Genomic DNA, 57,041 nt, shown 5'->3' on the forward strand with positions numbered 1-57,041 from the left:
GTCGTGCATGGAGGTCGTGACCGTCAGGTCCGTCACCCCCTCATGCATGATTTCACGATCATGCAGAAAGGCGGGAATGATGCCCGTTACCTTTCCCCCCGCCTTCAGCGCCGCGTCGGCCACCGCCCCCATCAGGCCGACATGCCCGCCGCCATAGACAAGGCGCAGCCCCGCCTGCCCCAGCCGCGTTCCCAGTTCCGTCGCGGCGGCATGGAATTCGGGCCGGACGCCAAAACGCGATCCACAGAATACGGCGACCGAGGAAATGGACATGGCAGGAAAGTCTCCAGCAGATTGGTAATGACGCGTCATCTTACGCGACCCGTCGCATCAGCGATGGGCCTGGCGTTGCAGCACGAGGGTCGTCGCGACCCCGGCCAGCGTAAACAGTGCGGATACCATAAACAACGCGCCATAACCCATTGTCTGGATGACAAGGCCAAGCAGCGGGCCGGACAGCCCCACCGCGATATCCAGGAATACCGAGAACGCCCCCAGCGCGGCGCCCCGGTTTTCCGGCCCGACGCGCGCCACCGCCAGCACGCCAAGGGCCGGAAAGACAAGGGAGAATCCCGCCCCCGTCAGGGCCGCGCCGATATCGGCCATGAACACCCCCGAACAGCGCCACAGCACCAGCAGGCCGATCGTCTCCACCACAAGGGAGACCAGCGCGACGACCAGCCCCCCGCGACGGTCGATCTGGCGCGCGAACACAAGGCGGATCAGCACGAACACGATGCCGAACGCCGCCAGCGCGATCGCAGCGCCGTTCCAGTTCTGGTGCGCGAAAAACAGCGCAAGGCACGAGGAAATGGTCCCGAACCCGACCGACCCGCACGCCAGCACCAGCCCATGCGGCAATACGCGCCAGAACACGGTGCGAAATGGCGTGGGCGGCCCCTTGTGCGCGACGGGGGCCACCGGCTCGTACTGCACCGCCAGCAGGAATCCCACGAAGGGAAGCACCGCCGACAGCGCCCCCACCAGCACCAGCCCTCCATAAGGCATCGGCAGCCCGGAAAGCACCTGCCCCACCGGCGCGCCAAGCGCGATCCCGCCGTACGAGGTCACGCCGTTCCATGAAATCACCTGCGCCGTCCGGGTCGCGCCGACGCGCCCGATATTCCACATGATCGCGCCCGTCGCGGTCCAGCTTTCGCCAACCCCCAGCAGGATGCGGCTGCCGATCAGCATCAGCGCCGAAAGTGCTGCGTAATGGAGCAGCAGGCCCGATGTCATCAGCATGATCCCCGAAAGGGTGCAGACCACCAGCCCGATGACCACGGCGGGTTTCGCCCCGCGACGGTCCGCCGCCTGTCCCGCCGACGCACGGGAGACAAAGGTGGCAAGGTACTGCAGCGACACAGCAAAACCCGCGATGACCGTATTGTATCCCAGCACCTGGTGGACAAAGACGGGAATGACCGCCATTGGCAGCCCGATATCGATGTAACACAGCAGATTGAACAGGACGACGGCCAGAATCCGCCGTGTTGGGGACGTCATGGACGTCTGCGCCATGGTCATGATGCGCTCGAAACTCCGGAGGGAACAGAAATGCGTGTATCCAGCCCGCACGGATAACGAGACGGACGGCAATGATAACGGGATACCAGTAAAAGGGGTTCATGCATTAATACAAGGGTATGACCCGTGCGCATGGCGCGTGCCGCGACACCGGGCATCTCCCGCCTGATATCGGACACGCGACCAGGACAGGGCTATACTGTCCTTCGATTTTCCAACCAGCGGAGCATGGACACCCGCCATGACAGACAGTTCTTCCGGCCCCACCCCCGACGCAGGCGGTTTCGTGACGGTCTCCAGCCGTCTTGCCTATGAAAACCCGTGGACGCGCGTGCGTGAGGACATCATCATCCGCCCCAACGGCCGCAAGGGGCTGTACGGCGTGGTCGAACGCGGGGACTTCGTGGTCATCATGCCGGTATGGGAAGAGGCGCAGGGACGTTCCGTCACGCTGATCCGCCAGTACCGCTATCCCATCGGGCAGCGGATGTGGGAACTGCCGATGGGCATGTGGGAAAACCGCCCCGACGCGCCGGCCGAGGACGTGGCGCGCGGCGAACTGCGCGAGGAAACCGGCCTTCGCGCCGCAACCATGCGCGACGCCGGGCTGATGTACCAGGGCGCGGGCTACACCACGCAGAAGGGACGCGCCTACCTGGCCACCGGCCTGACGCAGGGCCCCACCGAACGCGAGGATACCGAAGAGGACATCACCTGCCACAAGGTGCCGCTGGAGGAGATGGAGGCCATGATCCGCGACGGGCGCATCACCTGCATGGTCACCATCGCGGCCTTTGGCCTGATCCGCGCGCGGAGATGGATCTGATACGCCCGGCCCGCAACTATCCCGGATCGCACAGCGGCGTAAGGTAGCGCTGCAGGTTCACCCGCAGGGGCATCAGATAGACATTGCCCCCCTGCGCCCGGACCGCGCGCATCATCTGGCGGGCGAAACCGATGTTCGCCTCCAGCGTGGGTTCGAAATCATGGGGAAAAATGACATGGTTGGTCGTTTCCCAGTACGAGCGCGAACGCGGCCCGACCACCGGCGAAATGCCCCAGAACACATTTTCCCCATGCAGCCAGTTCATGCACAGTTCCAGCATGCGCATGTCGAAAATCGGCTGGGTGAAGAAACCCGCCGCCCCGGCTTCCTTCTTGCGGGCGACGGCCTCCATTTCCGCATATGGCGCGCGCCGGTACGGGTCAAAGGCGGCATAGACCGACAGGTGCGGCGCCTCCGCCCGGTAACGGCGGATGATGCTTTCGGTCGTGTTGGGATAGGTCAGGTGCCGCAGGTCGGACGGCGGGTCGCCCTGCACCACCAGCACGGCCCCCAGCCCCGGCTGGTCCGCGCCGGGAAGCGGCGCGCCCGGCGCGATGTCGATCGCGCGGATATGGGGAATGACCGTGGGGAAATGTGGCCGCACCAGTTCGGCGGCGTCCCAGCTGCGCAGCGGAAAGCGCAGCAGGTCGGGGATATTGATCATGTCGGCGGGAGGGAAACAGGCCTTGACCTCCGCCACGTCGCGCAGCAGCGTTTCACGGTCGCGCGGGATCAGTTCGACAGAGATGTCCATCACGGCGTCCCCACACCTTCAACAAGCTCACGCGCCGCCTGCATCGTGTTGCGCAGCAGGCAGGCGATCGTCATCGGCCCCACGCCGCCCGGCACGGGGGTAATCTGGCCCGCGACATGCCGCGCCTCGTCAAACACCACGTCACCAACCAGCCGCGTCTTGCCATTGTCCAGGCGGATGCGCGAAATCCCGACATCGATCACCGTGGCGCCGGGCTTGATCCAGTCGGCGCCCACCAGCCCGCGGCACCCCGTCGCCACGACAAGGATGTCGGCCTGCCGCGCCAGCGCCTGCGGGTCGCGGGTGTCGATATGCGCGACGGTCACGGTGCAGCCTTCCCTGAGCAGGAGCTGCGCCATCGGACGCCCCACAAGGTTGGAGGCCCCGATCACCACGGCATTGAGCCCGCGCAGTTCCCCGACATAGGCCTTAAGCAGCAGCAGGCAGCCCAGCGGCGTGCACGGCACGATGCCCGGCAGGCCCAGCGCAAGGCGGCCCGCATTGACCACGCCCAGCCCGTCCACGTCCTTGTGCGGGTCGATCGCGTTGGTCACCGCCACCGGGTCCAGATCACCGGGCAGCGGAAGCTGGACAAGGATGCCATGGATTTCGGGATCGGCATTCAGCCGCGCGATCAGCGCCAGCAGTTCCTCCTGCGACGTGGTCTCGGGCAGCATGTGCATGAAGGAACGCATGCCCGCGCGATGGGTCTGCAGCGCCTTGTTGCGGACATAGACCTCGCTGGCGGGATCATTGCCGACCAGCACGACCGCAAGGCCGGGCGTGACCTGATGGCGGGCATAGAACGCGCGCACGTCCTCGGCGATATCCTGCGTCAGGCGGTTGGCGAACCCCTTGCCATCGATCAGGAGGGCCTCGCCCCGCACATGCGGCTGAGTGCCGGACACATGAGGATCGGATGATACTGGACCGGTCATAACCCCTCCGCAAATCTCACAGGACGCACAGGAAATACGCAAGAAGCATCCCCGCGACAATCATCTTGTGCGGAATGCGGCGACCTGCGCGGCGGAAACGGGCATGAAAAAACCGGGGGACATGCCCCCGGTCCGTTCAGCGAGAAATGCCGCCGCCCTTTCTGGCTGACATCATTTCCTGCCTGAAACCATCAGATTTTCCAGTGACGCCTTTTGCAAAGAACCTTCGCCGGAACGTCGCCTTTTTAGAAAAAGGTGACGCCCGGAAGCTTTGGTTATTGTCTATCGGCCAGCCCCTTACTGGTCGTCGTCATCGTCATTGCTGCTGTCGCCATCATCGGTGCCGGGCGTTACCGCGACAAAGATGCTCTGTCCATTGCGCACGACGCGCAGCAGGACGGAATGGTTGGTTTCCAGCGCCTGGCGGATGGCCGACACGGTGGCGCGGGGATTTTCCACCGGCTTGTTGCCCACCGCCTGGATCACGTCGCCCGCATGAATGCCCGCCTGCTCGGCCGAGGAACCGGGCTGCACGTCGCTGACGACGACGCCATGGACATTTTCATCGAGCCCCAGCTGCTGGCGCGCGTCAGGCGTCAGCGGCGCGAGGGAGACGCCAAGGCGCGGCCCCTTGTCTTCGCTGCGGTCGTCGCCGACCGTCCCGTCCGCGGTCCCGCCCTTGCCAAGGCTTGCGATCGTCACGGAAGAGGTCTGGGCCTTGTTGCTGCGCAGATAGCCGACCGTGACCTTCGTCCCCGGCACGATGGAGGCCACCTTGACCGCCAGCGTATGGGGGGTGTCGATCTTCTGCCCGTTCAGGTCGGTGATGACGTCACCCGCCTTGATCCCGGCCTTTTCCGCCGGGCTGCCGGTGCTGACGCTGGCGACCAGCGCGCCGGCGGCCGGGGCGCCGTTCACGGATTTCAGACCCAGCGCGGTGGCCATCGAGGGCGTGATCGGCTGCGCCGTCACCCCGAGATAGCCGCGCGTCACGTGGCCGGTCTTCTCCAGCTGTTCGACGACGTTCTTGACCGTGTCGGAGGGGATGGCGAACCCGATGCCGATCGACCCGCCCGACGGCGACAGGATGGCGGTGTTCACGCCCACGACCTTGCCGTCCTGCGTGAACAGGGGGCCGCCGGAATTGCCACGGTTGATCGGGGCATCGACCTGGATGAAGGAATCATACGGGCCATCGCCAATGTCACGCCCCCGGGCGGAGACGATGCCAGCCGTAACAGTGCCGCCAAGCCCATAGGGATTGCCCACGGCGACAACCCATTCGCCCGGCTCCACCTTGTCGGAGTCGCCAAGTTCGATGAAGCGCAGCTTGCCGGAGGGCGTGACCTTCAGCAGCGCGATGTCTGTCTTGGAATCGCGCCCCACGATCTTCGCCGGCAGGCTGGTGCCGTCATCCAGCGTCACCGTGACCTTTGTCGCGCCCTTCACGACGTGGTTGTTGGTCACGACATACCCGTCGGGGGAGATGACGAAGCCCGAGCCGCGCGCTTCCACGTCATGGTGCTGCTGCGGCATCATCTGGAACGGGAAGGGAAACGGAAAGCCGCCGGGCATGCCGCCGCCCATTTCCTCACCCGTGTCGGCATTGTGGATCCTGGCCGTGATCGAGACGACGGCAGGCTTCACCTGCTTGACCAGATTGACGAAGTTCGGAAGCTGCTGAACCTGCGTGTCGGGCCGGATGACGCCGCTGTCGTCCGCCATGGCGCCCGGTGCGCCGGCCACCATTCCGCCCAGCAGGCTGCTGGCAAGCAATGTGGCGAGGAGTGCCCCGCGCACCGGGCGAGGAAAAACGGTTTTCGGCTGTAATGCGTCTGACATGGCATCCCTGAAGATCTTGGTCTGATATCACTTGCGTCGGGCTGGGCCGTCCCGACCGGGTTACAGTCCCATTGCCCGCACTGTGACGCAAGGGAACCAACCTCTCTTATACCACCGCATGAAAGATACGTTAGATTACATGCCCACGCGGCCCCGCCCTGCGTGCCGGGCGGGCGGCCTTATCCGTCGCGGCGGTCGCGGAAGAACCCGCGCAGCATGGCCGCCGCCTCCCGCTCGCGCAGGCCGCCGATCGTCTCGGGACGGTGAAGGCAGTCGCGGCGGGCAAACAGGCGGGGGCCGTGTTCCACCCCGCCGCCCTTGGGGTCATAGGCGCCGAACAGGATGCGCCCCACGCGGAAATGCACCGCCGCCGCCGCACACATCGGGCATGGCTCCAGCGTTACATAAAGGGTGCAGTCCGACAGCCGCGCGCCGTCACGCGCCTGCGTGGCGGCACGCATCACCAGCATTTCGGCATGGGCGGAGGGATCGCGCAGCTCTTCGGTCCGGTTGCCCGCGCGCGCGATGATCGTGCCGTCCGGCCCCAGCAGGACGGCGCCCACCGGAACCTCGCCCCGCGCGGCGGCGGCCCTGGCCTGCGCAAAGGCCACGGACATCGGGTCCGGTGCGGACTCGGGCGCAACGCCATGAACGGGGGGGAAAATCATTCCGATACGATATCCCCCCGCCGCAACCATTCAAGCCATGCGTGCGTTTGCAGTGTCCGGCGACAGATATGTTACCGTGCATAAACACAACACCCAGGCAAAAACCTGTCAGGAAACCGCCATTTTCATGGACATTTGATGTCCGGCGCTGTCATCTTGGCCTTGTTTTGTGTTATATTTCGAAACACTCTGTAACCGGGAACAGGACATATGGCTTCGCGCCGCGGTTTCGCGGCCTGTTTCAGACGACGGGAGAAGGGACATGCATACGCTTACGCTGGTTCTGACCACTGCCGCGATTGTCGCGGGAATGGCGATTGCCGATGCCCCGCGTAGTGTCCGCCGGTCGGTGGTGTATTCCCTCACATGCGATCTGTCCCCCGCCCCGCTGCAGGTCGCGCAGCAGTAAAAACACGCGCGAAGCGACGCTGACCGGACGTGGGCGCATTTCCTTTCCTGCCGGATTATTCTAGGGAAACGGAATGGATGCATCTCCTCCCCTGATCGGCGTGACACTGGATCGCGAACCGCCCTGTCCGCCACAACAGGGCGGGTATTCCAGTTTCCCGTGGTATGCGATGCGCTGCAATTACATGGATGCCGTAACGATGGCCGGCGGCCTGCCGGTCGGGCTGGCGCATGACGCGGCGCAGGCGTCGGCGGTCATGGCGCGACTCGACGGCCTGATCGTGACGGGCGGGGCATTCGACATTTCCCCCGACCTTTATGACGGCGGCGCCCCCCATCCCACCGTCACCACCAAGGCCACGCGCACCGACGCCGAACTGGCGCTGGTACGCGCGGCACTGGATCTGGGCCGGCCCATACTGGGGATCTGCGGCGGGGAGCAGCTGCTGGCCGTGGCGCTGGGCGGCACGCTGATACAGCATATCCCCGATGCCATCGCCTCCCCCCTGCCCCATGAACAGCCCAACCCGCGTGACGAGGCCGGGCATGAAATCACCATCGTCCCCGGCACGCGGCTGGCCCATATCACGCGCGCCAGCCGCATGGCGGTCAATTCCGCCCATCACCAGGCCGTCGCCACCCCCGGTCGCGCCATCGTCAGCGCCGTCGCCGCCGATGGCGTGATCGAGGCCGTGGAACTGCCGGGCCACCCGTTTTGCATCGGGGTGCAATGGCATCCCGAATTCGGCATTTCGACAGGCGACCGCCTCCTGTTCCGTGCCCTGACCGACGCTTCGAGACATAGAGAATGACAAAAGACGCCTCCCCCGCCCCCGCCGCGCAGCACGGCGACCGCATCGCCAAATGGCTTGGACGTTCCGGCGTGGCCAGCCGGCGCGACGCCGAACGGATGATCGAGGAAGGACGGGTGCGCCTCAATGGCGAACTGGTGCGCCATCCCGCCACCTTCGTCAGCGATGGCGACATCGTGCAGGTGGACGATCAGGTCGTCGCCGCGCCGGACCGCACCCGCCTGTGGCGGTATCACAAGCCCGACGGGCTGGTGACCACCCACCGCGACCCCGACGGCCGTCCCACCGTCTTCGCCTCCCTGCCCGAAGGGATGCCGCGTGTCATCAGTGTCGGGCGGCTTGACCTCAACAGCGAGGGGCTGCTGCTGCTGACCAATGACGGCGAACTGGCGCGGCGGCTGGAACTGCCCAGCAACGGCTGGATAAGGCGGTACCGCGTGCGCGTCTTTGGCGTCGTGAACGAAGACCGGCTGGCCGACCTTGCGCAGGGCAGCGTGTTCGAGGGCGTGCATTACGGCCCCATTGAGGCCGCGCTGGATTCCAGCCGGGGCGACAATGCGTGGCTGACCGTTTCCCTGCGCGAGGGCAAGAACCGCGAGATCCGCAAGGTCATGCGCGGGCTGAACCTGCATGTCAGCCGCCTGATCCGCACGTCATACGGCCCGTTCCAGCTCGGCACGCTGGAGCGCGAGGAGCTTGAGGAAGTAACCGGCAAGGTCCTGCGCGAACAGGTGCCCGGCCTTGCCAACCCGCGCCGCGCCGCCCGGTCGTAACGGTCCGGGCCATGAGGATCGTCGCGGGACGCTTTCGCGGGCGCACGCTGCGCGCGCCATCGGGGCGGGTAACACGCCCCACCGCCGACCGGGTGCGACAGGCGCTGTTCGACATGCTGATGCATGCCCCGTGGGCCGGGCGCGACCGGATCGAGGGGGCGCAGGTGATCGACGGATTCGCGGGCACCGGCGGCCTGGGGCTGGAGGCCCTGTCGCGCGGGGCTGCGGCGGCCCTGTTCATCGAAAGCGACCGCAACGCGCTGGCGGCGCTGCGTGACAACATCGCCGCGTGCGGGGCGCAGCCCATGGCGCAGGTCCGCGCGTGGAACATGTCGCGCCTGCCCCCGCGCGGCGCGGCAAGGCCCGCCGATCTCGTCTTCCTCGACCCGCCCTATGGCCGCGACCTGCCGGCGATGGCCCTGTCCTCGCTCGGGCGGGGGGGATGGATCGCGCCGGATGCGCTGGTGATCGTCGAAACCGCCGCGGACGAAGCCCCCCCCGTTGCCCCCGACCGCCTGCTGGCCCAGCGCGCGCATGGCGCGGCGCGGCTGTCGATCTGGCGGCATGAAGACGGGGCGGGACAATAATTTCGTCCCGAAAAGAGACCAGCGCCCTTCTTTCGTCCCCCATCGCCGCGTTATAGTCGCTCCGCGGGAGAAGCGAGGCGTGGTGCCTGCCCCCTCCTGGCCGGAGTTTTCATGACGGCCCGACCATGGCGGCCCGCCTGCCGCGATGTCACGGCCATGCAACCAGGATACGGATTTTTGGCGATCCCCAGCCGTTTCATCCCCGAGTCCCTGACCACTGGCCCCACCCGGACGCGGCTGCTGCGGCGCCTTGCCGAAGCCGGCGGCGTGGCGCTGTGGATGCTGGCGCTGGGGCTGGTGGCGGCGTTATGGAGCTATGACCCCCGCGATTCCTCGGCCAATACCTCCAGCACGCAGGCGCCCACGAACCTGCTGGGGACGGTCGGGGCCTATGTCTCGGACTTCCTGCTGCAGAACATGGGGGTCACCAGCGCGCTGGTCATCCTTGCCCTGATCGCGTGGGGATGGCGCATCATCCGCCATAATGGCGTGGGGTCGGGCCTGATCCGCGTGACGGCCCTGCTGGCGGCGATGCCGGTGCTGTCCGCCCTGCTGTCGGCCCTGCCGATCATGATGCCGTCCTTTCCCAACCCGCACTGGCCCGCCGATTCCGGGCCGGGCGGGGCGGTCGGGCTGTCGCTGGCGCACATGGCGCTGCAGGCGGGGTCCAGCATGATCGGGCCATGGGGCGGTATCGTGATGTGGCTGCTGGGCCTGATCCTGGCGATCCTTCTGGTCCCGCTGGCCATGGCGCTGTCGCTGTCCGAATGGCGGGCGATCGGGCGCGTGCTGCGGATCGCCGGACGCCAGCCCGCGCGCCTTGCCCGCGCCACGCATGCCCTGACCCATCAGGCAAGGGCGCGCATCCAGCAGACCCGCGCCAGCGCCGACAGCGCGCCCGCCGCCCCCCATGGCGACCCGGCACGCGATGCCGGCTTCGCTGGCGAAAGGGGCATCCGCACGCTTGCCGACACGCTGCCCGCCGATGACGCGATGCCGTACCTTCGCGATCCGGCCCCACGCGCGGCGCATGCGCCCCCGCCCGCGGACCCACCGGCAGCGGACCCGCTGACCACTTCTCCCCTGACCACCGCGCCCCTGACCGCGCCCGATCCGGCCTATCGCGTTTCCACGGCGGAACAGCCCGCGTCCACCGCGCTCAATATCACGCCGAAAGCCGCGACCCCGCCGCCGCCCGTCCCGCCGCCCGCGACCGCGCGTTCGATCAGCGTGCGCGAAACAGCGCCGGCACCGCTGCCCCCCGCGCGCGAGGTCACGGCAAAATCCGATCCCGCGCCCAGCCTGCCGCCCTCCATGCCCGAACGGGTCTCCATCGGCACGAACTGGGTGCATCCGCCGGGAATGGACGAAGACATCTCCACGCCGCTGATGAACCCCACCGACGGGCACTCCCTCGCGCCGTGGCATGAGGAGGAAAGCCCGGCCCGCCCGACGGTCTTCGCCCCGCCGCCCGCGCAGGAGAACAACGAACCCGCGCGTCCCACCCTGCTGACGCGCCTGTTCAGCGGCGGCGGCCGGGGCGCGTCCGCCGCCCCCGCGCGCGAGGACGCGACGGTGGCGCCACAGTCGGCCACGCCCCGGCCGGCTCCACCCCCGCCGCCACGCGAACATTATGACGCGCCGCAGACGCATGCGTGGCAGCTGCCGCCGCTGTCGCTGCTGCATCCCCCGCCCTCGCACGCCGCGACAGGCCCGACCGAGGAACTGCTGAAGGCGAACGCGGCGCACCTTGTCACCATCCTGTCGGAATACGGGGTGCAGGGCGAAATCGACACGTACCATGCCGGGCCGGTCGTCACCCTGTTCGAGCTCAAGCCCGCGCCGGGCATCCGTTCGGCCCGTGTCATCGGGCTGGCCGATGACGTGGCGCGTTCGCTTTCGGTGCTGAGCGTGCGCATCGCCACGGTGCCGGGACGCAATGTCATCGGGATCGAGGTCCCCAACACCCGACGCGAGACGGTCTATTTTTCCGAACTGCTGCGTGATGACGCATGGGTGCACGGGCGCGGGCGGCTGAACCTCGCGCTGGGCAAGGACATCGCGGGGGAGCCGGTCTATAGCGACCTTGGCTCCATGCCGCACCTGATGATCGCGGGCACCACCGGGTCGGGCAAGTCGGTGGGCGTGAATGCCATGATCCTGTCGCTGCTGTACCGGCTGTCGCCGGACCAGTGCCGCCTGATCCTGATCGACCCCAAAATCCTTGAACTCTCGATCTATGAGGGCATTCCCCACCTGATGACGCCGGTGGTCACCGAACCGGCCAAGGCGGTGGCGGCGCTGAAATGGACCGTGCGCGAAATGGACCGGCGTTACCGCGCCATGGCGCACCTGCAGGTCCGCAACATCGGCAGCTACAACGAACGCGTGGCCGAAGCGCGGGCGCGCGGCGAAATCGTGACCCGGCGCGTGCAGACCGGATACGACCCCGAAACGGGCAAGCCGACCTTTGAGGAGCAGCAGCTCGCCCTTGACGCGCTGCCCTATATCGTCGTGGTCGTGGACGAGATGGCGGACCTGATGATCGTGGCGGGCAAGGAGATCGAGGCCCTGCTGCAGCGCCTGGCGCAGAAGGCGCGCGCGGCGGGCATCCACCTGATCATCGCAACGCAGCGCCCGTCGGTCGATGTCATTACCGGCACCATCAAGGCGAACTTTCCCACGCGCATCTCGTTCCAGGTCATCAGCAAGTTCGACAGCCGCACCATCCTGGGCGAACAGGGCGCGGAACAGCTGCTCGGGCGGGGCGACATGCTGTTCATGCAGGCGGGCGGGCGCATCACGCGCGTTCATGGCCCCTTTGTCGATGATAGTGAGGTGGAGGCCGTGGTGTCCTTCCTGCGCGCACAGGGCGAGCCGATCTATGACGACGACGTCATCTCCGCGCAGGACGAGGATGGCGGGGGCGGCCGCGCGTTTGGCGGCGGCGGGGGCGAGGAAGACAGCCTGTTCGGGCAGGCGGTGGAGCTTGTCGCGCGTGAGGGCAAGGCCTCGACCTCCTTCATCCAGCGCCACCTGTCGATCGGCTACAACCGCGCGGCCAAGATCATCGAGCAGATGGAAAAGGAAGGCCTTGTCAGCGAGGCCAACCATGTCGGCCGCCGCGAGGTCCTGATGCGCAAGACGGCCGAGGACGAATGACGCGCAGGCCCCGCCCTTTCGCTGCATCATCGCCTTCAGGCCCGCGCGCCGGTCATGCCCCCCTGCCCTTTCCCGTCCTGTTCCGTGACCGGCATTTCATCGTGATCGACAAGCCCGCCGGCCTGCCCGCGCATCCGGGCCGCGATGGCGGCCCCAGCGTGGAGGACGCATTCGCACTGATGTCGCGCCACCGCAACGGGCCGTGGCTGGCCCACCGGCTGGATCGCGACACATCGGGCTGCCTGCTGGTCGCGCTGCGCAAGCAGGCGCTGGTCGCGGCGCAGTCGTGTTTCGCAAACGGCGAGGCCACCAAGGTTTACTGGGCCATCACGCATGGCCATCCCCCCGGCACACATGGCGTGATCGACGCCCCCCTGCTGCGCCGGGAGGGACGCGGGGGATGGCGCATCGAAACCGACCCGCGGGGACAGGCCGCGCGGACCGCGTGGCGTTGCCTTGCGCGCGGCCACATGCCCGACGGTTCCCCTGCAAGCTGGCTGGAACTGCGGCTGGGGACAGGGCGCACCCATCAGGCACGGGTGCATTGCGCGACGCTGGGTTGCCCCGTCATGGGGGATGGTCAATATGGTCCGGCCGATGGAAAATCCCTCCACCTCATGAGTCGTGAACTGCACCTGCCGCTTGCCCCCTCCATCCACGCCGTCGCGGCCCCGCCGCCGCACATGCGCCACAGCGCGGCGCAGGCGGGATGGGATCTGGACCAGCAGCCTTCCCCACCGCATGACGTACTGCCCCGGACGGGGCCTGCCCCGACGCGCGTCGGGCCTGCGTGCGGCATAACCGCCGGGACGCGATGACGCGCCCCCCTTTACGGAGAACCCCGTGTTTGCCCACCAGCTTACCGAAGGTCTGATCCGCGTCCTTGAACGTCCCGACCTGCGTGTCATCGCGGGGGCGCGGCGCGTCCGACTGGCGCCGGACCTGCTTGATCCCTTCCGTGTCACGGACGGGGGCGACGTCCTGCTGGGGGCGCCATGCCTGCAGGACGGGGAACTGCTGGCCGCCTTTTACCTGCGGCACGCGCTGGAACTGGCGCACCTGCTGGATATCGCACCACGACAGCCGGTCATGGCGGCCCTGTGCGCGGCCCGGACGGCGGCCCTGTTCCTGAGGCTGGATACCACGCGCGACACGTCAGCCATCACCCCGCAATGGGTGACGACCATGGCAGCGCCACAGGTCGCAACGCCCGCAGCCCTACGGGCCACGTGGCAGGCGCTGTCCCCGTTCCAGCCCGCCCCGCCCCATGCGCCGGACATCACGGCCGTGCACGCGCGCATGGAACGCCTGTGGCACTGGACCGGCCCGACCGAAACACTGATGGCGCTGGGGGGCGACGCGCGGCTGAGCATCAATCCCGCGACCGGCCTGAACCATTACGGGTGTTCCCACCGGCCCCGCCCGTGGGCCGTGACCTTTGCCTCCTCCACCGCGTCGTCCCTGTCCGAACGGGGCTTTGCCGGGGCGGAGGCCGCGCGCCTGCGCCTGATCGCCGCCGCCCTGTCGGACGCCGACAATGACATGGCCGCGACGCTGAGCGATGAAATCCGCCAGCGGATCAGCCGGTATTTCGGGCTGCGCGGGGACGAAGGGGTCATCCTTGCCCCGTCCGGCACGGACTGCGAACTCTATACCCTCGCGCTGGCGGCGCTGGCGCCGGGGCGCCGCCCGGTCAGCAACATCCTGATCGCGCCGGAGGAAACCGGCAGTGGCGTGCCGCTTGCGGCGCGGGGCTGTCATTTCGCCAATGACACCGCGCTGGGCCATACCGTGCCCAAGGGGCAGCTGATCGAAGGTTTTCCCGACACCACGCAGGTCATCAACCTGCCGATGCGCGATGCCGATGGGCAGCAGATCCCCCCCGAACAGGTGGACGCGGACTGCCTGCGGGTGGCGCGCGCGGAACTGGCGCGCGGGCGGCATGTGCTGCTGCATCGCCTTGACCTGTCGAAAACGGGGCTGCTGGCCCCCCGGATGGACACGCTGGATGCGCTGGGCGCCACCGCGCCCGCCGGGCAGGTCGATGTCGTGGTCGATGCCTGCCAGACGCGGCTCGACCCCGCGCGGGTGCGCGACTATCTCGACCGGGGGTGGATGGTGATGATCACCGGCTCCAAATTCTTTACCGGCCCGCCGTTCTGCGGGGCGGTGCTGGTGCCCGCGCCGGTGATGGCCCGCCTGTCGGCCGACGGGCTGCCACCCGGCCTTGCGCAATATACCCACCGCCAGGCGTGGCCGGACAATACGGCGACGGATGTCCTGCCGTCCGGCCACAACATCGGGCTGGTGCTGCGCTGGCACGCCGCCCTTGCGGAAATGACGGCGCTGGGAGAGGTCGACCGCGCCACCGTGACGCAGCGGCTGCGGGAATTCCTGTCGGCGGCGCGCGACGCCATTACCGGCAACCCCGATCTGTCCCTGCTGCCCCCCGTGGCGCTCAGTCGGCCTGCGCTGCCTGACGCATGGGACGATCAGGCGACGATCCTTTCCTTTTTCGTCCGCGCGCCGGGGGATGACGCGACCTTCCGCCCGCTGCCCCTGCCGCAGGCGCGACAGCTTTATGCGTGGCTCAACGCCGACCTTTCGGAAATCCTGCCCGCCGCCGACCCGGGGGAACGTTCCCTGGCGGCCCTGCTGTGCCATGTGGGACAGCCCGTGCCGCTTGCGCATCCGGCGCTGGATGACGCGCTTGCCGGGGCGTTGCGCATTTCCGCCGGCGCGCGCCTTGTCTCGGGCGAGCCATCGCATGACGGGCTGGACAGCCGCTGCCGGATGGAGCGTGAAATCCGCGATGTCCGCCGCGTCGTCGCCAAGATCAGCCTGATCCTGCGCCACTGGTCCGTCATCGCCGCCCATGACCCGCAGCCGACCTACATGCCGCGCCGGGGCATGGCGGACTGACGTGCCTTCCTTTCTTTCCACCGAATACGGACATCCCTGCCGACATGCCGCAAAATCACGGTAATTTCCTCGACATGCCCCAGTTGCAGAAAGGGGTCACGCGTTTCTGGCTGATCCGCCATGCCGTTGTTGAACAGAACGCCCGCAGGCACCTCTATGGCGCGATGGACGTGCCGCTATGTCCCGACAGCCTCGTGGCGCAACGGCCCATGTACGAGGCACTGGCCCGGCGCCTGCCGCATCCGGCCCTGTGGTTCACATCCCCCCTTGGCCGCGCGCAGCAGACGGCGCAGGCCATCCAGCAGGCCGGTTACGGCACGCAGGCCAGCCGCATCGAACCTGCCTTTACCGAACAGTCCATGGGCGAATGGCACGGCACCACGCATGACCAGCTGCCCCAGAAACTGGCGGTGCCGGCCCATCCCTTCTGGTCCGTGGGGGCGACGGAACAGCCGCCGGGCGGCGAAAGCATGGTGCAGGTCTGCGCCCGCGTGGGCGCGGCACTGGACCGCATGTCGCGCGAACACGCCGGAAAGGACATGGTGATCGTCAGCCACGGCGGCGCGATCCGTGGCGCGCTGGCGCATGCGCTGCATGTCCATGCCCATACGGCGCTGCATTTTTCCATCCAGAACCTGTCGCTCAGCGTGATCGAGCACCTGCGCGAAGGCTGGCGGATCGTCAATGTGAACGAACTGCCACTGGTCTGATTCATTGCATGAGCGCATGCTCCGGCATTCCATGATGCCGGTCGCCTTTGTCCTGTCCGCAGAAAGTCGCACGCCATGACCCATCCCACCTCACGTTCCATTCCCCGCGGGGCAGCACTTCTGAACGATCCCGCCGCCAACAAGGGAACCGCCTTCAGCGCGGAGGAACGACGGGTGCTGGATCTCGAAGGGCTGCTGCCGCCGCAGATCGAGACGCTGGAACGCCAGGCGGAACGCGTGTTCAGGCATCTGGATGCCAAGCCGAACGACCTTGAACGCTATATCTACCTCTCGGGCCTTGGCGACCGGAACGAGACCCTGTTCTACAAGGTCGTCATGTCCGACCCCGCGCGGTTCGTGCCCATCATCTACGCCCCCACCCTTGGCGCGGTCTGCAAGGCGTTCAGCCACCTGTACCGCCGCCCGCGCGGCATGTATATCAGCCTGGAGCACAAGGGACGCATCGCCAGCGTGCTGCGCAACTGGCCCGAGCGCAATGTCCGCTTCATCTGCGTCACGACGGGGGGCCGCATCCTTGGCCTTGGCGATATCGGGGCCAACGGCATGGGCATCCCGATCGGCAAGCTCCAGCTCTATACCGCGTGCGGGGCGGTGCCACCGCATACCACCCTGCCGATCCAGCTGGATATCGGGACAACGAACGCAGCACTCAGGGCGGATCCGCTCTATCTCGGGCTGCGGCGCGAACCGCCGGAACAGGCGGAGCTTGATGCCTTTGTCGAGGAATTCGTCGCGGCGGTACAGGAAGTCTTTCCCGCATGCTGCATCCATTTCGAGGACTGGAAGGGCACTGACGCGATCCGTTACCTCGGCCATTATCGCGAACGGGTGCTGTGCTACAACGACGATATCCAGGGGACGGCGGCGGTCACGCTGGCGGGGCTGACCACGGCGCTGCAGATCATTGACGGGCGGCTGTCGGAACAGAACATCCTGTTCTTTGGCGCTGGTTCGTCCGGGCTGGGGATCGCGGACCTGCTGGTACACGCCATGCAGCGCGAGGGCCTGTCGGAAGCGGCCGCGCGCGCGCGCATCACGATGATGGACAGGGAAGGCCTGCTGGTCACATCGCGTACCGACCTGTCGGAACAGCAGACGCCCTATGCCATTGACGGGGCGGCATCGACAGACCTGCCTGACGTGATCGAACGGGTGCGCCCTTCCATCCTGATCGGTGTCTCGACCGTGGGCGGGGCCTTCACGCAGGAGGTTGTCGAACGCATGAGCGACATCAACAGCCGTCCCATCATTTTCGCCCTGTCGATTCCCAATCCCGAATGTTCCGCCGAACAGGCCTATACCTGGTCACAGGGGCAGGCCCTGTACGCGGCGGGCATCCAGTACCCCGTGGTACAGATCGGGGATCGGTCGTTTCACCCGGGACAGGCCAACAATTTCTATATCTTCCCCGGCCTCGGGCTTGCCACCTATGCCACGTGCCCGCGCCACATCACCGATGACATCATCATCGAGGCGGCGCACGCACTGGCGGATCAGGTCGATACGGCCACCCGGGCGCGCGGACGGCTGTTCCCGCCACAGGACCAGATTGTCGAGGTCGAGATCACGTCCGCCTGCCGTCTGGCGGAATATATCTTTGACCACGACATGGCCCATGTCGAACGGCCCGACGACATCCGCAAATGGATCGAGGGGATCATCTATACCCCCGTCTACAAACCCATCATACTGGACTGATTTCAGGGGTTGCCTGAAAATGACAGGACGTTTCTGGGTGCCGCCTTTTTTTAAAAAGGCGGCGTTCTGTGAAGCTTTTTGCAAAAAGCTTCACCAAAAACTTTTATGATTTTATGATCTTTATCGACACGCGCCCTTATCCGCTGCGGGGCTGGAACAGGATCAGGGCGGCGCCTGCCAGACAGATGAGCGCCCCGAGGATTTCCCAGCGCGTCGGGGTATATCCCTCCACCACGCGCATCCATGTCAGGGAGGCAAGGATGTAAATCCCGCCATAGGCGGCATAGGCCTGTCCCGCCGTGTCGGTATCAATGCGCGTCAGCAGATAGGCAAAGGCCACCAGCGATGCCATGCCGGGAAGCAGGCAGGCCACCGAACGCCCCAGACGCAGCCACGCCCAGAAGGCGAAACAGCCGCCGATTTCACAAAAGGCCGCAACCATATAGATGCCGAACGGCAGGAGATACTGCTTCACGGTTGATGCGTCCCTTCACGGTTGCCGCGCATATACAGACGCATTATCACCTGTCATCAAATGGAACAAACCCGGCAGGCGCATGACCAGAGACCATCCGAAAAGACAGTACCGACAATACCCAGAAGTCATAAAAGTTTTTTGGTGAAGCTTTTTGCAAAAAGCTTCGAAGAACGCCGCCTTTTTAGATGAAAGGCGGCACCCAAAAACTTCTGTTTTTTAGCCATTATGCCCGCCGGCCGGGGGATGGGCCTTCAGGTAATCCGCAATGGCCTTCGCCGCCCGGACAGATCCCCCGAGCAGGGGCTCCCCGAAGGTTTCACGAAACAGTTTTTCCTGCAGGGGGCGGTAAATGGCATGCCGTTCAGGGGCCCGTAATATGGCTGGCATCAGGTCCTCTGGTTCCTCGACCACGTCGCCCAGGGTCCAGTGCAGGAAATAGGGGTCATCGCGCCATTTGAGCTTCCTGGGGTTCAGGAAAACACATGGCCGGGGTTCGGCAAGGAATTCATAGACCTGGCTGCTGACATCGCCAACATAAATGGCCGCCTGCGAGGTATAGGTCATGTCCAGCATGGCGGGCGATCCGGTATCCACCAGAATGTTACCACGCGCCTGCTGCTTCAGACGCCGCGCCCTTAAGCCGAATCCCTTGTGGAAAACCTTGATATGCGGCGCGATCACCAGATTATAGTCGTGCCGGTCTGAAAACCCCCGGATGATTTCGCCCATGCATGCCTTATAGGACGTCAGCTGCCGCTGGTAATGCGGGTTGTACAGCACGAACGGCCGGCCATTCGTGAACAGGACCGGGCTTTCCTTTTTCACGGCCTCGAAAACATCGAATTTCGGATATCCGACGACAGCATAATGTCCCGGCCGGATGAGGTTTTTCTGTTTGAAATAGTTTTCGATCTTCACCCCGGGAAACAGCGCCAGATCAAAATCCCTGACATGGTGGTCATCATTGACGTACCTGTCGCCCGCCCCATGCATCAGCAGTATCAGTGCCGGGTGGCGAAGCCCCATGTCCTTGAGAATGCCTGCGGTATATTCGGTGGCGACCACGGCATCGTACTGATTGAGTTCATCCACATTTTCACGCAGCACAAGGATGCGTTCCTGATCCAGCCGGCGGAAGGTCTTGAGCGTTTTTGCCTTCCACGACTTGTGGAACTGCCTAAGCTGCAATGCAGGGGCATGCATCGCGGCCCGGATACGCTCCAGATGCTGTACGGTTTCAGGAAAGCTGTAGTATTCCGTTACATCGAAATTGAATTCTGATGAAAGGGCGTCGGCGACAGATGCAGTGTGATAGCATTGATAGGGTTCAGCTATGTAAATGACGGCAATCTTCATTGTTCTACATTTATCGCATTCAAACCCGAGGGCAACTTCATACCCTGCGCATCATATATCCAGCGTCCTTCACCGCCCGCACAACGTCAACCCTTGTCCCAAAGCAAAAGGACATTGCCCGGTTGCGAATAACGGGGGCATTCCTCCCTGCCTTTCCCATGCACAAGGGAATAAGGGAACGGACCGGGCAGCATCCGCCATATCCATGTGCATGATGATGGGGAAACCGATCTGATTGTCTGGAGAAGAAATCCCGTGGTGGGCGCACAAGGGCTCGAACCTTGGACCCGCTGATTAAGAGTCAGCTGCTCTACCAACTGAGCTATGCGCCCACGGGGTTTCCCTTTCGGGTGAGGGGCTTTTACCAAGACAGCACAATGACGACAAGGGGTTTTTTCAATATTTTTGCCCTCTTCGGGTTTCCTGCGCCCTGATTATCGCAAATCAGGATATGATTGCGTCTGTTCTCTATCCGTTCCTTATCGTGTGTCGATTACCACGGTATCACGCGATTCATGCCCCGGCAGCATGGCGAAAATCCGGCGAACGCATGTCGGGTCTGGGGCCTGTCTCCCCTGCCCGTGTCCATGGCGTTTCCATATAGGACTGCCTGAAAATGACAAAAGTTTTTGGGTGCCGCCTTTCATCTAAAAAGGCGGCGTTCTTCGAAGCTTTTTGCAAAAAGCTTCACCAAAAACTTCTTTTACGATGCACAAGGCATTTTGCGGATGCCCCTGGGCACCCCCTGCCCTGCTATGCCTGCAGCAATTTCAGCAGGCCATCGAACTGGTCAAGGGAGCGGTAATCAATCCGCAGGGAACCTCCCTTCCCATCGAACGTGATCTGGACCTTCAGCCCCAGCCGGTTGGTCAGGTCGCGTTCCAGCGAACCGATTTCGGGGTCTTTGGAAGTTTTTTCCTTTTCCTTGCCAGCTTCCCCCCGCCTTGCATCGGTCTTTTTTGACAGGGCCTCGGTCTGGCGGACATTCAGTCCCTGCTTGAGCACCACCTTCAGGGCCGCCACGGGATCGGGGTGCGCCAGCAACGCACGCGCATGCCCTGCCGACAGTTCCTTGGTCCGCACGGCCTCCCGCACGGGCGATGGCAGTTGCAGCAGACGCACCATATTCGCGACATGGGGACGGGATTTCCCGATCGCGCCTGCCAGTTCCTCCTGCGTCAGGCGGTAATCATCAAGCAGCCGCTGGAGCCCTTCTGCCTCTTCAATGGCGTTCAGGTCGGCGCGTTGCAGGTTTTCCACCAGTGCTGCGGCCATCGCATCGCCATCATCCAGCGCACGGATATGGACCGGAACCTCATGCAGGGAGGCAAGCTGCGCCGCGCGCCAGCGTCGCTCCCCCGCGATGATCTGAAAGACATTGGGGCGATCGGGATGCGGGCGCACCAGAATCGGTTGCAGGATGCCGCGCGTGCGAATGGAATCCGCCAGTTCCGTCAGGGCCTCCGGCTCCATGTGCTGACGCGGCTGGAACGGGCCGGGTTCCAGCACGTCAACCGGCAGGACCGATCCGCCATCCATGCTCTTTGGCGGCTCCAGCCCCGGCGCGGGATTGAGCATGTTGACCTGATCGCCCAGCAACGCGGCAAGCCCGCGCCCCAGACGGGGACGGGCGGCATCCTTTTTCGGTTTCATCCCTGCTTCTTCCCTTTCCTGCCCGCCTTCAGCGCCAGCCGCGAAATCACCTCTTCCGACAGGGCCTTGTATGCCTGACTGCCGGATGAACGGGCATCGTACACCATGACGGCCTGCCCGTGGCTCTGCGCCTCGGAAATGCGGATGTTGCGCGGGATGACCGTCTCCAGCACCCGATCGCCAAAGAAACCGCGCGCATCGGCGGCCACCAGTTCCGACAGGTTGTTGCGCCGGTCATACATCGTCAGGACAATCCCCTCCAGCTTCAGACCCGGATTGAGGGACTTGCACAGGCTGTTAACCGTGCGCACCAGCTGGCTGATGCCTTCAAGCGCAAAGAACTCGCACTGCAGCGGCACGATCACCGCCTGCGCCGCCACCAGCGCATTAAGCGTCAGCAGCCCCAGGCTGGGGGGACAGTCAATCAGGATGACGTCATAGTCTCCCCCGATGCGGGCAATGGCATCGCGCAGCCGGAACTCCCGCCGTTCCGACATCACCAGTTCCAGTTCCGCGCCCGCCAGTTCCGTATCGGCGGCAATCACCGACAGGCCCGGAACCGACGATTCCTGAATCAGGTCGGCCGCCGGGACATCTTCGCCAATCAGCGCATAGGTCCCGCGACGACGGTTTTCATAGCCGATTCCCAGACCGGTGGAGGCATTGCCCTGCGGGTCGATATCGATCAGGAGAACGCGAAACCCATCGGCCGCAAGACCGGCGGCAAGATTGATGGCAGTTGTGGTTTTTCCGACCCCGCCCTTCTGGTTCGCAAGGGCGATGATACGGGGGGCATGCACGGCCTTATCGGCCGGATGCAGGGTTGTGGTCTGTGACACGCCTTATATCGCTCAATTCAAGAATGACACCATCCGCATCAGTGCGGCTTGGAATTCGGGTCACCGCCATGCGCCAGTCGGCATTGGCGGCCTTCAGCTCCTCGTCTGCGTTCTTTCCCTTCAGAAACAGGCAGATCCCTTCGCTATTCAGAAAACGTACGCCCCATTGCAGCAGCTGTGGCAATGGGGCCAATGCCCGCGCCGTCACGACATCGACCGGCGCGACATCTGCGGCCTCGATCCGGGTGGCAATGACGTGGGTCCGTACCCCGGCCACCCGCGATGCCTCCCGCAGGAAGGCGGCCTTGCGCTGGTCCGATTCAATCAGCGTAACCTGCGCATCCGTCGCCATCGCGATGACCAGGCCGGGGAATCCCCCGCCCGATCCCATGTCCACCAGACGCGCGCCGGACGGGATCCGTGATGCAAGCTGCAGGCTGTCGGCAATATGCCGTGACCACAGATGCACCAGATCACGGGGGGAAACCAGATTGATGCGCGCGTTCCATCGCGTCAGGAGATCGGCATAGGACACCAGCCGATCGCGTGTTTCACGTGAAACACCCGTAAGGATGTCACCATCCATCGCGTCGTTATATCCCATGGCCTCAGGCCACCTGCCGCACGTGCGACAGAACCGCCACAAGCGCCGACGGCGTGATGCCGGGAATACGCTGCGCCGCGCCAAAGGTCACCGGCCGTGCCTGCGACAGGCGTTCCTGCATCTCGGTGCTCAGGCCGCCGATTGCATGATAATCCAGATCATGCGGCAGGGTGATCCGTCCATCCCCCGCCAGTTGCCGGATTTCACGCTCCTGCCGCGACAGGTACCCGCTATAGCGGGCTTCGGTTGCCACATGCTGGCGCACGCGCGGCGACAGGTCCGCAATCCAGGGTGCTACTTTCTCCACCATCTCCATGGAGGCCCCGGTCGCCATCACATCCAGCAGGGAACGCGCGCGGCCATCGGCGGAGACCGCGATTCCTTCACGCCGCAGGGCCTCCGGCGGGTAGCTTTCATTGCGGGCACGCTCCATCGCCGCGTCGATCGCCGCGCGTTCGGCATCAAAACGCTGCCGTCGCGACGGGCCCACGCAGCCCCATTCGATCCCCAGCGGCGTCAGGCGCAGGTCGGCATTATCGGCCCGCAATGTCAGGCGATATTCCGCGCGGGAGGTGAACATGCGATAGGGTTCGGACACCCCCTGCGTCGTAAGGTCATCGATCATGACCCCGATATAGGCCGTGCCACGATCCAGCGTAACCTCCGCCTGTCCCCCTGCCCGCCGCGCCGCGTTGATCCCGGCAAGTATGCCCTGCGCCCCGGCTTCCTCATATCCCGTGGTGCCATTGATCTGCCCCGCAAGGAACAGCCCGGACAGGGATTTGAGTTCCAGCGCCGGGGTCAGTTCGCGGGGATCGACATAATCATATTCGACCGCGTAGCCGGGCCGGACGATCCGGCACTGCTCCAGCCCCGGGATGGAGTGGAGCATCTGGGCCTGCACATCGGCGGGAAGGCTGGTGGAAATCCCGTTGGGATAGACCAGATCGCCGCCCGGATTCCCCGGCAGGGCTTCGGGCTCCAGAAAAATCTGGTGGCTTTCGCGCTGCGCGAAGCGGACGACCTTATCCTCGATGGAGGGGCAGTAGCGCGGTCCGCGTCCCGAAATCGCGCCCCCATAAATGGCCGACAGGTGCAGATGTTCGCGAATGATTTCGTGCGTGCGCGCCGTGGTGGCGGTGATGCGGCATGAAACCTGCGGATTTGTAATCGCGTCGGTCATGCGGCTGAACGGTTCCGGCACGACATCGCCCCGGTCCTCGGCCAGGGCGTCCCAGTCGATGCTGTCGCGGGCGATGCGCGCGGGTGTTCCGGTCTTCAGCCGTCCCATCCGCAGGCCCAACGCCTGCAGCCGTTCCCCCAACCGACGGGCCGGGGCCTCTCCCACCCGTCCGGCGGGCTGACTGTCATGCCCGACATGGATGACGCCACGCAGGAACGTGCCCGCCGTCAGCACCACGGCACCGGCATGGAACACGCGCCCGTCCTCGCACACGACGCCCCTTGCCACATGACTGTCATCAAGCAGCAGGTCGCCCGCCGCGCCCTCGACAATCTCCAGCCCCGGCGTTTCGGCAAGCAGGTCCATGATCGCCTGCTGGTACAGCGAACGGTCCGCCTGCGCGCGCGGCCCATGTACTGCGGGTCCCTTTGAACGGTTCAACAGCTTGAAATGGATGCCTGCTCGGTCCGCCGCCTTTCCCATCAGGCCGTCCAGCGCGTCGATTTCGCGCACCAGATGCCCCTTCCCGATTCCGCCAATCGCGGGATTGCACGACATCACGCCCACCGTCGCCCGCCGGTGGGTCAGCAGCATGGTCCGCGCCCCGCAGCGCGCGGCGGCGGCGGCGGCTTCACACCCGGCATGGCCGCCGCCGATCACGATCACATCGTAAGTGGCGTTCACCTTTTATCCGCTCCCGCTTTGTCTCTACTTGCCGATGCAGAACTGCCCGAACACCGTGTCCAGCAGCGCCTCGACATCCACCGCGCCGGTCAGGCGCCCCAGCGCGCGCATCGCCAGCCGCATTTCCTCGCCCCGCACCTCCGGCCAGGCATCATCGCCGGCACGCTCCAGATGATGGGCCGTCTCCTCGATCGCGGCACGGTGTCGCGCCCGCGTCAGGGGGGGCACTGCGCGTCCCTGCGTCAGTTCCCGCGCGCGCCGCGCCAGTGCCCCGCGCAGGGCCTCCATGCCCTGCCCGTCGCGCACGCTGATCCCCATGATGCCTGCGGGTGCCGCGACCTCGTCCACCTTGTTGCAGACCAGCATGCAGTCGGGCTCGACCTTATCCGGTACCGTCGCGCCTGAAAATAGATGTATCACGCAATCAGCCTGTTTCACGTGAAACAATGCACGTCGCACGCCCTCGGCCTCGATCTCGTCCTCGGTTTCCCGCAGGCCCGCCGTATCCACCAGCGTCACCGGAACCTCCCCCAGCACGACGCGCGCCTCGACCGCATCGCGGGTGGTCCCGGCGCGGGAGGAAACAATGGCGGCCTCACGCTGCGTCAGCGCATTCATCAGGCTGGACTTGCCAACATTGGGTTCCCCCACGATCACGAACACCAGCCCGCGACGCAGCCGTTCCCCCTGGCCGCCATCATCCAGATACGCGCGCATCTCGTCACGCAGATGGCCCAGCGTGAACACAAGCTCCTGCTCCACTTCCGGCGGCAGGTCTTCGTCGGGGAAATCGATCAGGGCTTCCTGATGCGCCAGCGCGGTGCGCAGCCGCGAGGCCCAGTCCTCGTACAGGCGGCTCTGCGCGCCCTCGGCCTGCGCCAGCGCCTGCCTGCGCTGTGCCTCGGTCTCCGCATCAATCAGGTCGGCGATGCCTTCGGCCTGCACAAGATCAAGCCGCCCGTTGGAAAATGCGCGGCGCGTGAACTCCCCCGGTTCGGCGGGACGCGCGCCCAGCGCGACAAGTGCATCGGCCACCCCGTCAATGACGGCAGGTCCCGCATGCAAGTGCAGTTCCGCGCTGTCTTCGCCCGTATAACTGTCCGGCCCCGGAAACCACAGGACCAGCGCCCGGTCCAGCAGGACATCCTGCCCCCCCGCCGTCCCACGCCGCCACACACCGCGCAGCGACGCGCGACGTGGCTGCGGCAACCGCCCGCACAGGCTGCGCAGGATGTCGCCACACCCCGCGCCACTGATGCGCATGACCGCGATGGCGGCGCGGCCCGTCCCGGTGGCAAGAGCAAAAATGACAGGGGGCGCGCCGTCGCCGCGCCGGATGAAGGAGGTTTCCATTGCCGCTGCCATTGTGGTTGCTACCATTTCCTCTGTGACCGGGACGGGTTATCGTTCACCTCCCTGCCATGATCAAGGTGACTCATGCCCCAGCTTTCCCTCCATTCGCCCACCGGCCCCCTGACCGTCTCGGCCGAAGATGACATGATCGTGGCACTCGACTGGGGCTGGGGCCGGGATCAGGACGAAACCCCGCTGCTGCGACAGGCATGCGACTGGCTCGATTCCTATTTCGATGGCGATGCCACCGCCTGCACGCTGCCGCTGGCCCCTTATGGCACACCGCAGCAGGTCGCGGCATGGACATTCATCCGCACCATCCCGATGGGACACAGCGTATCGTGCGCCGAGGTCGCACGACAGGCCAATGTCACGCCGGCGGATGTCGTGGCCGCATGCAGCGAAAACCCCATTCCCATCCTGATCCCATGCCACCGCGTGGATATGGACGGTTGCGCGGATTACGATCCCCACACCTATCCGGGGGATGGCGGGGCGATGGACCGCCTGTTCCTGCGTGAACTGGAAACCCGCGCGCCAGACACGATCTGAGGGCGGTCAGCATCTTTTATCGCAAGGAGTCCGCGTCCATGAACACCGTCATCCGCATCCATGAATATGGCGGCCCCGAAGTCCTCACCGCCGAAGACCTGCCCGTTCCCGCCCCGGCAAAGGGCGAAGTCCTGATCCGGCAGGAAGCGATGGGCGTCAATTTCATCGACACCTATTACCGCAGCGGCCTTTACAAATTCCCTTCCCTGCCCGCGATCCCGGGCATGGAGGGCGCGGGCATCGTGGAGGCCGTCGGTCCCGATGTCACGGACCTGTCGGTGGGCGCGCGCGTGGCCTATCCCCTCGCGCTTGGTGGATATGCGCATTACCGCGTCATCGCGGCGGACCGGGTGGTGCCGCTTCCGGACGCGATCGCGTCCAGGACGGCGGCCGCCATCATGCTGCGTGGGCTGTCGGTGCACATGCTGCTGCGGCAGGTGCATGAGGTCCGCAAGGGCGAGGACATCCTTGTCTATGCCGCCGCCGGCGGGGTCGGGCTGCTGATGTGCCAGTGGGCGCGCCATCTCGGCGCGCGCGTCATCGGCGTCGTCTCGACCGAGGAAAAGGCCGAACTGGCCCGCGCCAACGGGGCGGCCGACGTGCTGGTCGGCACACACGACATCCCGGCGCGTGTCCGCGCGCTGACCGATGGCGCGATGGTTCCCGTCGTGTATGACAGCATCGGACGCGCGACGTTCGAAGACAGCCTGAACTGCCTGGCCCCGCGTGGGTTGATGGTCAGTTACGGCAATGCGTCCGGCGCGGTGACGGGCGTGTCCGTCGGGACACTGGCCAGCCATGGCAGCCTGTATCTGACGCGCCCGTCGCTGGGCACCTATATCGCCGGGCGCGAATCCCTGACGGCCGGGGCGGCGGAGCTGTTCTCGCTGCTGGAAAAAGGCGTGCTTGTCCCGCGCATCGGACAGGAATTCGCCCTAAAGGACGCGGCACAGGCGCATGTCGCGCTGGAATTACGTGCAACGACGGGCAGCACGATCCTGCTGCCGTAGGTCGCAGGTAAGGTCGGTCCATTCCAGTGACCGCCTGAAAATAATAAAAGTTTTTGGGTGCCGCCTTTTATCTAAAAAGGCGGCGTTCCCTAAAGCTTTTTGCAAAAAGCTCCACCAAAAACTTCTTTATGATACGCGGGTCGTTCCCGGGAGACCCTCTCAGAAACGACGGGTGATTTCGGCGTACATCTCTTTCACCCGCTCCCCATATGCGGTGAGGGAGAATTTGTCCGCCTGGACCGGTCCTTCGGATCTCAGGCGCTGGTACAGGGCGTCATCCTGATCCAGCAGGCTGATACCATCGGTAATCGACGCGGCGTCATAGGCATCCCTGACCATGACCGCGCTGTCCCCCACCACTTCAGGCAGGCCCCCCTCATGCGATGTCAGGACGGGCGTGCCAAGGAACATGGCCTCCAGCGCCGGCAGGCCGAACCCTTCGGTCAGGGAGGGAAACAGCAACGCGCGCGCGTGGCGCACCAGGGTAATCAGGCTGATCTGCGGCAGGTAGTCAAACAGCACGATCCGCCCCTCATCCACGCCGTGCTGCAGGAAGCGGAGCTCGTTTTCATTCTTCCATGCCATCGCGCCCACGATGACCAGCTTCCGATCCGTCTGGCTGCTCAGGAAGCCTTCGATGATCCGGCCGATATTCTTCTTGGGCTCAAGCGAGCCATAGAACAGGAAATAACTTTCAGGTTTCAGGCCGAATACCCCCTCAAGCTCCTCGCGCGTTTCCTCGTCGCTTCGTTTCATGAAGACGGGATCGGGCAGGAAGGACTGGTACGGGTTGTAGATGCGATCCGCCATTTCGGGGAAGAACGCGGCGATATCCCTGCGCGATGCCTCCGACACCGTGCAGATCGGCGCATTGAGGCCGCATATCTTTTTCATCAGCCTGAAATGATAGGACTTGTCATCCAGCGTGGTCTGGGGAAAGCGCAGGGGCACCAGGTCATGGATCGTGTACAGGTTGATCGCCCCTTCCACCTGTATCGGCAGGGGATAGGTCCAGTGCATGATGCGCGGCGCATCCGGCAGGCGGAGCGAAAGGAAATTCCCGGTCGTGCGGAAATACCGCGACGCGCGCGCGAAAATATCCTGCTCGTTGAGGATTCGGTCAAAGGCGGGCAGGCGGCTGAGGAAGCTGCGCTGGTCCACCCGGCCGGTCAGGCTGATTTCAAAGGGATGGTTTTTTCCAAAGGACGCGATCTGGTTCCGGATCCAGCGGGGGATCTTTCCCTTGCGACGTGGCGCCTGGCCATCGCTGCCCAATATGTTGAAGAACATGACCTCCCGCAGCTCGGGCGAGACCTTGTGCGAGATATTCATCCCATACAGGACATCCACCGGATGCCCGAGGTCTTTGACAACATGGCTGAGCGTACGGGCATAGGTGGCGATTCCCGTACCTTTCGGGATGGCGAGATTGAATCCATCAATACCGACACGATACATCGCGGGATCAGACAAACCGTTCAATTTTTTCACCATTCCCCTTCGGATGGACACCTTCCGGAAACACGCCCGCATCCAGCCATTTCCCCGTATGGCAAGCAGGGCATGAACGGACACGGCATTCCTGACATGATGTCAGTAGCATGTTTGCGGGCGTCTTCCACAGCCTGCATGCCATCAGGACGCAGGCCCCCATGATCCCTGCCGGGTCCGGAAACCTGAAGATGGCCTTTGGGACATCCCGCAAATCATGAAGAAGTTTCTGGTGAAGCTTTTTTCAAAAAGCTTCGAAAGACGTCGCCTTTTTAAAAAAGGCGACACCCAAAAAACTTTTATTTTTATCAATGGATTGTTTCCAGACGGGCTTGTATCCCGCCAGGGATAACTGCGCCCGGGAAACCAGTTCGCCAAACGGATCGGCCTATGTCGCGACCCAGCCATCCTGCTGCAGGGCCACGCCCGCCAGATAGAGGCTGCCGCAGATCACGACCCGCGCGGGCGGCTGGTGGGGCATGTCATGCGCCAGACGTTCCAGCGCCTGTTCAATGGTTGGCCCGGCGATCACACGGCCCTGTCCCGCCGCGATGATATCGGCCACTGGCAGGGCAAGATGCTGCTCCGGCTCGGCCACGGCCTGCGCGCCTGCGACATGGGGCAGCAGCGGGGCGAGGAAGCCCGACGCATCCTTGGTCTGCTTCATGCCGACAATCAGGTGGACCGGACGATCCCCCCACCCTTCGATCACCTGCGCCAGCGCATCGCCCGCGCCGGGATTGTGACCGCCATCCAGCCACAGCTCCCACCCTGCGGGCAGTTTCCGCGCCAGTGCCCCCTCCAGCCGCTGCAGCCGCGCGGGCCAGTGCGCATTGGCGATTCCCGCCCACGCCCGCGGCGGCAGCGACAGGCCACTGGCCCGCAATGTCGCGACCGCAAGTCCCGCGTTATCCACCTGATGCGGCCCCAGCAGGCCGGGACGCGGCAGGTCTAGCGTCCCTTCCCCATCGCGATAGGTCAGTCGCATGCCATCAGGCGATGGCGTGATCGACCATTCATGGTCACGCCGCCACAGCGGGGCATCGCATTCGTGGGCCACACGGGCGATGACGGCCATGACATCGGCCGGATGGCGTCCGGTGGCAACCGGCACGCGGGCCTTGATGATGCCGGCCTTTTCCATCGCGATCTTTTCCAGCGTATCGCCAAGGAACGCCTCATGATCCATGGAAATGGAGGCAATGGCACAGGCGGCGGGCCGCGTCAGCACGTTGGTGGCGTCGTAACGCCCGCCCAGCCCGACCTCGACAATCATCAGTTCGGCCGGATGGCGCGCGCCCAGAACGAATCCTGCGGCCGTCAGCACCTCGAACACCGTGATCGGCGCGCCATCATTGACGCGCTCGATGTCCTCCATCACTTCGGCCAGTTCGGATTCTGAGACAATCTGCCCCGCGATGCGGAAGCGTTCGGTCACATGCACCAGATGCGGCGACGTCATGACATGGACGCGCCATCCCGCCGCCTCCGCAATGCCGCGGATCAGGGCGCAGGTGCTGCCCTTGCCATTGGTGCCCGCCACGTGGATGACGGGCGGCAGGTGGCGTTCGGGATGGCCCAGACGGGCCAGAAACTGTTCCAGCCGCCCCAGCGACAGGTCGATCAGTGCCGGATAGAGCTGGTTGAGCCGTTCGAGAATCGCGCCGGTGCGCCCGGCGAATTCAGGACCAAGACCGGACGCGGGCGGAGTCTTCATGACGGACCGTACGAATTACGCCGCGGACGGCGTGATGTGGGCGTGGTTGAGCTGCCCGATCAGGGTGCCAAGGATGGTAGGCAGTTCGGAACGCGTGACGACCATGTCCAGCATCCCGTGTTCCAGCAGGTATTCCGCGCGCTGGAACCCTTCGGGCAGCTTTTCGCGCACAGTATCCTGGATCACGCGCTGTCCCGCGAAACCGATCAGGGCATTGGGTTCGGCCATCTGGATATCGCCCAGCATCGCGAACGACGCCGAAACGCCACCCGTGGTCGGGTTCGTCATCACCACGATATAGGGCAGCCTTGCCTCCCGCAGCATCTCGACGGCGATCGTCGTGCGCGGCATCTGCATCAGGCTGAGCATCCCTTCCTGCATGCGCGCGCCGCCAGATGCGGTAAAGACAATCAGCGGCGCCTGCTGGAGGATCGCCAGACGGGCGGCGGCCAGAAAGGCCTCGCCCAGTGCCGCGCCCATCGTGCCGGCAATGAACTCGAACGCCATGACGGCGACGACCGCGTCATGGCCACCGATGCGGCCATGCGCCACGGCCATGGATTCATCAAGCTGCGATTTGGCGCGTTCGTCCTTCAGCCGGTCGGTGTAACGCTTGCGGTCGCGAAAGGACAGCGGGTCTACCGGCGCCTTGGGCAGTTCGATGCGGGTATATTCCCCATTATCGAACGTCCATTCCAGGCGCTGCTGCACCGTGGCGCGCATGTGGTGGCCGCAATGCGGACAGACATTCATCGCGCGCCGCAGATCCTTGACCAGAATCATCTGCTCGCAGGATTCGCAGTTGGTCCACAGGTTGTCCGGCACTTCCCGCTTGAGCAGGCCACGGATCTTGGGCCGGACATATTCGGTCAGCCAGCTCATGTTACCTCTCCCTGACGTACGTCTATCCGCCTGCTCCATACAGGCAGATCGCATGTTATGCCAGATTCACATTCATCGACGGGCGGAACGGACCGCATCGGCCAGCCCACGCAACTGCGCAAGAACGTCGCGCAGGGTGTTTTCCGTGGCGTGTCCATCCTTATCCAGCGTCCCGGCAAGCGTATTGAGCAGGGCCGAGGCCACGACGGCCCCGTCGGCTGCGCGCACCGCGCCCGCAGCCTGTTCGGGGCTGCGGATGCCAAAGCCGATGGCGACCGGCAGGTCGGTCGCCGCCCGCAGGCGCGGCATCGCGGCGGCCAGTTCATCGGTGCTGGCGGTACGTGTGCCCGTAACGCCGGTGATGCTGACATAATACAGGAAGCCCGATGCCCCATCGAGCACGACCGGCAGGCGGTCATCCGGCGTGGTCGGCGCGACAAGGCGGATGATGTCCAGCCCGTTCGCCGCCGCAGGCCCGCGCAGCAGGTCGCCTTCCTCAGGCGGGACATCGACGATGATCAGCCCGTCCACGCCCGCGCGGGCGGCATCGACGCAGAAACGTTCGTGGCCATAGGCCTCGATGGGGTTGAGGTACCCCATCAGGATGATCGGTGTTTCGTCATCGTCACGCCGGAAGGCCGCGATCATCTCCAGCACGCGGGGGATCGTCGCCCCGCCACGCAGGCCACGCAGCGCCGCCTTCTGGATGGTCGGGCCATCGGCGCTGGGGTCGCTGAAGGGCATCCCCACCTCGATCAGGTCCGCGCCCGCCCCCGGCATGCCCTTAAGCAGCGCGAGCGAGGTTTCGTAATCCGGGTCGCATGCCTCCACATAAGGGATCAGGGCGCCGCGCCCCTCCTGCTTCAGGGCGGCGAATCGGCTGGCAATACGGCTCACAACGACACTCCCAGATGCGCGGCGACGGTGAAGATGTCCTTGTCCCCCCGGCCCGATACATTCATTACGATGATCTGATCCGGCGCCATGGTCGGCGCCAGCTTCGCGACATAGGCCAGGGCATGCGCGCATTCCAGGGCGGGGATGATGCCCTCGGTCCGGGTGCAGAGCTGGAACGCGGCCAAGGCCTCGTCATCGGTCGCGCCGACATACTCCGCCCGCCCGATATCGTTCAGCCATGAATGTTCCGGCCCGATCCCCGGATAGTCGAGCCCCGCGCTGATGGAATGGGCCTCCGAAATCTGTCCGTCCCCGTCCTGCAGCAGGTAGGTGCGGTTGCCATGCAGCACGCCGGGGCGGCCGCGCTGGATGGAGGCTGCGGTTTCCCCACTGTCGAGGCCACGGCCGGCCGCCTCCACCCCGATCAGGCGCACGGACGGATCGTCAAGGAAGGGGTGGAATATCCCCATCGCGTTCGACCCGCCGCCAATGGCCGCGACAATCGCGTCGGGCAGGCGGCCTTCGGCCTCGAGGATCTGCTGCTTCGTCTCCACGCCGATGACCGACTGGAAATCGCGCACCATTTCGGGATAGGGATGCGGCCCCGCCACCGTGCCCACAAGGAAATAGGTGTCGCGCACGTTGGTCACCCAGTCGCGCATCGCCTCGTTCATCGCGTCCTTCAGCGTCCCCGCGCCGGCGGTAACGGGAATGACCTCCGCCCCCAGCAGGCGCATGCGGAACACGTTGGGCTTCTGCCGCTCGACATCCGTGGCACCCATGTAGATCGCGCATTTCATGCCAAACAGCGCACAGACGGTGGCGGTCGCGACGCCATGCTGCCCCGCGCCGGTTTCAGCCACGACCCGGGTGCGCCCCATGCGACGCGCCAGCAGGATCTGCCCCATGACGTTGTTGAGCTTGTGCGAACCCGTATGGTTCAGTTCCTCGCGCTTCATGTAGACGCGCGCGCCGCCCAGTTCCTCCGTCAGGCGACGGGCGAACCACAGCGGGCTGGGACGGCCGACATAGTCCTTGAGGTAATAGTCGAGTTCACGCTGGAACTGCGGATCGGCCCTGGCGGCCCTGTAGGCCTCGGTCAGTTCGAGGATAAGCGGCATCAGGGTTTCGGCGACGAAACGGCCGCCAAAGATGCCAAACCGCCCATGGGCGTCCGGGCCGGCGCGCAGGCTGTTCGCGCGGGACGGCGGGGCCGGGGATTGATCTGCGCTCAACTTCGCTCTCCAGGGGGAATAAATTCGTGCAGGGCTCGATGACGGTATATCGCACGCGCCCGCGCGATGATACGCCTACGGCGTTCTGGACCCGATGCCGGAAAAAAACCAGAGCTTTCGGTCATGGCCCTCCCTGTCATGATTTGACATGAAGCACGTTGTCCCGATGATAGGCCGGGACCCGACATGATGAATGAGGACCGCTGAATGTTTCTTGCGCACAGGCCCGGCTCGCCCGCCCGGACGATCACGAGCGAGGCTGATGCACAAGAGGTCAAGGACGCCCCTTGGCTCGACCTGCTTGACCCGACCGAGGACGAGCAGGCGCTGGCGGCGCGGGTCACGGGCCAGCGCATTCCCACGCGCGCGGAACTGGACGAAATCGAAAGCTCCTCACGCCTGTTCATGGAAGATGACGCCGTTTACCTGTCCACCCCGCTGGTGCGCCAGATCGGCGACGATTTCTTCGTCTCCCCGGTGGGGTTCATCCTGATGCGCGACCGGCTGCTGACCATCCGCTTCACCGGCTTTACCGCCTTTGACGTGGTGGCGCGCCAGGTCGCGGGGCAGTCCGCGCGCCTGTCGGGCGATGAATGCAGCACCCTGCTGCTCGAGGCGATTGTCGATCGACTGGCCGATATCCTCGAACATCTGGGCCAGTCCCTCGATGGCATGTCAAAGGATGTCTTTCAGTCCGAACATGGCGGGATGCGGCGGATGGACGGCCTGCTGCGCAGCATGCTCAGCCGCGTGGGACGTTCCGGCGACCTGACGTCATCGGTGCGCGACAGCCTGCTGGGTCTGGAACGCATCACCATCTTTGTCACGGAAAACAAGAAGCGCGACCTGTCGGACAAGCTGCAGGGGCGGCTGGCGACGGTGGAACGCGACATCAAGTCGCTGAATGACTTCGTATCGCAGACTTCCAACAAGGTGCAGTTCCTGCTGGATGCCACGCTGGGGTTCATCAGTATCGAACAGAATAATGGGATGAAGCTGCTGACGGTCGTAAGCTTCATCGGCGTAGCCCCCACGCTGGTAGCCGGCATCTATGGCATGAATTTCCATGATATTCCGGAACTGAACTGGAAATATGGATACTGGTACTCGCTGGCCCTGATGGCCGCCACCGTGATCTTTCCGCTGCTGTGGTTCTGGCGCAAGGGATGGCTGGGAAAGTAATTACAATCCGTATTGACTTTTTATCTGCTTTGCGATAAACGACGTCGCATGAGCTACGTGGCCTTCTCCGGCCATCGGGCCTTATCCTTGTAAGAATGTAATATCCAGGTCGCATTTCTGACTTCGTGAGCAGATGCCAGGATGTGACACCCCCTTCCGCTGTCACATCGGATATTATCCATTCCCCTCCCCTGAACTGCCAGTCCAAGGCAACGCTTGCATGCATCTCGCCGAACTCAAGGCCAAAACACCTGCGGACCTTCTGGCTTATGCCGAAAGTCTGAACATTGAAAATGCATCGTCCCTGCGCAAGCAGGAACTGATGTTCACCATCCTCAAGACCCTGGCAGAGAATGACCAGGCGATTTACGGGGATGGGACACTGGAAATCCTGCCCGATGGCTTTGGCTTCCTGCGCTCGCCGGAAGCGAATTACCTGCCCGGGCCCGACGACATCTACATCTCCCCCAGCCAGGTGCGGCGCTTCGGCCTGCGCACCGGCGACACGGTGGAGGGACAGATCCGCGCCCCGCGCGACGGGGAACGTTATTTCGCGCTGCTCAAGGTCGATACGATCAACTTCGAACCGCCCGAGGCGGTGCGCCAGCGGATCAATTTCGACAACCTGACGCCGCTTTATCCCGAACGCCGCCTGCAGATGGAAGTCGAAAGCTCCGCCGTCGGGCCGGCCGATGGCGCGGCAAAAGGCAAGGGCAAGGGACAGACCCGCGATTTCACCCCCCGGGTGATCGACCTCGTCTCCCCCATCGGGATGGGACAGCGCGCCCTGATCGTCGCCCCGCCGCGTACCGGCAAGACGGTAATGCTGCAGAGCATCGCGTCCTCCATTTCCGCAAACCATCCCGAAGTGTTCCTGATCGTGCTGCTGATCGACGAACGCCCGGAAGAAGTGACCGACATGGCCCGCTCCGTCCGGGGGGAAGTCGTGTCCTCCACCTTTGACGAACCGGCGACCCGCCACGTGCAGGTGACCGAGATGGTGCTGGAAAAGGCCAAGCGCCTGGTCGAGCACAAGCGCGATGTCGTCATCCTGCTGGATTCGATCACCCGTCTGGCCCGTGCCTACAACACGGTCGTGCCTTCGTCGGGCAAGGTGCTGACCGGCGGCGTGGACGCCAACGCGCTGCAGCGGCCCAAGCGTTTCTTTGGCGCCGCACGCAATATCGAGGAAGGCGGGTCGCTGACGATCATCGCAACCGCCCTGATCGATACCGGCAGCCGCATGGACGAGGTGATCTTTGAAGAGTTCAAGGGCACCGGCAACTCCGAACTGATCCTTGACCGCAAGCTGGCGGACAAGCGCACCTTCCCCGCCATCGACATCACCAAGAGCGGCACCCGCAAGGAAGAACTGCTGGTCGATCGCGCGGACCTGTCGAAGATGTGGGTCCTGCGTCGCATCCTTGCGCCGATGGGCACGATGGATGCAATGGACTTCCTGCTCGACAAGCTGAAATACAGCAAGACGAACAAGGACTTCTTCGACGCGATGAATACCTGAGTTTCCGTCAGGTCCGATCGACATTCACGTCACCCGGATCCATGGCTGGGGCAGGTAGCCAAAGTCGGGAAGACGGGTGGCGTGTCGATCATCCGGGCAGGGCGAAGTAACCCTGTTCGAGCCACGCCTCAACTGGAGCGAAAGCCTCGGGCGCTTCGTGCCGTCGAGACTGACATGAAGCCTGACTGCGTTACAGTTGACCTGTCAGGCGTCGATGCCCGCCCGGTCCTGAGCACGGTTCATGGGCAAGGTTGCAGAATTACTTACTGAGGCATCCGGGCGACATGATACATGGCGCCACGTCTTTGGATCCACGCCGGCCGGTCGCAGGCCGCCGCCGCGAATAATCCCGTGCCGACATCGTCCCGGTCACGACTTCCCATTGCGGACCGGACGCCACGAGCTTTGGGCCAGCAGTTCCTTCAGCGTCTAGATGTCCATCATGCTCCCTGCCAGAGAGCCGCTTCAGCTTCACATTTTCTTCTTCCAAAGCGTTGCGCCGCCGCGCTTCCGGCACGACCTTACGGCAGGGATCAGTTCCTGTTGTCCGACATTACAGTGTTTTGGGCGTCCTCTTCCCCCTGATCGAATTCCTGCGCCTCGTTATCCAGATCGTCGAGTTCGATCATGGCGCTTTCCGCGCTCTGCGCCGGCGGCAGGGAGGGGATCGAGTCGCTTTCCGGACCGGCTGGCCTGATATCAAGGGTACGGACGACGTTGAAGGCCATCCCGACCGCCCCCAGCCCGAACAGGACACTTCCCATCACCTGTCCCACCTGCACGCCCATGGGGCCGAAACGGGTACCGATCCAGACAAAGGGAATGGTGCCCAGCGTCGCCCGTCCCCAGTTGAACAGCGTCGAGTACAGCGGATAACCAAGGTTGTTGAACGCCGAGTTCGCAACGAACAGCATGCCGATAAAGACGTAACCGCCGATGGTCCAGTTGCAGAACAGGCGGATCAGGTCGGCGGTTGTGCCGGTGGCCGAAAAAACCCGGATCACGATGTCCTGTCCCAGGAACAGGATCGCCCATGTCAGGGCCACGCATCCCATCACCAGCTTCAGCGCGGCGACAAGTGTCTCCTGCACGCGCGCAACCTGACCCGCCCCCAGATTCTGCGACATGATCGGCCCGATTGAACCCGTCAGCGCAAATACGAAGGCGAAGGCGACGGGCACGATGCGGTCAATGGTGGCCTGTCCCGCGACCGCCGCCAGTCCAAAGGACGCCATGGCATGGGTGACGAAAATGCCACCCACGGGCGTGGCAAGGTTCGTCAGGATGGCGGGAACGGCGATGTGCCCGACGCAATAGGTATCGGCGCGTATGAACCGTGCCACGGGCCGCGCCAGCAGGTCGTGCTGACGCGCGCAATAGATGCCAAGCGCCGCCACCAGCGCGCGGGATGCGAGCGTGCTGAGGGCCGCCCCCTCCAGTTCCAGATTCATCCACAGGATCAGGATGGGATCCAGCACGGCGGAAATCAGCGCGCCCGCCAGCGTGACATTCATGGATTGCTGGGCCGCCCCCACCGCGCGCAGCAGGCTGGAACATCCCATGCCCGTCGCGATCAGGGGCAGCAGGGGGGAGGCAATGTACAGGTAAAGCGCCGCCTGATGCTCCGCCTCGCCATGGGCGCCAAGCGCATGCAGGATGGGATGGGCCAGCAGGGCCGTGCCAAACCCGATCAGACTGGTCAGCGCCAGCATGACGACGGAAAAGGAAGAGGCGATGCGTTGCGCGACATCGTGGTGTCCGGCCCCGATCTGCCGACCCGTCGTCGCCCCGAGCCCAATCGACATGCCGATGGAGACGGCAATCTGGATGAACCCGACTGCCGCGGTAAAGCCGATCGCAGCCGTCAGGGCGGGATTGTGCAGGGTTGAGATGTAGAACAGGTTCAGCAGGTCAACCATGAACACGGCCATAAGGCCGATGGCGCCGGTGCCCGCCATGACGACCACATGACGCATGATGCTGCCCTGACAGAAGGCGGCATGCCGTCTGGACGCGGGCCGTCGCATGCGCGTCATCCGGCGCTGGTCCGGATATTGCGGCCATAGCGTACGTTCATGCGATATCGGCCAGGGCCAGTAAGGCGGTTCATGTATCCACCATACAGGACATCCCCGGGATCAGGAACATATTGCATGCGGCCCGTGGGGTGAATAATCCCCGGTCGGGCGATGGCGCACTGATTTGTGTCATTTGTGTCTGTATTCTGATGTCCATTGTGCAATGCAAAATAAACACAGTAATTGTGCGGTGCAAAAAAAGTAAAAACGATATCTATTTTATTTTTTATGTTGACCTCTTGGAAAATGAGTGCCAATAATGGCTCATGAAGTCAGCATGGCTTCGCAAAATACTGAAATGTCCGGACTGAATACAGTCTGGTATAAAATTCCACATGACATGCTCATGTGTGGCCACCTTGGCGGGGCACATTGCAATTGCAGTGTGTCCCGTTTTTTTTGACCTGGGCCAGCCGTGCATTCAGGCCGGGGCATGTCCCTGTCTTTTACGTAGCGATCACGGTCCGGGGCGGCGTAATCTGTGCATATGGGGTCAAAATCCCCGCATGAACGCTAAGAAGGATACGGATCATGTCCAGACTGACGACGGCCGAACGTGATGCACTGCCGGATTCGGCATTTGCCCTGCCGGGACGGCGCTATCCCATTCCTGATGAGACACATGCCCGTGATGCCCTCGCCCGGGCGAGTGAGATGCTGCATCGGGGAGACCTGACGCAGGAGGAATATGACACGATCGTTCGCCGTGCCCGCGCCGTGCTGGGCGAGGACTGAGACACGATCATCCCGGCTTTGCCCGGTTTGCAAAGAACCATTTAAAATAACAAAAGTTTTTGGGTGCCGCCTTTTTTCAAAAAGGCGGCGTTCTTCGAAGCTTTTTGCAAAAAGCTTCACCAAAAACTTTCTTGTTGATTCCCAGCGAATTTGAAACCCGTCACGGCGCCAGAAGGCGCCTGCCAATAAAAAACGGGCGGGGACATGCCCCGCCCGTCATAAGGCCGTATCGGCGGGGGAACGTGTCCCTCAGCCTGCCTTGTCGAGTTCGGCTTCCAGCGCGGGCAGTACCTCGAACAGGTCGCCCACCAGACCGTAATCCGCAATCTGGAAAATCGGGGCCTCGGGGTCCTTGTTGACCGCCACGATGACCTTGCTGTCCTTCATGCCCGCCAGATGCTGGATCGCGCCTGAAATACCCATGGCGATATACAGTTCCGGCGCCACGATCTTGCCGGTCTGTCCCACCTGATAATCATTGGGCACGAACCCGGCATCCACCGCCGCGCGCGACGCGCCGATGGCGGCACCCAGACGATCGGCCAGAGGCTCCAGCAACTTGAAATTCTCTTCGTTCTGCATGCCACGGCCGCCGGACACCACAACACGCGCGGATTCCAGTTCCGGACGCTCCGACTGCGACAGTTCGGTGCCGACAAACTGCGAACGGGTATCGTCCGCCGGGGTGGAAACATTCTCGACCGGGGCCGAGCCCCCCTCGGCCGCGACCGGGTCAAAGGCGGAGGCACGGACCGTCAGGACCTTTTTCGGGTCGGAGGACTTTACCGTGGCAAGCGCGCTGCCGGCATAGATCGGGCGCACGAAGGTGTCGGCGTCGATGACTTCCACGACATCGGGGATCGGCTGCACATCCAGCAGCGCGGCGGCACGCGGCAGCGTGTTCTTGGCATTCGCGCTCGACGCGGCAAGGATGTGGGTATAGCCATCCGCCAGCGAGGCCAGCAGTGCCGCCACGGGCTCGGCCAGTTCATCCGCGCTGACGCCATCCGCGGCACTCAGGACCTTCTTCACGCCAGGCAGCTTTGCCGCAGCCTCGGCGGCTTTGGCAGCATCGCGGCCCACGACCAGCACATCGACATCACCCAGCTTTGACGCCGCCGCGATGGCGGAACGCGACGCCTGCCTGATGGCGCCAGCTTCGTGGTCGAGGAGTACGAGTACGGTCATGATCAGATCACCTTTGCTTCGTTACGCAGCTTCGCGACCAGTTCCGCTGCGGAATCCACCTTGATGCCCGCCTTGCGTCCCGCGGGTTCGGCCACCGACACGATGCTCAGGCGGGGGGTCATGTCCACGTCCACCTCGGCGGGCGTGATTTTTTCCATCGGCTTCTTGCGTGCCTTCATGATGTTCGGCAGCGAGGCATAGCGCGGCTCGTTCAGGCGCAGGTCCGCCGTGACGATGGCCGGCAGCGTGAGCGCGACGGTCTGCAGGCCGCCATCGATTTCGCGCGTGACCATGGCCTTGCCATCGGTGATCTCGACCTTGCTGGCGAACGTACCCTGCGGCCAGCCCAGCAGCCCGGCCAGCATCTGGCCCGTGGCGTTCATGTCGTCATCGATGGCCTGCTTGCCCAGGATCACCAGATCGGGCTTTTCCTTTTCCACCAGCGCCTTGAGCACCTTCGCCACCGCCAGGGGCTCGGTCACCGCGTCGGTTTCCACCAGGATGGAACGGTCCGCCCCCATGGCCATGGCGGTACGCAGCGTGTCCTGCGCCTTGGGCTCTCCAATGGAAATGGCCACGATTTCCGTGACAACGCCCTTTTCCTTCAGGCGGACGGCCTCTTCCACCGCGATTTCGTCGAACGGGTTCATCGACATCTTGACGCCGGCGGTTTCAACGCCGGTGCCGTCGGCCTTCACACGTGGCTTGATATTATAGTCGATCACGCGCTTTACGGGGACAAGAACCTTCATCACGTCTCTTCCTGTCTGTGGCTGGATGGGGGATGGGAAAGGAGGGACGCCATGCGGCAGGCACTGACGTCCACGGGCATGTGCCTACATGCCGCCGGGGTAGTTCGGACCGCCGGACCCTTCGGGCGTCACCCAGTCAATGTTCTGGGTCGGGTCCTTGATGTCGCATGTCTTGCAGTGGACGCAGTTCTGCGCGTTGATCTGCAGCGTGGGGTTTGTTTCCTCATCCACGACCTCATACACCGCAGCGGGGCAGTAGCGGCTTTCGGGGGAGCGGAACACGTCCCAGTTGACGGTCTTCCACATGGACATGCTGCGCACCTTCAGGTGCACGGGCTGGTCTTCCTCATGATTGGTGTTCGACAGGAAGACGGAGGACAGCTTGTCGAACGTGACCTTGCCGTCCGGCTTGGGATAATCGATTTTCGGCGAGATGGAGGCAGGCTCCAGCGTCTCGTTATCGGCATGGCGGGTATGGAGCGTCCACGGCGCCCGCCCGCGCAGCAGCATCGCGTCAATGCCCGAATACAGCGCGCCGCCCTTCATGCCGAAGCGCGCGAAGGCCGGGCGGATGTTGCGCACGCCGCGCAGTTCGTCCCACAGCCACGATTCCCGGATGCGCCGCGTATAGGAACCCGGTTCCACCCGGTTGGTCAGGAAGGCCTCCGCCACGGCCTCGGCCGCCAGCATGCCCGACTTCATCGCGGTATGCGTGCCCTTGATCTTGGGCACGTTGAGGAAGCCCGCCGTATCGCCCACCAGCATGCCGCCGGGGAAGGTCAGGCGGGGAATGGACTGCAGCCCGCCTTCGGACAGGGCGCGCCCGCCATAGGACAGGCGACGCCCGCCCTCGAAATACGGACGGAAGGAGGGATGCAGCTTCACGCGCTGCATTTCGTCAAACGGGGAAAGCCAGGTGTTGGGGTAATCCAGCCCCACGACGAAGCCGTAGGAGACAAGGTTTTCCCCGAAATGGTACATCCACGCCCCGCCATAGGTGCGATCGTCCAGCGGCCAGCCAAAGCTGTGCTGCACCAGGCCGGGACGGTGCAGTTCGGCGGGGATTTCCCACAGTTCCTTGATCCCCAGCCCATAGGTCTGGGGATCGACGCCCTTGCGCAGGTTGTACATCTGCATGACCTGCTTGGTCAGCGACCCGCGGCAGCCTTCGGCGAAGATGGTGTATTTCGCGCGCAGTTCCATCCCCGGTGCGTAATTGTCACCCGGCTTGCCATCGCGGCCGATGCCCATGTCGCCCGTCGCGACACCCACCACGCGCCCGTTTTCGGTCAGGACCTCCGCCCCGGCGAAACCGGGATAGATTTCCACGCCCATGGCCTCGGCCTGCGTCGCGAGCCAGCGGCATACCTCGCCAAGGCTTGCGATGTAATTGCCGTGGTTGCGCATGTGCGGCATCACGCGGTCCAGCATCGGCACGCGATAGCCACGCGTCCGCGTCAGGTAGAGCATGTGCTCCTCGCTGACGGGGGTGTTCAGCGGCGCGCCGCTGTCGCGCCAGTGCGGCAGGAGTTCATCGAGCGCGCGCGGCTCGATCACCGCGCCGGACAGGATATGCGCCCCGATCTCGCTGCCCTTTTCAATCAGGCAGACGCTGGTGTCGGGGGCAAGCTGACGCAATCGGATGGCCGTCGCCAGTCCGGATGGGCCGCCGCCGATGATTACGACGTCGAATTCCATAATCTCGCGCGGGTTTTCGCTCATACCTAATCTGTCCTCTTGCGTCATGACCGGGATGACATGGATAGGTGGGATACCACATGTAGCAACGCTTCCTAGAACCGTTTGAAACGGGAATAAAGCTTTTGTGCATGTGTATCGTGCATGATGCATATATCCACGGGCGGACGTGGATATGGTTTCCCGTTCCGGCGGCTATTGCGGGGGAAAGGCCAGTTCGCCCCGCGACTGCCATTCGGGACCGACATAATTGACGATCAGCGTCCGGCGCAGGCCGGTGATGGGGCGGCGGACGAAGCCGTGCCATGACCGGTCCGACGGAATGAACAGCAGCCCGGAATTGAACGCGCCCGATGCCCGGGCTACCGGCTGGCCCTGCGGGGTCAGAAGGTCGGTACCCCATCCATGCGCGTCGGGGTCGATGGACAGGGAGATCAGCAGCGTCAGGCGCTTGGCCCCGATATCGGTATGGGGGCTGAGCCAGAATCCGTCCGTGTCGAGGCACAGTTCAAGGCGCAGGAACGTATGGGCCAGATCGATGTGGCACGTCCGTTCGAAATGCCGTCGCGCGGCGGGTGCGTCGAACAGGCGGGCAAGCAGGTCCAGGTCCGCATCACGGTCGCGGACGGCCGGCGTTACGAAAATGCGCCTGCCATTGCGTACGTCCCGCCGGCCGTCATTTTCGCCTGCATGGAACGTCGCGCCCGGATCCCATGCCAGCAGTGCTGCCGTTACCGACGGTGGCAGGACGTTTTCCATGTGCCAGTGGGGAAACGGCGCAACGGCGTGGCGCGCCGCCGTCAGGGCGCCGATTACGGAGGTATCGGCATCCTGATGCGTCACGGGACCGGTAGAGGCGCCATGCGGGGGCATGCTCAGACCCCGCTGGCGTGGCGCTGGGGCCTGTCCGTGTCGAGGTGGCGGTCGAAAACGGCCGCGACATGGCGCAGGAAGGGCCGGCCTTTTTCGGGGATATGGAGTCGCTGCCCCGATATGGCGACGAACCCGTCGGCCTCGAGGTGGGCAAGGGCGCGTATTTCGTCGCGGAAATGATCCCGGGGCAGGTCGTGATGGTGAATGACATCGCCAAGGTCGATCGCCATGTCGCACATCAGCCGTTCGATGATGGCGGCACGCAGCCGGTCATCGGGCGTGCGGCGGACGCCGCGCACCACCGGCAGGCAATCGCGTGTCGCCCCGATCAGCCGCGCATAGGCGGCGGAGGAGATCGCGTTCTGGGTCAGTCCCTGGGGGAACGATGAAATCGCGGAGGCTCCCACCCCGATGAGGACCTCTGCCGGGTCGGTGGTGTACCCTTGGAAATTGCGATGCAGCGTGCCGCTTTGCGCCGCGGTGGCCATGCGGTCGTCGGGGCGGCTGTAATGATCCAGCCCGATGGGCATGTATCCCGCATCGCACAGGGCTTCGTGGATGGCCGCCCTCTGCGCGAAACGGGCTGCGGGATCGGGTAGCTGCCCTGTGGGCATCAGGTTCTGGCGTTTCTGTTTCCACGGCACGTGGGCATAACCGAAAACCGCCAGACGGTCGGGCGCCAGCGCGGCGATTGCGGTGGCCGTGTCGCGCACGCCAGCCACCGTCTGGCGCGGCAGGCCATAGATCAGGTCGATGTTGATCGAACCGATCCCCTCGTTACGCAGCATGTCGATACAGGTGCGCGTCTGCTCCAGGCTCTGGATGCGGCCGCAGGCTTCCTGCACGGCGGGATCGATGTCCTGCACGCCCAGGCTGGCGCGGTTGAAGCCCAGTTCGCGAAGCACGGCAGGATAATGCGCGGGAAGGTGGCGCGGGTCGATTTCGATGCTGGTTTCCGCGTCGGGCAACACGGCAAAGCTGCTGCGGATGGTCTGCATGACCTGCCGCAGCGTGCCCACCGGCAGCGTGGTGGGTGTTCCGCCCCCCCATTGCAGGTGGGAGACACGATGGCCGGTGCCGATCAGTTCGACAACCCGGCGCAGTTCCTCGATCAGCAGGGCGGCATAGGCGGCCCGGGCGTCGGCGCTGCGCAGGACGGCGGTATTGCACCCGCAGAAGCGGCACAGCGTATCGCAGAAGGGAACATGGAGGTAAAGGGAGACCGGATCGCCCGGTCGCACGGCGCGCAGCCATTGCCGCGCGTCATCCGGCCCCACGGCGTCAGTGAACTGCGCCGCCGTGGGATAGCTGGTGTAACGTGGCAGGTTCCGGGCGTACCGCGCCAGCAGCGCGGCGGGATCTGCCACGTTCATGTCATCAGAACCGGTAAGCGATACCGGCGGAGACGACCGTCGGGTCCAGCGAGTCGTGGGCCTTGACCTTCAGGGTTTCGGTGTCGTTTTCAGCCCAGGCGTGCATGCGCACGAACATCTGCTTCACGTCGAAGTTGAAGAACCAGTTGCCCACCAGCTGGTAATCGACACCGGCATTGATCGACGGACCACCGGTAAAGCCGGAGTTCAGCTTGTTCAGGCCCAGCGCGCCACTGGCGTTCATGTTGTGGAACCACATGAACGTGCCGCCCACGCCCACATACGGGTTCAGGCGCTTGTGCGGACGGAAATGCCACGCGACCGTCACCGTCGGCGGCAGCACCCAGGCGCTGCCGACATCGGTCTTGCCACCCAGCGCGCCGCCTTCGCCCGCGACTTCATGACGGGTGCTGGTGGCGATCAGGTCGAGGGAGATGTTGTCGGTCACGAAGTATTCGAACGTCAGTTCGGGCATGACCTGGTTGGTCGTCTTGACGCGCGCGCCCGGCAGGGCCTTGCCATCCAGCCAGACCTTGCTGTCGCGGTCTTCGGGCAGGACGCCGACGGCCGACAGGCGGATCATGAAATCGCCCTTGCCCAGACCGATCTTGGTGCTGGCGCATGTCTCAAAAATGCCACAGTGACCATGCGGGCGCGAGGGTGCGACGGGGGCGGCCAGCGGGGCGTTGACATAGGTGGACGGCGCAGTCGTCTGAGCATGGCCCGCGACGGGTGCGACAACTGCGGCACCCAGCGCCGCCACGACGGCAGTATTACGCATTTTCTTCATCTGGTGCGGACCTTTTCGTTCTGACGACTGAACGTCGCAAACAACTGATTTTGATGACTGGCAACAATCATGGGGCGCTTACATCGCACCTTGATATGGATCAATCAGGAAGGGGGAGAGAAACCGTTAATTTCCGTTAAAAGCAGGGTTCTTTCGACTATGTGTTCGTCAGGACACACTTTTTGGGGGTGGGTTGTCATTTTTGTGACGGGCTGCATTGTGCGTATTGCATGGCATCCCAGTTCGCGTGCCAGCTCCGCCATGACCGGATGAAAGGCGTTCATGACGTGCTGTGCATCGCCCGGTGTCATCACGATGTAATGGTCGCTGGTCAGCACCTGCCCCAGGCGGATATCGAAATCGCGGCGGTAGGTCACCATGGCGCACGGCAGGCCGCGCGTCCCGTAATGGGCGACCAGTATGCCCTGTCGCGGCCGCTTGCGCCGCGCGGACATGCGACGTCCCACGTCCATCCACCGCCGACGTTCCATTTCGGGAAAGGCATGCTGGATCAGGGGATAGAGTACCAGGATATCCGCAGCGCCAAGCCGCCGGACCGTCAGGGGAGAGCGTCCATGCACTGGTGGCGGAATCCTTTGCCCGAAGATGGTTGACCTGCATGATTTACCGGATCGGGATCGGGGCTCCGCATTGATTTATATCAAGGGGTCATCCATACTGCGGGGCTTTCGGGCAGCAGTCATTTGCCGGTGCTCAACTTAGTGTCCGCGCGGGCGCCCCGTCGCGGGCGCCACATGACGTCACATCGGGTGACAGCAGGGAATTGGGGTAAACATGCCGGATACGTCTTCGTGCCAGTTCGAGCAGCGACCACGGCGTCTTGTCATGGGCACTGCCGGGCTTCAGGCAGATTTCTGCAAGATGTGCAATGTCCGCCCCTCCAGCGTGTGCAGCGCCATCGAGAACGAAGACATAGCCCGCCTGGCCGAAGCAGCCGTGGAAACCATCGTGACCCCCGGCCGCTGCTTCATCGAGGAAGGGGAGCCGGCGACCGATTTCTTCAACGTGACATCCGGCACGGTCAAGCTGTTCAAGGCGCTGCCTGACGGACGGCGGCAGATCACGGGGTTCGCCGGGCCGGGGCATTTCCTCGGGCTGGCGGTGTCCGACCGTTACGCCTTCGGGGCCGAAGCGGTCGATACCGTGCGGCTGTGCCGTTTTTCGCGCGAACGCATGCGCATCCTGCTGGACGATTTTCCCCGCATGGAACGCCGCCTGCTTGAAGAAGCATCGAACGAACTGGTCGCGGCCCAGAACCAGATGCTTCTTCTGGGGCGCAAGACCGCCCGGGAGCGGGTGGCAAGTTTCCTGCTGGATCAGGCGAACCACGGAGAACTGAATAGCGAGGGGCAGCTTCACCTGCCCATGACGCGTGGCGATATCGCCGATTACCTTGGCCTGACCATCGAAACCGTCAGCCGTACGCTGAGCTGGATGCGTGCGCAGGGAATGATCGATGTTGGCAAGAGCTATGCCATTACCATCCTTGCGCAGGAACGACTCGAAAGCCTGGCCGAGGGCGAGGACTGATCCTCGCTCCTCCCGCTGTTTCGTAAAGCGGCAATTTTAAATAGCACCCTGAAATCATAAAAGTTTTTGGTGAAGCTTTTTGCAAAAAGCTTCAAGGAACGTCGCCTTTTTGAAAAAAGGCGACACCCAAAAACTCCTGTTTCCTATCAACGACTGTTTTTCAGGCCGGATCTTACGCGCCCGGTGGCTGGCTGTCGTCTTCGTCAATCATGTCGGGCGTGAAGAGGGGCGTGGTATTCGTCCCCCGGGTCGGCCCGCCGACGATGTGGCCTATGGGCGTCAGGATATCGACATGGTCACAGATGATCTTGAACACCGCCAGCAGGGGCACCGACAGGAACGCCCCGCCAATTCCCCACAGCCAGTCCCAGAACATCAGTGATCCCATCACCAGCACGGGATTGAGCGTAAAGCGCCGCGCCAGCACCATCGGGGTGATCGTCTCGCCTTCCGTCAGGTGGATGCACAGGTAAATCGCGGGCGGCAGCGCCGCCTGAAGGACGGAGGGAAAGGTGAACAGCCCCACGAGGAAATAGACGGTGATCCCCATCATGGGACCAATGATGGGGATGTAGTTCAGCAGGAACGCCATCACCCCCCACAGCAGCGGGTTGGGCATGCCCAGCAGCCAGCATTGCAGCATGTTGGCAAGGCCGACGAGCGAGTTGATGATCGTGATGGTCGCCAGATAGAGCGAGACGTTGCGTTCGATCTGATAGGCGATCTGGACCGTCCGCCGCTTGTCCGCGAAGGTGGGCATGATTTCCACAAACCGGCGCAACAGGCTGTCCCCCTGCGCCAGCAGGAAGAACAGCATCAGGATCATCGTGAAGAACTGCCCCACGAACGCCCGCGTTCCCAGCAGCAGGGAGGATCCGAAATTGTTGAACTCCCCACCCGCTGGCGCCGCTGACATCACGACGCGCTCGGACTCGTCCCCTCCGGCCTTGGCCGTGTGGTCGAGGTGACTACCCGCGATGGTCATGAAGTTCTCGATCCGCTCCGACGCCATGCCGACCAGATGGATCGGCCCGCGCAGGAACGCGAGGCGGTCGCCCAGCGCGCTCATCGCCTCGGGCGCGCGTTCGATCCATCCGGCGGCGGGCACCGAAATGGCGGTCCCGATGGCGCCCACGATGCCAAAGACCCCAAGGATCAGCAGCAGGGCCGCCAAGGGTTTGGGCAGCTTTAGCTTCAGGTGCAAAAAGCGCATTGGCGTGGACAGCAGCAGGTTCACCACCAGCGCCAGGATCATCGGCAGGATGATGGAGGCCGCGAAATACAGCGTATAGAAGACGGCAAGGATGCAAAGCACCAGAAGGCAGGCCGTCTTGAGGTCCATGCGCGTATGACGCATGACCTCACGCGCGCGGTGCTGCTGCATGCTTTCGTACGATGGCGCGGCGGCAGGCGGCGGGGGGGACGTGGGCGTGTTCTCTTCGGGCGGCATGATCCGGCTTCACCTTTGGCAAGACCCAGGGGATCAGAGGACCGACCAACCGGTTTTACCGAGCAAGAAACAGGAAAATACGCCTAGTCCGTCCCGGTCGCCTTCGCAACCCACAACACGGGCTGTCATTGCCGCTACGCAATTCTTGCAATGGCCGGGATGGAAGGCCGGCGGAAGAACACGGGATTGTGAATGTATTCCTTTCCCCATCCGGCCGGATGCCGGCGCGAAGGTGTTGCACCCAAGGGGATTCAGCATTCAAATGAATAATGGATATGAAGGTTTGTCGCCTTCATCGCAGGAAATGGAGATAAAGACATGGCATGGAACACCCCCAAGATCGTTGAAGTTCCCCTGGGCGCGGAAATCAACAGCTACGTCTGCGGCGAAAAGAAGTAAGATGTTTTCATCGCCACCTGTCTCGTCACAGGTGGCGATTTTCATATAAACACCAGCCATGATCGACATCATCGTTCTTGGCGCGGCCGCAGGTGGCGGATTCCCACAGTGGAATTCCAACGCGGAAGGCTGCCGACGGGCCCGGTCCGGCGATCCCGCCGCACTGCCCCGCACACAGGCCTCGATCGCCATCAGTGGCGACGGACAGCACTGGTTCATCGTCAACGCATCGCCCGACCTGCGTACCCAGATCAACCAGACCCCTGCCCTTCACCCGAACGAGGGACTGCGTTCCACCCCGATCGCGGGCGTGATCCTGACAGGGGGAGAGGTCGATACCATCACCGGTCTGCTGACACTGCGCGAACGCCAGCCGCTTACGCTGCTTGCGACCGATGCGGTGCTGGCGACGCTGGATGCCAACCCGGTGTTCGAGGCGCTGAACCGCCAGGTGGTGACCCGCACCGCGCTGCCGCTGGAGCAGGATTTTCCCCTGACGCTGGTCGATGGCACGCCCGCCGACCTGACGATCCGGGCCTTTGTCGTGCCGGGCAAGGTTCCACTGTATGCCGAACGCGGCCCCGATCCCGCCGCCATTGTCGAAAATGGGGAGACGATCGGGCTGGAGATCACCGATGGCGCGCGCCGCGTATGTTTCATTCCCGGCTGCGCGCGGATGACGGACGCCCTGCGACAGCGCCTGTCGGGGGCGGATCTGGTCTTCTTCGACGGGACGTTGTGGGTCGATGACGAAATGCTGCGCGCCGGCGTGGGGGAAAAGACGGGCCAGCGCATGGGGCACATGTCGCTGATGGGCGAGGCGGGGACATTCGCCGCGTTCCGCGATCTGGATATCGCGCGCAAAATCCTGATTCACATCAACAATTCCAACCCCGTGCTGCTGTCCGATTCGCCCGAGCGCAAACGCGCCGAGGCGGAGGGCTGGGACGTGGCCCATGACGGGATGAGGATTACATTATGACCGGACAGATACTCTCCCCCGACGGGCTGGAAGCCGCGCTGCGTGCCATCGGGGCGGAGCGTTACCATAACCTCCACCCTTTCCATCGCGCGTTGCATGATGGCCGCCTGACGCAGGGACAGGTGCAGGCATGGGCGCTGAACCGTTACTATTACCAGTGCCAGATCCCGGCCAAGGACGCGACGCTGCTGGCGCGGCTGCCGACGGCGGAACTGCGTCGGGAATGGCGGCGGCGGCTGGTCGATCACGATGGCGACGCACCGGGCACGGGCGGCGTGGCGCGCTGGCTGCGGCTGACGGACGGGCTGGGCCTTGACCGCGCGTATGTCGAGTCGCTTGACGGACTGCTGCCCGCCACGAAATTCGCGGTCGATGCCTATGTCGCCTTCGTGCGGGACCGTTCGATACTGGAGGCGATCGCGTCCTCGCTTACGGAACTGTTTTCCCCCACGATCATCAGCGAACGCGTCGCGGGGATGCTGCGCCATTATGATTTCGTCAACAGCGACACGCTGGCCTATTTCCATCCGCGCCTGACGCAGGCCCCGCGCGATTCCGATTTCGCGCTGGCCTATGTCCGCGAACATGCCCGCACTGCCGAACAGCAGGAAGCGGTGCTGGCGGCGCTGAAGTTCAAATGCGCGGTGCTGTGGTCCATGCTCGACGCGCTGGATTACGCCTATGTCACGCCGGGCCGGATTCCGCCCGGCGCGTTCCGGCCGACCTGCCCATGACGGAGGTCGCGCCCCTTGCGCCCGACAGCGTGGTGCGGTTCGCCCGTGGCGTGCGGCTGCAGCATGACCGGGTACGGGACCAGTGGGTGATCCAGGCGCCGGAACGCGCGTTCCTGCCCGATCCCGTGGCGGTGGAGATCCTGCGCCTTGTCGATGGGACGCGCACGCTGGACGACATCGTGACGGATCTTGCCGCGCGTTTCGCCGCCCCGCGTGACCTGATCGCGCGCGACGTCATGGAAATGGCGGCCGATCTGGTGGCGCGGCAGGTGCTGCTGCCATGACGGAGAAGCCCGCGCCACCGATGAGCCTGCTGGCGGAACTGACGCATCGTTGCCCGCTGCAATGTCCCTACTGCTCCAACCCGCTGGCGCTGGAGCCGCGCGCCAATGAACTGACCACCGCGCAATGGATCGACATCCTGGACCAGGCGGCGGAGCTTGGCGTGCTGCAGGTGCATTTTTCCGGGGGCGAGCCGATGGCGCGTCCCGACCTGCCCGAACTGGTGCGCCATGCGGTGGGACGGGGGCTTTATACCAACCTGATCACATCAGGCGTCCTGATGACGCCCGCGACCTTTGGCGCGCTGGTGGAGGCGGGGCTGGATCATATGCAGCTGTCGTTTCAGGACATCGACCCGCAGAATGCCGAACGTGTCGGTGGGATGAAGGGCGCGCAGGCAAGGAAGATGGCTGCTGCCGCCATGGTCGTGGCCGATGGCATGCCGCTGACGCTGAATTTCGTCATTTATCGTGAAAACGTCGCCCGCGTGGCACAGATGATCGACAGCGCGGCGGAAATGGGCGCGCGGCGGGTCGAAATCGCCCATACGCAGTATTATGGCTGGGGCCTGCGTAACCGCGACGCCCTGATGCCCACCCGCGCGCAGGTGGACGAGGCCACCCGCGCGGTGGAGGCCGCGCGCACGCGTTATGCCGGTCGCCTGACCATCGATTACGTCACGCCTGATTATTATGCCGACCGTCCCAAGCCATGCATGGGGGGATGGGGACGCCGGTTCGTCAATATTTCCCCATCGGGCCGCGTCCTGCCGTGTCATGCGGCCGAAAGCATCCCGGGGGTAAGCATTCCCGACATTCGCGAGGCGGGACTGGGTGCGATCTGGGATACAGCCCCGCTATTTACCATGTTCCGTGGAACGGACTGGATGCCCGCGCCGTGTCGTACCTGCGACCAGCGTGAAAAGGACTGGGGCGGCTGCCGCTGTCAGGCGCTGGCGCTGGCGGGGGATGCGGCGGCGACGGATCCGGTGTGCGAACGTGCCCCCGACCATGACAGGATTACAGCCGCGATCGCGGAGCGTCCTGACGTGGCCCCGCCTTTTGTCTATCGCCGCTATGCCAATGGCGACGTGGGCTAACCTTTAAGTAATAAAAGTTTTTGGGTGCAGCCTTTTTTTAAAAAGGCTGCGTTCTTCGAAGCTTTTTGAAAAAAGCTTCACCAAAAACTTCTTTACGATTGCCGCGTGGTCCCTGCCGCGTTCGGGCAGGGACCGGCATTCTCAGGATTCCTGGGAAAGGGGAACGGCGGCTTCCCGCTGTGCTTCCTTGCGCGAAGGCTGTCCGATTTCGCGCAGGGGCAGGCCCGCCATCAGCCGCTTTTCGATATTTTCAAGGGTCATGTCGCGCGTTTCAGGGACGAAGCGCCATGTCACGAACACGAACGCCAGGTTGAAGGCCGCGAACATCCAGAAGGTGGGGCCGTTGCCGATCCATTGCAGGAGGGACAGGAACGTCGCGCCGATAAACATGTTCGCCAGCCAGTTCGTCAGGGTGGAGATGGAAATCCCCAGATCACGTCCCTGAAGCGGCTGCACCTCCGAACACAGAACCCAGATCAGCGGACCCGCCGACATGGAGAAGCCGGAGATATAGATCATCAGCATGAAGACGGCGATGATCTGTTCCCCCTGACCCAGCGGGAGGGAGTTGAGCAGCAGCCCGAGGCTTCCCATCCCGACGGCCATGATAAGGAATCCGGCATACAGGATCGGCTTGCGGCCCCATTTGTCCACCAGGCCGATGGCCACGAAGGTCGCCAGCATGTTCACCAGCCCGACCATCGCCGTGCACCACAACTGTGCCGGGCCGACATATCCCGCCAGCGCGAAGATCTTGGGCGCGTAGTACATGACCACGTTCACGCCCGCCAGCTGCTGCATGATCTGCAGCCCCATGCCCAGCAGGATGGAGCGGCGGAAATTACGGTTCGCCAGCAGCCCCCAGCCTTTCTGCTTCTGCTGGAGCTGGTCGCTGATGTTCTGGATTTCGCGCCGGGCGTCGTCATCGCGGTCACGCAGCGCGACAAGCACCTCCAGCGCCTCGCTGCGGCGACCCTTCATCATCAGCCAGCGCGGGCTGAACGGCAGGAACAGCGTGCCGATCAGGAACAACAGGCCCGGGATCGCGGCGACGGCGAACATGCCACGCCAGTTGCCGGAATAGCTGAAGAAGGTGTTGCTCATGAACGCAAGGAAGATCCCCGCCGTGATCATCAGCTGATAGGTGGAGATCATGGCCCCGCGCGCCGTCTCGCTGGCGATTTCCGACAGGTACAGCGGCGCGGTGAAGGCCGCGACCCCAATCGCCAGTCCCATAACCGCGCGTCCCACGATCATCGACGGCACCGACCACGCCAGCGCGCATTCCAGCGACCCGGCCACGAACACCACAGCGCCGATCAGCAGCGTGCGCTTGCGTCCGATATGGTGGGACATCCATCCCCCGCACAGCGACCCCACTGCAGCGCCCGCCATCATGGAACTGACGATCCATTCCTGCTGCAGGGTGGAGGCATGGAACTGTCTGGCGACGAAATCCAGCGCGCCGGAAATGACCCCGATATCCAGCCCCGCCATCAGGCCCGCCAGCGCGGCAAGGCATCCGATGATCAGGGAACGCATCCGCGACGATCCCGCGGGTGGGGTGACCGACTGGTTCATTATGTGCTGATCCTTATATTTTATTTCTTTTTCGTTACCAACGTGATGACCCGGCGCCACGCTGGTCCAGCCCTGAAATATGCCCGGCGCGGTTGGCGCCGGACGTGTTGGAATACCTGCTCAAATAGGCGTCTGACGCGCCACACCCGTCAGGAAATAGCACGGAACGCCCCATGCACGTGTATGATCAGGATCATTTTCAACCAGATCATGCACCATAAAACGCCGCAGTCGCAGGATTGCCACACCGCCTTCGTCCGATACCGCCTCCATATCCTCCGCCATGGCGGCATACCATGGCATGACGCCATGGCGTTCCGTCAATCGCAAAGGCGCGCGCGGACTGATGGAAATGCCGTGCGCCAGCATGTCCTCGGCCTGCTGTTGCGTCGTTACATGATAGAAATACCCATCCGCGCCGTCCGAAGGGGCGAACTGCCGCAGGGGAACAGGGCCCAGATTCACCTCCGCCCCCTGCAGATGGGTGACGACGCGCGGCGGGGCAGGCACCGGCGGCAGGGGACGGGCGAACAGGTCATCCTGTCCCGCGATCGTCGCGTTGGCGGGATGCGGCCTGCGCGCGGGCGGCTTGCGGGGGGACGGTGTCCGTTGCCTGTCCTGCGTGTCAGGGGGAAGCGGCAGGGGCAGTTCGCCGGTTTCGTTGCGACGCGAACGCGTCATCGCGACACTCCACCCCGAAGGGGGACCAGTGGTTTGATCGTGGCCTGTCGCGTCGTGACGCAGGCCGGGGCCATCATGCCGACAAACGCGGCGCGGATGCAATCGCCGTCACCCCGCGACGGGATCCGCGTTCAGGCGCAGGCGGCGCAGATGCCCTCGGCCTCGATCGTGGAGGTACGGATGCTGAACTGGCGGGCCTGCGTGGCATGGACCAGCGCATGCACGATCTGGCTGTCCTCCAGCTCGGTCACCTGTCCGCAGCGCGTGCAGATCAGGAACTGCGCGCTGTGCAGGTGGTTTTCGCATTCGCGCGCGCTGTGCAGCATGTGCCGGCAGGCCACGAAGGCAGACAGGCGTTCGATCTTGTGGATAAGCCCATGTTCAAGCAGGAAATCCAGCGCGCGATAGACGGTGGGCGGCGCGGCCGCCCTGGTATCGTTGCGCAGCCGGTCGAGCAGGTCGTACGCCCCCACGGGCCGGTCGGACGCAAGGATCAGCCCCAGCACATGGCGGCGTTGCGGCGTCAGGCGTGCGCCGTTGCGGCGGCACATGTCCTGCGCCCGGCCCAGCATGCGTTCGACATCGGCGCCAAAGGTGGAACTGTCCGCGCCCGGGTCCGTGCTGTCCTGCCGATCATCCATGCCCATCTGTCACGCCCATTCCTGTCATCCTCTGATGGGGATATACGCCTGAACGCAGTGACGATGAAGCCCTGTGGCCGGTTTCAGCCTGTCATGCCAGATGATTGTCCCACCAGGACAGAAGCAGGATGAATATCACGACGCCGCCCTGCAGCCCCAGCAGCATGCGCCATGTCAGGACCGGCACGTCAACGCTGTCATCCGCCCTGTCGTCGTGTTGTCCTGTCCGTCGCAATACGTCCATCCTGCCGTGTGGGGAAAGAAGGATATCGCCGCAAAGGAATTAATTTCGCGTAAATTCAGTAATTTCCTGAAAAACAATAAAAGTTTTTGGGTGTCGCCTTTTTTCAAAAAGGCGGCGTTCTTTCGAAGCTTTTTGAAAAAAGCTTTGCCAAAAACTTCTTAACTGTTTTCAGCCTTCGCTGGCTGGCGGCAGCATGTGGTAGGTGCGGTTGAAATAGATCAGCCCCCCATGGCTGCTGCCATTGCGCAGGCTTTCGACCGCGCCGAACATCACGCTGTGGGTTCCCACCTCCACGATGCGTTCGATCCGGCAGTCGAAGGACGCCACGGCCTCCTCCAGCACCGGCGCGCCGGTCGTCAGCGTGCGCCAGTGACCCGAGGCAAAACGTTCATGCTGTTCCGCGGCGGAGGCGAACACGCCGGAAATGTCCTGCTGGCTGGCGGACAGCACGTTGATGCACATCGCCGCCCCCTCGCGAAAGCGGGAACGCACGCGCGACGTACGGTTCAGGCAGACCAGCAGGGTCGGCGGGTCGTCGGTGACCGAACATACGGCAGAGGCCGTGAAACCGGCCGGGTCCTCCATCGTGCCTGTCGTCACCACATTCACCGCCGCGCCCAGCCGCGCCATTGCATCCCGATACGTCCGGGCGTCGATACCCATTATGTTATCCTGTCTTCCTGACGTCACATGATCGCGCGTTCATTAAAAGCATGCCGAAGCGGTGGTTCCCCTACCTTATTCTGTCATGCTTGAACATAACCGACAATTCGAGGGGGACGCCGCCACGATGACAGACGGGACACTGCGCATTTCGCGTGAAGGCCATCTGGGCCGCATCACGCTCGACCGTCCGCGGGCGCTTAACGCGCTTGACGCCGGGATGGTCGCGGCAATCGCCGGATGCCTCCGGACATGGCGGGAGGATCGCGAAATCCGGACCATCATGATCGACAGCACGGCCTCGCGCGCCTTTTGCGCGGGCGCCGACCTGCGCGCGCTGCACGCCCTGTTGCAGACCAGCGGGGCGGAGGCGGTGCTGTCGGTTTTCCGTGGGAATTACCGCCTTGTCTCGATGCTGGCGGGATATCCCAAGCCGATCGTCTCCTTCATGGACGGGATCTGCATGGGCGGGGGCATCGGGCTTGGCGGGCATGTCAGGCACCGGATCGTGACCGGGAATTCCGTCCTCGCCATGCCGGAGGTCGCGATCGCCCTGACCCCCGATGCCGGTGGGTCCTACCTCCTGTCGCGCGCGCCCGGCCTGTCGGGGCTGCGGCTTGCGATGACGGGCGGGCGTATGAACGCGGCGGAGGCGATCGCCGCCGGGTTCGCGGACCGGCTGGTCCCTTCGGCCCATCTGGAACAGGTGGCCGCCGATCTGGCGCGGCATCCCGCCGGGCGCGTGCTGGACCTTGCCCCCGCCGTGACGGCAGAGGCGGCGGGATGGGGCGACATGGCGGAGGTCGATGCCATCTATGACGCCCCGGACGTGAACGGCGTCCTCGAACGCCTGCGGACATGTGACGCCCCGTGGGCCGAGGCCGACCGCGCGGCACTGGCGCAGGCCGACCCGTTCGCGGTGGAGGTCGCATGGCGCGCCTATTTCCGGGCGCGGGCGCTG

At 64.1% G+C, this 57,041-nt stretch carries 54 protein-coding genes, 1 tRNA gene and 1 pseudogene (2 of these 56 cut by a window edge); 22 read left to right on the plus strand and 34 right to left on the minus strand.

Features of this window, described 5'->3' with window-relative positions; genetic code table 11:
• Together CFR71_RS05670 and CFR71_RS05675 are read right to left on the minus strand one after the other, a co-directional pair.
• On the minus strand, positions 1–273 hold the start of the coding sequence (locus tag CFR71_RS05670; protein ID WP_110528282.1) for an LOG family protein. It extends 309 nt beyond the left edge of the window; the window shows 273 of its 582 coding nt (coding positions 1–273); it begins with the start codon at positions 271–273; its stop codon lies beyond the left edge, outside the window.
• A gap of 57 nt (positions 274–330) precedes the next feature.
• Positions 331–1,527 carry an MFS transporter gene (locus CFR71_RS05675; RefSeq protein ID WP_110528285.1) on the minus strand — a complete coding sequence of 399 codons (1,197 nt, stop codon included), beginning with the start codon at positions 1,525–1,527 and terminating at the stop codon, positions 331–333.
• 241 nt (positions 1,528–1,768) lie between these two features.
• Here CFR71_RS05675 and CFR71_RS05680 point away from each other — a divergent pair, with 241 nt between their 5' ends.
• On the plus strand, positions 1,769–2,353 hold the full coding sequence (locus tag CFR71_RS05680) for an NUDIX domain-containing protein (protein ID WP_110528288.1): 585 nt from the start codon (positions 1,769–1,771) through the stop codon (positions 2,351–2,353).
• Positions 2,354–2,369: 16 nt separating this feature from the next.
• Here the strand turns inward: CFR71_RS05680 and CFR71_RS05685 are convergent, their stop codons facing one another.
• The 4 genes from CFR71_RS05685 to CFR71_RS05700 form a co-directional block, all read right to left on the minus strand.
• The gene (locus CFR71_RS05685) at positions 2,370–3,107 is read right to left on the minus strand and encodes a methylenetetrahydrofolate reductase (RefSeq protein ID WP_206057960.1); all 738 of its coding nucleotides are present in this window, start codon (positions 3,105–3,107) and stop codon (positions 2,370–2,372) included.
• Positions 3,107–4,045 (minus strand): bifunctional methylenetetrahydrofolate dehydrogenase/methenyltetrahydrofolate cyclohydrolase FolD, encoded by a 939-nt coding sequence (gene folD / locus CFR71_RS05690; RefSeq protein ID WP_110528294.1) that lies wholly within the window; start codon positions 4,043–4,045, stop codon positions 3,107–3,109. Before folD ends, CFR71_RS05685 begins: the two co-directional genes overlap by 1 nt.
• A gap of 297 nt (positions 4,046–4,342) precedes the next feature.
• Positions 4,343–5,887, minus strand: a complete 1,545-nt coding sequence (locus CFR71_RS05695) for a Do family serine endopeptidase (protein WP_206057962.1) — start codon at positions 5,885–5,887, stop codon at positions 4,343–4,345.
• Between the two features lie 179 nt (positions 5,888–6,066).
• Positions 6,067–6,555 carry a nucleoside deaminase gene (locus CFR71_RS05700; RefSeq protein ID WP_239019477.1) on the minus strand — a complete coding sequence of 163 codons (489 nt, stop codon included), beginning with the start codon at positions 6,553–6,555 and terminating at the stop codon, positions 6,067–6,069.
• Positions 6,556–6,817: 262 nt separating this feature from the next.
• On the opposite strand from CFR71_RS05700, the gene CFR71_RS16415 reads away from it, so the two are divergent.
• The 9 genes from CFR71_RS16415 (at position 6,818) to CFR71_RS05740 (ending at position 17,648) form a co-directional block, all read left to right on the plus strand.
• The gene (locus tag CFR71_RS16415) at positions 6,818–6,964 is read left to right on the plus strand and encodes a hypothetical protein (RefSeq protein ID WP_165829397.1); all 147 of its coding nucleotides are present in this window, start codon (positions 6,818–6,820) and stop codon (positions 6,962–6,964) included.
• 73 nt (positions 6,965–7,037) lie between these two features.
• Entirely contained in the window at positions 7,038–7,775 is a 738-nt protein-coding gene (locus tag CFR71_RS05705; protein ID WP_110528303.1) for a gamma-glutamyl-gamma-aminobutyrate hydrolase family protein, read from the plus strand.
• Complete coding sequence (locus CFR71_RS05710; RefSeq protein WP_110528306.1) at positions 7,772–8,548, plus strand: pseudouridine synthase; 777 nt, start codon at positions 7,772–7,774, stop codon at positions 8,546–8,548. The genes CFR71_RS05705 and CFR71_RS05710 overlap by 4 nt, the downstream gene beginning before the upstream one ends.
• A gap of 11 nt (positions 8,549–8,559) precedes the next feature.
• Positions 8,560–9,135 (plus strand): 16S rRNA (guanine(966)-N(2))-methyltransferase RsmD, encoded by a 576-nt coding sequence (rsmD, locus tag CFR71_RS05715; RefSeq protein WP_110528309.1) that lies wholly within the window; start codon positions 8,560–8,562, stop codon positions 9,133–9,135.
• 177 nt (positions 9,136–9,312) lie between these two features.
• Positions 9,313–12,297 (plus strand): DNA translocase FtsK, encoded by a 2,985-nt coding sequence (locus tag CFR71_RS05720; protein ID WP_165832037.1) that lies wholly within the window; start codon positions 9,313–9,315, stop codon positions 12,295–12,297.
• The gene (locus CFR71_RS05725; protein WP_110528315.1) at positions 12,294–13,115 is read left to right on the plus strand and encodes an RluA family pseudouridine synthase; all 822 of its coding nucleotides are present in this window, start codon (positions 12,294–12,296) and stop codon (positions 13,113–13,115) included. The genes CFR71_RS05720 and CFR71_RS05725 overlap by 4 nt, the downstream gene beginning before the upstream one ends.
• Before the next feature lie 25 nt (positions 13,116–13,140).
• Positions 13,141–15,219, plus strand: a complete 2,079-nt coding sequence (locus CFR71_RS05730) for a hypothetical protein (RefSeq protein ID WP_110528318.1) — start codon at positions 13,141–13,143, stop codon at positions 15,217–15,219.
• A 44-nt stretch (positions 15,220–15,263) separates the two neighbouring features.
• On the plus strand, positions 15,264–15,929 hold the full coding sequence (locus CFR71_RS05735) for a histidine phosphatase family protein (RefSeq protein WP_110528321.1): 666 nt from the start codon (positions 15,264–15,266) through the stop codon (positions 15,927–15,929).
• Positions 15,930–16,004: 75 nt separating this feature from the next.
• Positions 16,005–17,648 (plus strand): NAD-dependent malic enzyme, encoded by a 1,644-nt coding sequence (locus tag CFR71_RS05740; RefSeq protein ID WP_110528324.1) that lies wholly within the window; start codon positions 16,005–16,007, stop codon positions 17,646–17,648.
• Between the two features lie 136 nt (positions 17,649–17,784).
• Here the strand turns inward: CFR71_RS05740 and CFR71_RS05745 are convergent, their stop codons facing one another.
• The 8 genes from CFR71_RS05745 to mnmE form a co-directional block, all read right to left on the minus strand.
• A complete protein-coding gene (locus CFR71_RS05745) occupies positions 17,785–18,090 on the minus strand; it encodes a YnfA family protein (protein ID WP_110528592.1) in 306 nt (101 codons plus the stop codon).
• Between the two features lie 252 nt (positions 18,091–18,342).
• Positions 18,343–19,482 carry a hypothetical protein gene (locus CFR71_RS05750; protein WP_110528327.1) on the minus strand — a complete coding sequence of 380 codons (1,140 nt, stop codon included), beginning with the start codon at positions 19,480–19,482 and terminating at the stop codon, positions 18,343–18,345.
• A gap of 256 nt (positions 19,483–19,738) precedes the next feature.
• A tRNA-Lys gene (locus CFR71_RS05755) sits at positions 19,739–19,814 on the minus strand.
• Positions 19,815–20,235: 421 nt separating this feature from the next.
• On the minus strand, positions 20,236–21,135 hold the full coding sequence (locus CFR71_RS05760; protein ID WP_110528330.1) for a ParB/RepB/Spo0J family partition protein: 900 nt from the start codon (positions 21,133–21,135) through the stop codon (positions 20,236–20,238).
• A complete protein-coding gene (locus CFR71_RS05765; protein ID WP_408889766.1) occupies positions 21,132–21,956 on the minus strand; it encodes a ParA family protein in 825 nt (274 codons plus the stop codon). Before CFR71_RS05765 ends, CFR71_RS05760 begins: the two co-directional genes overlap by 4 nt.
• Positions 21,940–22,578 carry a 16S rRNA (guanine(527)-N(7))-methyltransferase RsmG gene (gene rsmG / locus CFR71_RS05770; RefSeq protein ID WP_239020279.1) on the minus strand — a complete coding sequence of 213 codons (639 nt, stop codon included), beginning with the start codon at positions 22,576–22,578 and terminating at the stop codon, positions 21,940–21,942. The genes CFR71_RS05765 and rsmG overlap by 17 nt, the downstream gene beginning before the upstream one ends.
• A gap of 4 nt (positions 22,579–22,582) precedes the next feature.
• The gene (mnmG, locus tag CFR71_RS05775; protein WP_110528332.1) at positions 22,583–24,445 is read right to left on the minus strand and encodes a tRNA uridine-5-carboxymethylaminomethyl(34) synthesis enzyme MnmG; all 1,863 of its coding nucleotides are present in this window, start codon (positions 24,443–24,445) and stop codon (positions 22,583–22,585) included.
• 24 nt (positions 24,446–24,469) lie between these two features.
• Positions 24,470–25,798, minus strand: a complete 1,329-nt coding sequence (mnmE, locus tag CFR71_RS05780) for a tRNA uridine-5-carboxymethylaminomethyl(34) synthesis GTPase MnmE (protein WP_408891691.1) — start codon at positions 25,796–25,798, stop codon at positions 24,470–24,472.
• Positions 25,799–25,882: 84 nt separating this feature from the next.
• On the opposite strand from mnmE, the gene CFR71_RS05785 reads away from it, so the two are divergent.
• Positions 25,883–26,350 (plus strand): methylated-DNA--[protein]-cysteine S-methyltransferase, encoded by a 468-nt coding sequence (locus tag CFR71_RS05785; protein WP_110528338.1) that lies wholly within the window; start codon positions 25,883–25,885, stop codon positions 26,348–26,350.
• A 38-nt stretch (positions 26,351–26,388) separates the two neighbouring features.
• Entirely contained in the window at positions 26,389–27,360 is a 972-nt protein-coding gene (locus CFR71_RS05790) for a quinone oxidoreductase family protein (protein ID WP_110528342.1), read from the plus strand.
• A 159-nt stretch (positions 27,361–27,519) separates the two neighbouring features.
• Here the strand turns inward: CFR71_RS05790 and CFR71_RS05795 are convergent, their stop codons facing one another.
• The 5 genes from CFR71_RS05795 to trpB all read right to left on the minus strand — a co-directional run bounded on the left by CFR71_RS05795 (position 27,520) and on the right by trpB (position 33,582).
• A complete protein-coding gene (locus tag CFR71_RS05795; RefSeq protein ID WP_338065919.1) occupies positions 27,520–28,842 on the minus strand; it encodes a glycosyltransferase family 4 protein in 1,323 nt (440 codons plus the stop codon).
• A 397-nt stretch (positions 28,843–29,239) separates the two neighbouring features.
• Positions 29,240–30,568, minus strand: coding sequence for a bifunctional folylpolyglutamate synthase/dihydrofolate synthase (locus CFR71_RS05800; RefSeq protein WP_110528349.1), 1,329 nt, complete (start codon positions 30,566–30,568; stop codon positions 29,240–29,242).
• A gap of 15 nt (positions 30,569–30,583) precedes the next feature.
• Positions 30,584–31,450, minus strand: coding sequence for an acetyl-CoA carboxylase, carboxyltransferase subunit beta (gene accD / locus CFR71_RS05805; protein WP_110528352.1), 867 nt, complete (start codon positions 31,448–31,450; stop codon positions 30,584–30,586).
• Between the two features lie 72 nt (positions 31,451–31,522).
• The gene (trpA, locus tag CFR71_RS05810) at positions 31,523–32,347 is read right to left on the minus strand and encodes a tryptophan synthase subunit alpha (RefSeq protein WP_110528355.1); all 825 of its coding nucleotides are present in this window, start codon (positions 32,345–32,347) and stop codon (positions 31,523–31,525) included.
• On the minus strand, positions 32,344–33,582 hold the full coding sequence (trpB, locus tag CFR71_RS05815; RefSeq protein ID WP_116790921.1) for a tryptophan synthase subunit beta: 1,239 nt from the start codon (positions 33,580–33,582) through the stop codon (positions 32,344–32,346). Before trpB ends, trpA begins: the two co-directional genes overlap by 4 nt.
• A gap of 207 nt (positions 33,583–33,789) precedes the next feature.
• Here trpB and CFR71_RS05820 point away from each other — a divergent pair, with 207 nt between their 5' ends.
• Both CFR71_RS05820 and rho read left to right on the plus strand, forming a co-directional pair.
• Entirely contained in the window at positions 33,790–34,764 is a 975-nt protein-coding gene (locus CFR71_RS05820; RefSeq protein WP_110528358.1) for a magnesium transporter CorA family protein, read from the plus strand.
• A gap of 220 nt (positions 34,765–34,984) precedes the next feature.
• A complete protein-coding gene (gene rho, locus CFR71_RS05825; RefSeq protein WP_110528361.1) occupies positions 34,985–36,286 on the plus strand; it encodes a transcription termination factor Rho in 1,302 nt (433 codons plus the stop codon).
• Between the two features lie 273 nt (positions 36,287–36,559).
• Here the strand turns inward: rho and CFR71_RS17240 are convergent.
• Together CFR71_RS17240 and CFR71_RS05830 are read right to left on the minus strand one after the other, a co-directional pair.
• A pseudogene (locus CFR71_RS17240) lies at positions 36,560–36,803 on the minus strand (IS3 family transposase); the annotation flags it as partial.
• A 16-nt stretch (positions 36,804–36,819) separates the two neighbouring features.
• Positions 36,820–38,322, minus strand: a complete 1,503-nt coding sequence (locus tag CFR71_RS05830; protein WP_408891681.1) for an MATE family efflux transporter — start codon at positions 38,320–38,322, stop codon at positions 36,820–36,822.
• Positions 38,323–38,895: 573 nt separating this feature from the next.
• On the opposite strand from CFR71_RS05830, the gene CFR71_RS05835 reads away from it, so the two are divergent.
• Positions 38,896–39,099, plus strand: a complete 204-nt coding sequence (locus CFR71_RS05835) for a hypothetical protein (protein WP_110528364.1) — start codon at positions 38,896–38,898, stop codon at positions 39,097–39,099.
• 249 nt (positions 39,100–39,348) lie between these two features.
• On the opposite strand, the gene CFR71_RS05840 is transcribed toward CFR71_RS05835, so the two are convergent.
• The 7 genes from CFR71_RS05840 to CFR71_RS05870 form a co-directional block, all read right to left on the minus strand.
• Positions 39,349–40,287, minus strand: coding sequence for an electron transfer flavoprotein subunit alpha/FixB family protein (locus tag CFR71_RS05840; protein ID WP_110528367.1), 939 nt, complete (start codon positions 40,285–40,287; stop codon positions 39,349–39,351).
• 2 nt (positions 40,288–40,289) lie between these two features.
• Positions 40,290–41,039, minus strand: a complete 750-nt coding sequence (locus CFR71_RS05845) for an electron transfer flavoprotein subunit beta/FixA family protein (protein WP_110528370.1) — start codon at positions 41,037–41,039, stop codon at positions 40,290–40,292.
• 84 nt (positions 41,040–41,123) lie between these two features.
• Positions 41,124–42,761 carry an electron transfer flavoprotein-ubiquinone oxidoreductase gene (locus CFR71_RS05850; RefSeq protein ID WP_110528372.1) on the minus strand — a complete coding sequence of 546 codons (1,638 nt, stop codon included), beginning with the start codon at positions 42,759–42,761 and terminating at the stop codon, positions 41,124–41,126.
• Positions 42,762–42,932: 171 nt separating this feature from the next.
• Positions 42,933–43,610: a 2OG-Fe(II) oxygenase gene (locus CFR71_RS05855; protein WP_408891683.1), complete on the minus strand. Its 678-nt coding sequence runs from the start codon at positions 43,608–43,610 to the stop codon at positions 42,933–42,935.
• 2 nt (positions 43,611–43,612) lie between these two features.
• Positions 43,613–44,983 carry an oxygen-independent coproporphyrinogen III oxidase gene (gene hemN / locus CFR71_RS05860; RefSeq protein ID WP_110528374.1) on the minus strand — a complete coding sequence of 457 codons (1,371 nt, stop codon included), beginning with the start codon at positions 44,981–44,983 and terminating at the stop codon, positions 43,613–43,615.
• A 4-nt stretch (positions 44,984–44,987) separates the two neighbouring features.
• Entirely contained in the window at positions 44,988–45,773 is a 786-nt protein-coding gene (locus CFR71_RS05865; RefSeq protein WP_110528376.1) for an OmpW/AlkL family protein, read from the minus strand.
• A 104-nt stretch (positions 45,774–45,877) separates the two neighbouring features.
• Positions 45,878–46,354, minus strand: coding sequence for a hypothetical protein (locus CFR71_RS05870; RefSeq protein ID WP_110528379.1), 477 nt, complete (start codon positions 46,352–46,354; stop codon positions 45,878–45,880).
• A gap of 214 nt (positions 46,355–46,568) precedes the next feature.
• Here CFR71_RS05870 and CFR71_RS05875 point away from each other — a divergent pair, with 214 nt between their 5' ends.
• Positions 46,569–47,324 (plus strand): Crp/Fnr family transcriptional regulator, encoded by a 756-nt coding sequence (locus tag CFR71_RS05875; protein WP_110528382.1) that lies wholly within the window; start codon positions 46,569–46,571, stop codon positions 47,322–47,324.
• Positions 47,325–47,496: 172 nt separating this feature from the next.
• Here the strand turns inward: CFR71_RS05875 and CFR71_RS05880 are convergent, their stop codons facing one another.
• Entirely contained in the window at positions 47,497–48,774 is a 1,278-nt protein-coding gene (locus CFR71_RS05880; RefSeq protein ID WP_110528385.1) for an AI-2E family transporter, read from the minus strand.
• Between the two features lie 318 nt (positions 48,775–49,092).
• Between CFR71_RS05880 and pqqA the strand changes: the two genes are divergently transcribed.
• From pqqA to pqqE, 5 genes are read left to right on the plus strand one after another with little or no spacing between them, the layout of a single operon-like run.
• A complete protein-coding gene (gene pqqA / locus CFR71_RS05885; protein ID WP_010508617.1) occupies positions 49,093–49,173 on the plus strand; it encodes a pyrroloquinoline quinone precursor peptide PqqA in 81 nt (26 codons plus the stop codon).
• Between the two features lie 58 nt (positions 49,174–49,231).
• Positions 49,232–50,155 (plus strand): pyrroloquinoline quinone biosynthesis protein PqqB, encoded by a 924-nt coding sequence (gene pqqB, locus CFR71_RS05890; RefSeq protein WP_110528388.1) that lies wholly within the window; start codon positions 49,232–49,234, stop codon positions 50,153–50,155.
• The gene (pqqC, locus tag CFR71_RS05895; RefSeq protein ID WP_110528391.1) at positions 50,152–50,889 is read left to right on the plus strand and encodes a pyrroloquinoline-quinone synthase PqqC; all 738 of its coding nucleotides are present in this window, start codon (positions 50,152–50,154) and stop codon (positions 50,887–50,889) included. Before pqqB ends, pqqC begins: the two co-directional genes overlap by 4 nt.
• Positions 50,886–51,173, plus strand: a complete 288-nt coding sequence (pqqD, locus tag CFR71_RS05900; RefSeq protein WP_110528394.1) for a pyrroloquinoline quinone biosynthesis peptide chaperone PqqD — start codon at positions 50,886–50,888, stop codon at positions 51,171–51,173. The genes pqqC and pqqD overlap by 4 nt, the downstream gene beginning before the upstream one ends.
• Positions 51,170–52,270, plus strand: a complete 1,101-nt coding sequence (gene pqqE, locus CFR71_RS05905; RefSeq protein ID WP_110528397.1) for a pyrroloquinoline quinone biosynthesis protein PqqE — start codon at positions 51,170–51,172, stop codon at positions 52,268–52,270. The genes pqqD and pqqE overlap by 4 nt, the downstream gene beginning before the upstream one ends.
• 141 nt (positions 52,271–52,411) lie before the next feature.
• On the opposite strand, the gene CFR71_RS05910 is transcribed toward pqqE, so the two are convergent.
• From CFR71_RS05910 to CFR71_RS05925, 5 genes are all read right to left on the minus strand, one after another.
• Positions 52,412–53,851, minus strand: a complete 1,440-nt coding sequence (locus CFR71_RS05910) for a sugar porter family MFS transporter (protein ID WP_110528401.1) — start codon at positions 53,849–53,851, stop codon at positions 52,412–52,414.
• A gap of 120 nt (positions 53,852–53,971) precedes the next feature.
• Complete coding sequence (locus CFR71_RS05915) at positions 53,972–54,532, minus strand: hypothetical protein (RefSeq protein WP_110528404.1); 561 nt, start codon at positions 54,530–54,532, stop codon at positions 53,972–53,974.
• Between the two features lie 131 nt (positions 54,533–54,663).
• On the minus strand, positions 54,664–55,179 hold the full coding sequence (locus CFR71_RS05920) for a transcriptional repressor (protein ID WP_110528407.1): 516 nt from the start codon (positions 55,177–55,179) through the stop codon (positions 54,664–54,666).
• A gap of 85 nt (positions 55,180–55,264) precedes the next feature.
• Complete coding sequence (locus CFR71_RS16420) at positions 55,265–55,408, minus strand: hypothetical protein (RefSeq protein ID WP_165832038.1); 144 nt, start codon at positions 55,406–55,408, stop codon at positions 55,265–55,267.
• A 177-nt stretch (positions 55,409–55,585) separates the two neighbouring features.
• Positions 55,586–56,080 carry a flavin reductase gene (locus CFR71_RS05925; protein WP_110528411.1) on the minus strand — a complete coding sequence of 165 codons (495 nt, stop codon included), beginning with the start codon at positions 56,078–56,080 and terminating at the stop codon, positions 55,586–55,588.
• A gap of 127 nt (positions 56,081–56,207) precedes the next feature.
• Between CFR71_RS05925 and CFR71_RS05930 the strand changes: the two genes are divergently transcribed.
• Positions 56,208–57,041 carry the 5' portion of an enoyl-CoA hydratase/isomerase family protein gene (locus tag CFR71_RS05930; protein WP_110528611.1) on the plus strand. 225 nt of this gene lie beyond the right edge of the window, so the window shows 834 of its 1,059 coding nt (coding positions 1–834); it begins with the start codon at positions 56,208–56,210; the stop codon falls past the right edge of the window.

Origin of the sequence: Novacetimonas pomaceti (assembly GCF_003207955.1) — a bacterium.
GTDB classification, from domain to species: Bacteria; Pseudomonadota; Alphaproteobacteria; order Acetobacterales; family Acetobacteraceae; genus Novacetimonas; species Novacetimonas pomaceti.

Bases quoted from the DNA above. Each gene is read 5' to 3' on its own strand.
- CFR71_RS05920 (WP_110528407.1), bottom strand. From the start codon at position 55,179: ATGGGCATGGATGATCGGCAGGACAGCACGGACCCGGGCGCGGACAGT.
- CFR71_RS05735 (WP_110528321.1), top strand. From the start codon at position 15,264: ATGCCGCAAAATCACGGTAATTTCCTCGACATGCCCCAGTTGCAGAAA.
- folD (WP_110528294.1), bottom strand. From the start codon at position 4,045: ATGACCGGTCCAGTATCATCCGATCCTCATGTGTCCGGCACTCAGCCG.
- CFR71_RS05865 (WP_110528376.1), bottom strand. From the start codon at position 45,773: ATGAAGAAAATGCGTAATACTGCCGTCGTGGCGGCGCTGGGTGCCGCA.
- CFR71_RS05840 (WP_110528367.1), bottom strand. From the start codon at position 40,287: ATGACCGTACTCGTACTCCTCGACCACGAAGCTGGCGCCATCAGGCAG.
- pqqB (WP_110528388.1), top strand. From the start codon at position 49,232: ATGATCGACATCATCGTTCTTGGCGCGGCCGCAGGTGGCGGATTCCCA.
- CFR71_RS05915 (WP_110528404.1), bottom strand. From the start codon at position 54,532: ATGACGCGTTCGCGTCGCAACGAAACCGGCGAACTGCCCCTGCCGCTT.
- CFR71_RS05835 (WP_110528364.1), top strand. From the start codon at position 38,896: ATGTCCAGACTGACGACGGCCGAACGTGATGCACTGCCGGATTCGGCA.
- CFR71_RS05745 (WP_110528592.1), bottom strand. From the start codon at position 18,090: ATGGTTGCGGCCTTTTGTGAAATCGGCGGCTGTTTCGCCTTCTGGGCG.
- CFR71_RS05760 (WP_110528330.1), bottom strand. From the start codon at position 21,135: ATGAAACCGAAAAAGGATGCCGCCCGTCCCCGTCTGGGGCGCGGGCTT.
- CFR71_RS05820 (WP_110528358.1), top strand. From the start codon at position 33,790: ATGTTTCTTGCGCACAGGCCCGGCTCGCCCGCCCGGACGATCACGAGC.
- CFR71_RS05855 (WP_408891683.1), bottom strand. From the start codon at position 43,610: ATGCCCCCGCATGGCGCCTCTACCGGTCCCGTGACGCATCAGGATGCC.
- CFR71_RS05875 (WP_110528382.1), top strand. From the start codon at position 46,569: ATGCCGGATACGTCTTCGTGCCAGTTCGAGCAGCGACCACGGCGTCTT.
- CFR71_RS05925 (WP_110528411.1), bottom strand. From the start codon at position 56,080: ATGGGTATCGACGCCCGGACGTATCGGGATGCAATGGCGCGGCTGGGC.
- CFR71_RS05800 (WP_110528349.1), bottom strand. From the start codon at position 30,568: ATGAAGACTCCGCCCGCGTCCGGTCTTGGTCCTGAATTCGCCGGGCGC.
- CFR71_RS05845 (WP_110528370.1), bottom strand. From the start codon at position 41,039: ATGAAGGTTCTTGTCCCCGTAAAGCGCGTGATCGACTATAATATCAAG.
- CFR71_RS05910 (WP_110528401.1), bottom strand. From the start codon at position 53,851: ATGAACCAGTCGGTCACCCCACCCGCGGGATCGTCGCGGATGCGTTCC.
- CFR71_RS16415 (WP_165829397.1), top strand. From the start codon at position 6,818: ATGCATACGCTTACGCTGGTTCTGACCACTGCCGCGATTGTCGCGGGA.
- rsmG (WP_239020279.1), bottom strand. From the start codon at position 22,578: ATGGGATATAACGACGCGATGGATGGTGACATCCTTACGGGTGTTTCA.
- CFR71_RS05750 (WP_110528327.1), bottom strand. From the start codon at position 19,482: ATGAAGATTGCCGTCATTTACATAGCTGAACCCTATCAATGCTATCAC.
- CFR71_RS05700 (WP_239019477.1), bottom strand. From the start codon at position 6,555: ATGATTTTCCCCCCCGTTCATGGCGTTGCGCCCGAGTCCGCACCGGAC.
- CFR71_RS05685 (WP_206057960.1), bottom strand. From the start codon at position 3,107: ATGGACATCTCTGTCGAACTGATCCCGCGCGACCGTGAAACGCTGCTG.
- CFR71_RS05790 (WP_110528342.1), top strand. From the start codon at position 26,389: ATGAACACCGTCATCCGCATCCATGAATATGGCGGCCCCGAAGTCCTC.
- CFR71_RS05725 (WP_110528315.1), top strand. From the start codon at position 12,294: ATGACGCGCAGGCCCCGCCCTTTCGCTGCATCATCGCCTTCAGGCCCG.
- pqqA (WP_010508617.1), top strand. From the start codon at position 49,093: ATGGCATGGAACACCCCCAAGATCGTTGAAGTTCCCCTGGGCGCGGAA.
- CFR71_RS05680 (WP_110528288.1), top strand. From the start codon at position 1,769: ATGACAGACAGTTCTTCCGGCCCCACCCCCGACGCAGGCGGTTTCGTG.
- pqqD (WP_110528394.1), top strand. From the start codon at position 50,886: ATGACGGAGGTCGCGCCCCTTGCGCCCGACAGCGTGGTGCGGTTCGCC.
- accD (WP_110528352.1), bottom strand. From the start codon at position 31,450: ATGAGCTGGCTGACCGAATATGTCCGGCCCAAGATCCGTGGCCTGCTC.
- CFR71_RS05850 (WP_110528372.1), bottom strand. From the start codon at position 42,761: ATGAGCGAAAACCCGCGCGAGATTATGGAATTCGACGTCGTAATCATC.
- CFR71_RS05675 (WP_110528285.1), bottom strand. From the start codon at position 1,527: ATGACCATGGCGCAGACGTCCATGACGTCCCCAACACGGCGGATTCTG.
- pqqC (WP_110528391.1), top strand. From the start codon at position 50,152: ATGACCGGACAGATACTCTCCCCCGACGGGCTGGAAGCCGCGCTGCGT.
- CFR71_RS05695 (WP_206057962.1), bottom strand. From the start codon at position 5,887: ATGTCAGACGCATTACAGCCGAAAACCGTTTTTCCTCGCCCGGTGCGC.
- CFR71_RS05740 (WP_110528324.1), top strand. From the start codon at position 16,005: ATGACCCATCCCACCTCACGTTCCATTCCCCGCGGGGCAGCACTTCTG.
- hemN (WP_110528374.1), bottom strand. From the start codon at position 44,983: ATGAACGTGGCAGATCCCGCCGCGCTGCTGGCGCGGTACGCCCGGAAC.
- pqqE (WP_110528397.1), top strand. From the start codon at position 51,170: ATGACGGAGAAGCCCGCGCCACCGATGAGCCTGCTGGCGGAACTGACG.
- CFR71_RS05785 (WP_110528338.1), top strand. From the start codon at position 25,883: ATGCCCCAGCTTTCCCTCCATTCGCCCACCGGCCCCCTGACCGTCTCG.
- CFR71_RS05830 (WP_408891681.1), bottom strand. From the start codon at position 38,322: ATGACGCGCATGCGACGGCCCGCGTCCAGACGGCATGCCGCCTTCTGT.
- CFR71_RS05705 (WP_110528303.1), top strand. From the start codon at position 7,038: ATGGATGCATCTCCTCCCCTGATCGGCGTGACACTGGATCGCGAACCG.
- rho (WP_110528361.1), top strand. From the start codon at position 34,985: ATGCATCTCGCCGAACTCAAGGCCAAAACACCTGCGGACCTTCTGGCT.
- rsmD (WP_110528309.1), top strand. From the start codon at position 8,560: ATGAGGATCGTCGCGGGACGCTTTCGCGGGCGCACGCTGCGCGCGCCA.
- CFR71_RS05880 (WP_110528385.1), bottom strand. From the start codon at position 48,774: ATGCCGCCCGAAGAGAACACGCCCACGTCCCCCCCGCCGCCTGCCGCC.
- CFR71_RS05710 (WP_110528306.1), top strand. From the start codon at position 7,772: ATGACAAAAGACGCCTCCCCCGCCCCCGCCGCGCAGCACGGCGACCGC.
- mnmE (WP_408891691.1), bottom strand. From the start codon at position 25,798: ATGGAAACCTCCTTCATCCGGCGCGGCGACGGCGCGCCCCCTGTCATT.